Here is a 57,118-nt window from a genome sequence, read left to right on the forward strand (position 1 = left end):
TTGCCGCCGGCATTATCTCAAATACCTTGCCCTGAAGCAGGGTTTTTCAACAGCCTGCTAGTGATCCGGCCAACGATCTGCAGTATTTACTGCGATGGCAGATTTTCAATGTCCTGGCAGGTAATTCAGATGGTCATGCCAAAAACCTTTCGCTGCTATACCGGGCCAATGGCGAAATACAGCTAGCCCCTTTTTATGATCTCGTTTGCACTCGGGCCATTGAACGTATTGACTATCATCTGGCATTTTCCGTTGGCAATGAAAGAAATCCAGGCATCGTTTCCACAAAGCACTGGGATGACCTGGCGCAACAATGCGGTTTGCGTGCTCGGTTTCTACAAGGCCAGGTGCAGGATGTTGCTGCCAGTCTGTTGGAGCACCTGCAGCCGACGAGAGAAAAGTTTGAAACGTTGTACGGGAAATATCCCGCGCTGCAACGGATCGAAAAGGTCGTGAATAAACAGTGTCGGCGCACGATCAGCGAATAAGTGCGACTGGCAAGGTTCTCAACGAACAACGAACTATGCATCGGCATTTTAATGAAATGGGGGTGCCACTTTATCCCAAGTGGCCAGGGCAAGGAGCCGATTCGATCGGCGACATTAATCTTCGTTGGGCAGCATGATCGTGACGACCGGTTCACCGGCATCACCGGGGCCAACCATCAGTTTCAAACTCACCTCGCCGGCTTCTGTCGAATGCCCGTCTTTCGGCACGCGGTACAACGAGAACAGCAACCGATCACCAGGAGCAGTAGCCGTTCGAATGGCGTAGAACGCCATAAACAGCACGTCCCACAAACGGCCAGACTCGTCCTGGTGCACTTGAAAGCGGTTATCCCGCTCTGTCCAGGCAACGCAATCACACCAAGCGGTGTGGGTAAGTGCGACTGGCCATTTGAAGCCAGCCTCACGTGCCATAGCGGTAACATCGATCAGGACGCCATCCTCGATAGCCTGTGCACGACTGTAACTTGCGACAACAGGACCGAAGACATCTTCCAACGACTTGTGCTCTGAATTTTTCATAAGGTTTCTCCCTGGAGAAATGAATTAGGAAATTCAGGGAGCACCTCCTTCCCATTGGGGAAGAAGACTCCCCAATGGGTTAAGTAAATGGCGTTACAGCAATCCGCGTTCGGCGAAGGAAACTGATTCCCCCACCGTGACCACAAAGTGATCCAGTACACGAATATCAACGAGTGCCAACGCCTCTTTTAAGCGCCGGGTAATCGCTTCGTCCGCGTGACTGGGCTCGGCGACACCACTCGGGTGATTGTGAAAAAACATCACCGCTGCCGCGTTAAGCGTTAGCGCCTGTTGCACCACCACGCGGGGGTACACCGAGGCACCATCAATGGTTCCCTGGAACAACTCTGCGGCTTCGATTACCCGATGCCGGTTATCCAGGTACACACAACCAAAGACTTCCGCTTTGCGTTCAGCCAACAACATCCGCAAGTAATCACGGGTGTGGTTGGGGCTCGGTAGCTCCAGGCCCGGCTGGTGCAGGTCCTGCAAGATCGCAAAGGCCAGCTGCAGCAGGGATTGCTTTTCAGGATCGTTCAACGACGCCATGCGAATGGCTGCAAAACGGTTTTTAGGAATCACCCGGGAGGGTGAGGATTTGGAAGCCATGAGCGGTCTCCTTGAAGAGTCGAGGAGACCTGCCCGGCAAGGGAGAATCTCCCTCGCTGGGTTGAAAGATTGAGCGCATCAACAGATGCGATCAGTTTTGGTCGTCAGGCTACGGCGTTGTGGCTCGCAGACGCAGGTGCCGGAAAAGGCTGACCTTCAACTTTGATCCACTGGAACCGCAGTAACCGGGACTTCAGGCTGATGCCCGTCGTACCGGCTCGATCACCGTTTTTGAAGATGAAGGTTTCGGCTTGCAAATCACTGAGGTGAAAACCCACCAGCACCTTAAATTCAGCTTCCACCGCAGGCATTAGCTGACGCACCAGGTCCTTCGCCTCTTCACCCACCACCACGCACTCGAAATGCGTGTGCTGAACGTTGTCGGCTGGCCCTCGTAGCGCCGCGATGGTGACACTGAGAAAGGGGAGCCCATTCTCGGGTGTTACTTCGCGAACCCGGTTGAGGTAACCGATGCCGTGGATATCAAGATCGAAATACTTCGGTTTTTCAGGGGTAGTTTGTCTACTGGTCATAACAGTTTCTCCTTGAACATAATGGAAAGCCGGAGAACACGATTCCCTGGCGGGAAGGTGTTTCCCGGCAGGGTGAGTAAAATCAGGGCAAGCCCTGACACTGGATTGACGGTAAAACCGCGATGTCACTTGCACAATCCGCTGACATCTTCTTTGCCACTGAGACCGCAGTGGCCACGTACAAAGTCGTTACCCCTCCCTCACCGGGGCGTCGCAGACAAACTGCAGGTACTTGAGCATGCCCCTTGCGTTAGCAAAAGCGGCATGCTCGGCCATAATTTGATTGGGAAACCAGTTGGCAATATCAGCGGCTAACGCAGCACTGCCACCGCCGACGAACAGCACACGATCCAACTCCACACCGAGTCCAAGCTTGCGGCGGGTTTCGGTATAGAGTCGCTCCACCAACTCGCGTTTTGCTTCCGCCACCATGGCCGAGACATCGTGATCCTTGCCATGCAAACGCAACCGATGTGTATCGACGGCCCGACTGATACTCTGCTCGCCGAGCTCGTTGATATCGAACTGTTCCTGTATACGGTTCGCCACGCGAATCTTGACGTTCAGCATGCCGCGATTCAGAGAGCCCGAAGAACCGTGCACAATGCCCTGGTCCTGGACCACCACATAATCCGTGGTGCGGCCACCGATATCGACAATGGCGATGGGCGCGTTGACGCGATCCGCGTCCAACGTCACACCATCATCATCGGTCATAACAATCACATAGTCGTACCAGGCAGCCAGCGCCTCCGGAATAACTTCATGAAAGGCGATGCTCACCTTTAGGAGCCCCTGTTGCGCTGCCCTTTGCGATGCTTTTCTGGCAACAACAGGCTCAACCGCCAATTTCAAACCCTCCCTTTTTGCCTGGATCGCTCGTCGTCGTTGCTGACCATCGTTGCGGTAAAAGGCGGAGACCGGCAACCCCGTCACCACATGGACGGATCGGCCCGACAAACCCGCCTGTTGCAGTGCATGCTGGACGATCACCCGATTCAGGGCCGAGCCCGGGTATTCATCGAATTGAGTGGGCTCACCATCGACCGCACCGACGGAATACACACTGCCACCGGTTTCGTACTCAAAAATTTTCTGTTCCTCATCCCGTATCCAGGTGACACCGGCCGATCCCATGCGTGCCCGCGAAGGCACCGCCAGGAGGCGACCATCCGGTAACGCCACTTTGGTATAGGCATAGCCGTCATCGAGACCCACCTGTCCCACCGCCATGGGATTAGTGGTCACGGGTGGTTTGTCTTCGTCAGAAAATTTCTCATCGGTCAGTTCTGTCATGGTGCGATTCCTGATATCAGGGTTAGATGTCTTTACTCACCGATCACTCGTCTCAGGTGCGTAAAGGGTTTTCTGGTGTCGTTTGGGGGAGCAAGCCTGGCGCGTTCGTCGTTGGGTGGGCTGCCAGGTGACCGCGCAGCGTGATCGACCATCGTCTCGGTTGTTCGCGGCTGGACGGAACCAGCTCCGCGACTTCCGTGTGTCTGGGTGGATGTACACGGCTGACTCATAGGCATTGCGTGTGTCGGCAGCGCTTGCTCAGATCTGATGGCCTGACACTCGCTTCGAAATCCCACCAGCAACAGCTGCCGCAACCACTCGTTTTGTCTGCTGTTAGGCAGGCGGCGTAGACGCTGAAGCACCATCGCTTCGAGTGGAATTCGCGTATCGAGTGAGATGACGAGCTGCTGAAGCGTGCTGGTGGCCACGGCGTTCAGCCCTCGTCAGAATCTGCGATGGCGTTGCTATTCAGCTGTTGAAATGCCAGGGGACGCAGAGACGGCAACCGCTCACCATTGAGGATGTCCTGGGGAATCTCGCCCATCCGCTCTCTCGCTTTGATGGCTGCCGGTGTTCCCTGCCGGATATCGGAGCGACGAACGTCCAGGCAGTGATACCCCTGGGGCAACGCAAACACCCGGCGCACCCATCGCCCACTAGCCGACACCTGCTCAATGAGGTCAGTGGGCATGTCGAGACCTAAGTGATGCAACGTCATGTCTGCGCACATCAACCGGTCGTACTCGCCCAGCAACTGTGCTGCGCGAAAGGCATAGGGGTTAGCGAACTGTAACGATACGCGCTGTGGTCGACTCGATTGCGCGACAGTGAATTCGAGAGCACTGTTGGATTCAGTGATAAGGGCGTCCATACTTTGCTGCAATTCCTGCAGCTGTGCGCGGATATCGGCAACGCCCTCTTCCACTTTGAGCAACCACCAGTCGGCATAAGGGTCGTCGAATCGGACGGCCTGCCATAGCGACTTCAGCCGATCTGCAAAACCGATCAATCCCATAATGGCAGGCTTGCCATCGACTGCACGGCGGCCGCGGATCAGGCTCTGGGCCTGATAGGTCTGAATCGTCAACCAGACTTCACCTTGCAGGGCGCCTGGCACTGACTCGTTTTGATTTTCGGCTGTACTCTCGTGTGACTGCTCTGCGTCTGAATTCATTTGCGTCATTCCCTTCAAGATCAACTCTGACGTGCTATGAATCCACGAATGGGAAAATGACACCACGGAATATCCATCCGACTGATGCAGTGTTTTGTGTTGTTGCGATCAGATGGTTCCAGTGGAAACAGTGCGGGGAAGTAACGACGGTGGGGTGTCACATCGTGTGTGATAACGGGCGGTCGCGCTATTTATCCATATTCAATGATGCTCGTAACTTGGCCAGCTGCTCACGCCCATAGGCTTGGTTTCGTGCTCGCTCTTCAGCCGCTTTAGTTTTCTGTTCTTCGTTTTCTGGCGGTGGTACGTGATGTGCCCGATCTTGTCTTGCCTCGGCCACCTTGATCCCGAGGTTGGGCACAAATTCGCCTTGTTGTGCCGCCTTGCACAGCGAATGCAAGAACCGCAGCTCGTCATAAACCGGCTTCATGCCTTTTTGCTCAGACTCCAGACGACCCTGAAGTTCGTCGAGCACCAACTGCCGATCATCAAGATCGATCATGGCAAGATACCTGTCCGCCAGGTGTTTCTGGTTCTCCGACAAGCGCGGCGGATAGATCAGCGCTCGCTCTGTCACCGACGGGACTGATGGATTGGATTCAGAAAATGTTTTCTCTTCATGGTTTGTATTTTGTGTAGTGGTTGTTGTAGTTGTTTTTTTATAATGACTACTACAACGACTACTGTAGTGTTCCTTTTCCTCCGCCTTTGAATTTTGGTCATGGACGGATTGTGCTGATGCGCAGGCCCCGGACGAATTTTTCAGTTTCCCGATAGTCGCGGCGTGAAAGGTAAAATAACGACCGCTTTTGCTGTGGTTTCCGCTGGAATCTGACAATTGTTGGGCGGCCTGCAGTCGACGCTCAATAGTTGACTCCTTCCGTCCTAACGACTCGCCATTCTGAATGTCCTTATCCAGACTCTCCAACACAGCTTGCGCCACGCGCCGGACGCGGGCGTGATGATGTTCCTGGGATTGGGTGACGAATGCCATGTAGGACTCATCCAGGTACAGGGCATCGACCAGAGGCAGGGGTTCATCGTGAAGACTGTAGACATTGCCAGTGAAACGGCCGCTTTTTTGACGCACTCTGGCACACAGCGTTAGCCAACGCGTCAAGCGCAGAATGGCAATAGCGCGAGAGACAGTGGAGGTTGAGGAAACGTTGGTTTTAGCCGCAATGGTATCGTAATCGGGGAACGCCGTTCGTCCTCCAGTCTCCCTGGCATGGAGCATGATAACCATCCATACCAGTTTATCGACGGGTTCCAACACCGGGTCCTGGATGACCATGGCCGGCACGGCCTGATGCCAATTCCCCATGAACAACATGGCATCCGGTAACGATGGATCACTCTGGGCACGAACCTTGGCAACAGTTGCCTTGATTAAAGCGTCGAGAGCAACAGTTTCTGGTCGCAGCGCATCCGCATCATGGGCCATTCTCGACAACCCGCCCGGACGTCGCGGCACTGCTTCCCTCACCGTAGGTTTCCCAACGCTGCACCAGCGCCCAAATCGATCGCAATCCAATGCCTGTCTGTTGCTGTAGGTCGAGATAGTCCTCTGCAGTTAATGTGGATTTGTCATCCGCCTGAACCTTATCCTGCCAGGCATACCAGAGCGCGTGGGTATCGGTTTCATTCAGTTCGGGAGGCCGGCCCACGGCCGGCGCCAGCGTCAACAATCGGCGCCATCGCGTGTACTCCCGAGAACTCACACCAAACAGCTGCTGCATCATCTCTAACGGTGCGTCCGCGACCAGCAATGTTCGCTGCAGATCCTCAGATTCCCGCTGATGACGCAGGTGATCGAGCATCGGCCAAAAAACATCACGATTGAGACCAATCTGCAGACAGTGCACACGCAGTGCATCGGCCCGATAGAGATCGGCCAGATTCATCTCTTTCAGGGCGTCCAGTTCTTTGGGGCCAAAGTTCATGGCGCGCAATGCCTGCTGATCCCCCTCTGCCAGACAGCGCATGGCGTACAACAGCACGGCGGTGGTGAGGTCGGCTTCCTTATTGGACGACATCGCTTTCACCGCCTTGTTGCGCCCAAAGCTCGACCCCGGTATCGAAAGCTAACCGTTTAATGCTCCGGTAGGATTCCATCATTTGCAGCAGACGCTGCCAGTCTGGCGGGTTCAATTGTTGCCAGAGCTGGCTGTTGAGATGGCCGGGATCAGGCGTCCAGACACTGCCAAAGAGCAAACCGGCATCATGGAATGCCAAGGCCTGGTATAGGGGCGAGTCTTTATCAAGGTAGGCCAGGACAATGTCAGTGGGAGCGACAGTTAACTCTGAGCTTGCAGCCAACTGCCACCAGAGTGCGGACACTAAATCCAGCATGTCCTGGTCAATGGATTCCCGCAGTTCCAGTGAAGGCACATCAATCAGCAGAAAGCCCAAGCCCTGATCCGGCAGACGAATGACTGTCTCGTGCAGTCCGTGGGATACCGCCAAGGTTACGGCGCAGTCCCACAACTGGCTCCGCAAAACGTCAAGATTTCTTTGTTGACCACCTTTTTGGGAATTCGGCGCAGAGGTCAACTCAGCCGGCATGTTCGGTTGGTCTTTGCTTTTGTCGCGACCACTCGTCGGTGAATCGATGTCAGCGGGCTGCTTTTCCAATGTCGTCGTATTCGATGACGGCCCACTATCAGAATGCTCCGGGTGTTCCGAGTCCCTGTCAGCCCCCGGTTCTGTAGCCTCTTCGGTATGAGCGGGGAGGCTGAATGCGCGGCCCGATAGTTGCGCCTCCATCTCCAGATGAATCACTTGGCGATTCAGTTCGGACTCCACGGCGATCTCATTTTCCAATGCATCGCGCAGTGGCTGAATGTCCCATTCGGCGCCATCATGACGGCGACACAACTCGGCAAAGATCGCATCGAAAACGGTGTTATCCCCCAATTGGCGACGATCCCAGATCGCTCGGGCAGCGCGTTCAAGGGCTCGGATCTTTTCCACCTGTGGCCGACCCAATCCGGCAGCCAAGGCTTTTGGCATCAATGGCCACAAGGTCTCAACGGCATATCCCATTTTGGAAATCATGCTGTGGCTGAGCCCGAAACCTCTCTCTCTGAACAACTCTTCCAGTTGGCGCTGAGACAGGCTCTCAACCTCCATCTCGCTTTCGAGGAGATTCTTTGCTTCGAATACGGCCAACGCTTTATCGATGAAAGGCAAACCGCCGCGCAATTCGTTTTCCCGGAGGTGGGCAAAAAGTACATTGGACTCTTGCGACCAGGGCTTGACGACGCAATCAATCCAGCGAAATCGCTCATCGCCGGTTTCGTCCAAAAGCTCCTTCAGTATCCTCAGCCGTGTATTGCCGCCACTGTGGAGCACATAATCAGCAGCCCCCGGCTCCTGTGATAGCACCAATGGTTGATCCAGGCCTTCAGCCTGGATCGACGCCTTTATTCGATCGTATTCCGGGTTCTGCTGCCGGCGGGGATTGCGGGAGTAATGGTGGATACGAGTGACGTCTACACGGGTGATCTCGTGGGCGGATGGCGATCTCTCAGGCGTCATCGTTACCACCTGCTTCTTGTGCACCCGATTCAGGCACGACGCCGTAGAAAATCTCTGGATGTCGAACCATGCTCGCCCGAGGCACAGGCTCCAGTCGACCATCCGAAAGGTCCGCCACAGTACGGGTGTAATGCTCGATTTGCGTCGCCATCAATGGACTGGCATATCGATGCTGGCCGGCAATCTGATACAAGTAGGAGACTGAGTCGCCACACGCCGCAGCGACGTCGGCCCGCTCCCGCTTGGTTGCCACTTTGAGAAAGTCCTTTAGCTCCATGCGTAAAAACATTAGCACCGTGCGAATCATCGGGCAACGACAAGCACCACGTTTTTGCTTAGCATCCTGCTAAATTATCTGCTAAAGTATTTCGCATGACGCTAAAACTTAACCAGATCCGGCTCCACAATCTTGAGGTTCTGATTGCCGAAGCGGGGTCAGCTGCCAAGTTGGCGCGCGCGGCTGGGACCAATAGCTCCTACCTCAGCCAGGTGCGCAACCAGCTCCCCACCAAAAAAGGAACGCCCCGCTCTATTGGAGATGAGCTGGCGGAGAAACTGGAAAAGGCCATGAATAAAGACCAAGGATGGATGGATACCCCCCATGCGGACGGGGCACGACAAGAGGAACACAACGCCCACGACGGCCCGGATTTGCGCAGTCTCCACCCGCTGATATCCTGGGTTCAAGCGGGGAACTGGTATGAGATTTCTGAAAGTTTCGTGCCGGCCTACGGTGCGGAGCTTTTACCCTGCCCGGTGTGCTGTAGTCCTGAATCCTTTGTACTTAGGGTTCGCGGTAGCAGTATGGAACCCAAGTTTCATGAGGGCGACCTGATTTTTGTTGACCCCAATGTTTCACCTGACCACGGAAAGTACGTGGTTGTTCGACTCGATGAATCCAATGAAGCCACGTTCAAACAGTTAATTATTGAAGAGGGCAAGCAGTACCTGAAGGCGCTCAACCCTGACTGGCCGAATCGCATTATCGAAGTGGATGAAGAAGCGACAATCTGTGGAGTCATTGTCTTCAAGGGGGAGGTGGTCTGAGTTTTCCCAGCCGGCCCAGAGACACGAGCAACAATAATTTCGAGTGATCGAATGCAGCGCAAATATGGTGAATGACGCTGTCACGGCAACACTCCTAAGTCCGTCGCCCCATCCTGATGCAGTAATTGTTTATCACATTGCTAAACATTCTCTTTTGCCAAAATGATTTGCACGGTGCTAACGTTTAGTTTTTGGCAAGCCTAAGACTCTGACACGTGCGGTCCGGAGCAAGAGTGAGAAGCAATGGATGACGGACACCCTACTCGACCAAGAAAGACTTTAATCAATCGAAAAACATTACTGGCTATGATTCCGCTTTCGGATCGCGCCATCTTCAATATGGAGAAACGAGGCGACTTTCCGCGCAGAATCGTGCTGACAAGCCGCAATGTCGCCTGGGACTTGGCCGAGGTGGAAAAGTGGATCGAATCGCGCAAAGAGTCTGAAGATCAACCTATCCGGCCAGGGATCCCCATTAACGTTTCACGCTAGTCCACTCGTCAATCATGTCAGCCCAGTCTTGCAACATCGCCGCCCGTTGCTCCCGGTATTCGGCTTTATTGTAAATTGCCCTTACTCCTTTCTGCTCATGGGCAAGACACTTTTCAATCCAATCAGTGTTGTAGCCTGCTTCATGCAATAAGGTGCTGGCTGTGCGACGCAGATCGTGCGGACCAAATTTACCAAGCTGTTCACCATCCTTTTGTGCAGCCTGATACGTCAGGGCAAGAACGCGATTCAAAGTCGCTGCACTCATAGGCAAGTCGGAATCATACCGCGAGGGAAGCACAAATTCAGAGCCACCGGCAAAGGTCTTCAGTGCGATAAAGATATCCAGTGCCTGGCGAGACAGAAACACCAAATGTGGATTTCGTCGCTTCATACGCTGTTTCGGGATCGTCCAGAGTGCCTCGCTAAAATTGATCTCTTCCCAGGTGGCGTTGGACAACTCGGATTTTCTGACCATGGTCAATAACAGCAGCTTGATTGCGGCTCTATATTGCGGCGAGGTCCCGATTCGATCCATGTACCGATACATCAGACCAATTTCGGCAGGACTCAGGGCGCGGTCTCGGGGTTCGAATCTGGCGATACTGTTGGGGCGAACCATTTCAGCGGGGTTTTCAACTTTCTGTCCGCGCTCGATCGCCCACCGATAAACCTGTAATACCACTTCTCGAGCGTGGACGGCTGTTGCTGGTGCGCCTCTTTCCACGATGGCATCGGTCACTGCCCGGAGATCCTCATGTGTGATCTCAGATAATTTCTGATTGCTGAAGCGCTTTTTCAACTCGCGGTTGTAGACCGATTTACGCATGTCGCGTGTCGAGTCAGCCATCTGATAGCCGCGCAACCATTTTTCAGCCCATGCCCCGAATGTTTCGGCATCCTTCACGCGCGATTTGTCGCGCGCTTTCTCTCTGGCCGGGGATTTGCCGGCTGCAATCATTTTCTTTGCTTCGCTCAGCAGTTCCCGCGCTTCCGCCAGTGTGATACCGCCACTGCCATATCGACCGATGGTCAACGTCTCCTGACGGCCGCTGATGGAGTAGTTATGTCTAAAAGAGATTGTCCCTGCCGGTGTGACTGCTACGTAAAGGCCGTCTCGGTCGTTGACCTTGTAGAGCTTGTCTTGAGGCTTCAGGTTGCGAAGCTTGGTATCGGTCAGCATGGCTAATCCTCCTTTTCTCGTCCTTAATACCATGATCAAACATGCCGTATTTTTCGCCTATATTTCCTTTAATATCAGCATGTTAGTGATTTTCGATACCATGACTACTGCAAAACTCATGGCATGGTATTTCTTTGAGGTCGCGGCATCAGTTCGAACAATACCATCAAAAATACCATGAAAAAAGTTTGCTTGAGGGTGCTAGGGAGTGCCTGACATTGCCAGGAAAAATAAAGAAAAACCCATTTATATCAATGGGTTAATAGGGGTTTACTGCTTGTGAATGCCAGCCAGTGCCAGACGTGGAATCATTCCCACTCGATCGTCGCCGGCGGCTTGCTGCTAACATCGTAGGTGACCCGGGAGACCCCCGAAATCTCATTGATGATCCGGTTGGACACCGTTTCCAGCAGGTCATAGGGCAGGTGTGCCCAGCGGGCGGTCATGAAGTCGATGGTTTCCACGGCGCGCAGGGCAATCACCCACTCGTAGCGGCGACCGTCGCCGACCACGCCGACGGATTTCACCGGCAGGAAAACCGCGAAGGCCTGACTGGTCTTGTGGTACCAGTCCGCCTTGTGCAGCTCCTCGATGAAAATGGCATCCGCACGGCGCAGCAGGTCGGCGTATTCCTTCTTCACCTCACCGAGGATCCGCACACCCAGGCCTGGGCCCGGGAAGGGGTGGCGGTAGACCATGTCGTAGGGCAGGCCCAACTCCAGGCCGATGCGCCGCACCTCGTCCTTGAACAGCTCGCGCAGGGGCTCCACCAGCTGCATCTTCATGGTTTCGGGCAGGCCGCCCACATTGTGGTGGGACTTGATCACGTGGGCCTTGCCGGTCTTGGCGCCGGCGGACTCGATCACGTCGGGGTAGATGGTGCCCTGGGCCAGCCAGTTGACATCCTGCAGCTTGGTGGCCTCGTCGTCGAAGACATCGATGAAGGTATTGCCGATGATCTTGCGTTTGGCCTCGGGGTCGTCGACACCCGCCAGTTTGCCCAGGAACAACGCCTCGGCGTTGACCCGGATCACTTTCACCCCCATGTTGCGGGCGAACATATCCATCACCTGGTCGCCTTCCTGCAGGCGCAGCAGACCGTTGTCGACGAATACGCAGGTCAGCTGATCGCCAATGGCGCGGTGCAGCAGCGCCGCCACCACCGAGGAGTCGACCCCGCCGGAGAGGCCCAGCAGCACCTTGTCGCTGCCCACGGTGTCGCGGACCCGGGCAATGGCGTCCTCGACAATATTGGCCGGCGTCCACAGGGCGTCACAGCCACAGAGCTCCAGCACGAAGTGTTCGACAATGCGCTTTCCCTGCAGGGTGTGGGTCACCTCGGGGTGGAACTGAATGCCGAAAAAGGGCTTTTCCCTGTGGGCCATGCCGGCGATCGGACAGCTGTCCGTCTCGGCGATGACCTCAAAGCCCTCGGGCAGGCCACTGACCTTGTCGCCGTGGCTCATCCACACGTCCAGCAGGCCGCTGCCGTCGTGGTCCAGGTGGTCGCGGATATCGTGCAGCAACCCGCTACCCTGGCCGACCACGCGAATGCGGGCATAGCCGAACTCGCTGGTGGGTGAGGCGCTCACGGTACCACCGAACTGGGCGGCCATGGTCTGCATGCCGTAGCAGATCCCCAGCACCGGCACGCCGAGCTGGAAGACGCACTCGGGCGCGCGGGGCGAGCCCTCTGCGGGGACCGACTCGGGCCCCCCGGACAGGATAATGCCACTGGGGGCGAAGTCGCGGATGGCCGCCTCGTCCAGGTCGTAGGCATGGATTTCACTGTACACACCGATCTCGCGCACGCGGCGCGCGATCAGCTGGGTGTACTGTGAGCCGAAATCCAGGATCAGGATGCGGCTGGCGTGGATATCGGCGGTCATGGGCAGGTCTGGCCTCAGCGGATGGGGTAGTTGGGCGCTTCCTTGGTGATCGACACGTCATGGACGTGGCTCTCGGACATGCCGGCGGCGGTCACCTTGACGAACTCGGGACGGGTGCGCATGTCCTCGATGGTGTGGCTGCCGGTGTAGCCCATGGCCGAGCGCACGCCGCCCATGAGCTGATGAATGATCGCGGACACGGGGCCCTTGTAGGGGACGCGCCCCTCGATGCCCTCGGGCACCAGTTTGTCGGAGCCCTTGCTGGCATCCTGGAAGTAGCGATCGGAGGAACCCTGGGTGCGCGACATGGCACCCAGGGAGCCCATGCCGCGATAGGCCTTGTAGGTCCGCCCCTGGTACAGCTCCACCTCACCGGGGGCTTCCTCGGTACCGGCAAACATGCTGCCCATCATGACGCAGTGGGCGCCGGCGACCAGTGCCTTGGCGATATCACCGGAGAAGCGTACACCGCCGTCGGCAATGATGGGAATTTCGCGCCCCGCCAGGGCCTCGACCACATTGGCGATAGCCGTAATCTGGGGTACGCCGGTACCGGTGACCACACGGGTGGTGCAGATGGAGCCGGGGCCGATGCCCACCTTGACGCCGTCGGCGCCCGCCTCGACCAACGCCAGCGCCGCGGCGCCGGTGGCAATATTGCCGCCAATAATCTGGACAGAGGGAAAGTTCTGCTTGATCCAGCGCACGCGGTCGATCACGTTGCGGGAGTGCCCGTGGGCGGTATCCACCACCAGCACGTCCACGCCGGCGCGGACCAGGGCCTCGACGCGCTGGTCGGTATCCGCGCTGGTGCCCACCGAGGCGCCGACGCGCAGTTGGCCGTAGGAGTCCTTGGAGGCCAGGGGAAAGCTCTCGGCCTTGTCAAAATCCTTTACCGTGATCATGCCACGGAGCTCGAAATTTTCCCCTACCACGAGGATCTTCTCGATCCGGTGCTGGTGCAGGAGACGCTGAACTTCCTCGGCACTGGCGCCTTCGCGTACGGTTACCAGCTTGGTCTTGGGAGTCATGATTTCCGACACCAGCTTGGTGGGGTCGGACTCGAAACGCGTATCGCGGCGGGTCACGATACCCACCAGATCCTCGCCGTCCAGTACCGGCACCCCGGAAATCCCGTGGGCCCCGGTCAACTCGCGCAGCTCCGTCAGGGTCGCGGTCTGCTGGATAGTGATCGGATCCTTCACCACACCGCTTTCAAACTTCTTCACCCGCCGCACTTCCTCGGCCTGCTCGGCCACGGTCATGCTCTTGTGGATGATCCCGATCCCCCCCTCCTGGGCCAGGGCGATAGCCAGGCGAGCCTCGGTCACCGTGTCCATGGCTGCCGAAACAAGGGGTATGTTCAGCTCGATGTCTCGCGTTAGCCGGGTGCGCAGGGACACCGCGGAAGGCACCACCTCGGAATACCCGGGCAGCAGCAGAACATCGTCAAAGGTAAGGGCTTCCTGAGCAATTCGCAGCATGGGGCGTCTCCGGCTGGCAGCCTGAAATTAAACGTGCAATTATAAGTGTTTGACCCACCTCAGGTAAACCAGCCAGCGTGTTCAGTCAGCCCGGACCAGCCGAAATTCCCAGCTTTACCGTCGCCCAGCTCAACCGCGAGGTCCGGCGCCTGCTCGAAGGCCATTTCGACTTCATCTGGGTGGAGGGCGAGATCGGCAATTTCGCCGCGCCCTCCTCCGGCCACTGGTACTTCACCCTCAAGGACAGCGCGGCGCAGGTGCGCTGTGCGATGTTCCGCAACCGCAACCAGCGCGTGCGCCTGAAACCCGCCAGCGGCCTGGCGGTGCGCCTGCGCTGCCGGGTGTCCCTCTACGAGGGCCGCGGCGAGTTTCAGCTGATAGTCGAACACATGGAGCACGCCGGCGCCGGCGCCCTGCAGGCGGCCTTCGAGGCGCTCAAGGCACGACTGCAGGCAGAGGGCCTGTTCGATCTGGCGCGCAAGCGCGCACTGCCCGCCGACCTGCAGACCCTCGGGGTGATCACTTCACCGACCGGCGCAGCAATCCACGACGTGCTGACGGTGCTCCGGCGGCGTTGCCCCAGCCTGCGGGTCTATCTGCTGCCAGTACCGGTACAGGGAGAGGCTGCCGCGCCTGCCATTGTCGAGGCACTGGCGCGGGCCAACCGCTGGGCAGCTGCCGGGGAGCTGGCGCTGGACGCGCTATTGCTCACCCGCGGCGGCGGCTCCCTGGAGGACCTCTGGGCCTTCAACGAGGAATCCGTGGCGCGGGCCATCGCCACCAGTACCCTGCCCGTCGTCAGCGCCGTGGGCCACGAGGTCGACATCAGCATCGCCGACCTGGTCGCCGACCAGCGGGCCCCCACCCCCTCGGCGGCCGCCGAGCTGCTGAGCCCCGACACTCAGGCCTGGCTGTCGCGACTGAACCAGCTTGAACGACAGCTCACCGGCCTGATGCGGCGCCGACTCGCCGATGCGGGCCGGGAGCTGAACCACCTGCAGCAGCGCCTGCGCCACCCCGGGGCCCTGTTGCGCGAGCAGGCACAGCGCCTGGACGAGCTGGAGCAGCGCATGATCCGCGCCCAGCGACAAACTCTGCGCCAGAACCAGTCCAGGCTCGCCTTGCTGCAGCAGAGACTGCAGGGACGCAATCCGGCCCAGCGGGTCGGCCAGCACCAACGCGACGTGGTCGCATTGCAACAGCGGCTGCAGCGGGCGATGCAGGCCCGTCTGGAGCGGGCGCGAACCCGCCTGGCACATGTCGGGCAGCTGCTGGACTCGGTCAGCCCCCTGGCAACGCTGCAGCGGGGCTACGCGATACTGACGACGGAGAGCGGCGAGGTCGTTCGTTCGGCGGAGCAGGTGACCCCGGGAGACACCCTGCGGGCGCGGCTGGCGGAAGGCCGGCTGCGACTCACCGTTGAGCGGGACAGGTCAAAGGACGAGCCCTAGCACCCTGCTTTGAGGTTGGGCTTCGCCCCCGGGGCCCGGGAGCGGAGAAACCGCGAGGTTCAGTACTTCGCGGGCAGGCGCGTGTTGATAATGATATGGCGCCCTTCGAAGCGAATATACTCGCCGATGGTGAGATCCTTGAGGATGCGCGCGACCATTTCCCGGGAGGCGCCAACGCGGTCGGCAATATCCTGCTGGGTCAGCTTCTCGGGAATGAACAGCGTACCGTCACCCCGCTCTTCCGACAGATCCATCAGCACATTGGCCACCCGCCCGTAGACATCCTGAAGGGCCAGGCTCTTCACGTCCGCGGTCAGCTTGCGCACCCGTTGCGCGAGATTGCCGATGAGCTTGCGGGCGATGCCGGGGTGCTCATCGAGTACCCGGTTAAAATCGTCCTTGAAGATAATGCAGAAACTGCTCTTCTCCACCGTGCGCACCGAGGCGGAGCGCACTGAATCATCCAGCAGGGCCAGCTCGCCGAAATAATCTCCGGCGCCCTGGGTGTTCATGATGAATTCCTTGCCGTTCTTGTCGCTGCAGTAGACCTTGACCTTGCCGCTCTCGATGATGAACAGCGAATCGGCCGGATCATTCTCGTGAATGACCACGGTGTTCTTGGGAAAGGACCGACTGGTACTGCTCGCGGCCAGGGCATCCAGTTCCTCGCGGGAGAGCCCCTGGAAGATTTCAACTTGCTGCAACATGCGTGGTGTACCTGCCTCGTGGGTAGCCCGAACGAAAGCTTCCGGCCATGGTAACCCAAACCGACCGGCATGCGTAGCCACCACACTCAGCAGATGCTGCGCCCCGGCGACCCGCGTTTCAGCTATAACGAACGGGGCGGCGGTTCCCTCAAGCCGCCGCCTCTCGCTATACTGAGCGCAAGCCAGCCAGACAGGACGCCGTGGCCGACGTGAATGCCGACACCCTCCCGGTAACAAGAGACCTCGACGATGCGCTGGCACAGGTCCAGGCCGCCTATCGGGAGAGCGGGTCCGCGCTTGATCACACCCTGCAGGCGGATTTCCAGCGCCTGTTCAGTGCCGCCTCGCAGCTGCGGCAAGTTCCGGGCGGCGGGCAAAACACCCTGCACGACCAGCGCAATGCACTCGGCGCGCTGCGCGGCTTTAGCGAAATGCTGCTGGAGGATCTGCCCGCCGAGCAATCCCGGCTTGTCCGTCGCCTGCGACACCTGCTGGCCTTGATCCAGCGGCTGGACCAGGGGCCGGTCACCGCCGGCGAGCTGCCAGTGGATCACGGCTTGACCATTGCCACCGAACCCGGCTGCATTCTGGCCGTGGATGATCTCCCCGAGAACCGCGAGCTGGCCGAGCGCTACCTGTCTCGCTTCGGTCACCGGGTCATCACGGCCGCCAGCGGTGAGGAGGGCCTGCGTCTGCTGGCGGAAAAGCCTGTGGATGTGGTGCTGCTCGACCTGATGATGCCCGACATGGACGGCCGCGAAGTGCTGCAGCGCATCAAGCGCCACAGCACCTGGCGTGCGATTCCGGTGATTGTCATTTCCGGCAGCCAGGATATCGAGGGCATCATTGCCTGCATCGAAGCGGGTGCCGATGACTACCTGTTCAAGCCCTTCAACCCGGTGTTACTGCAGGCACGCATCAAGGCGGGCATCGAACGCAAGCGCTGGCACGATCGCGAGGAGCAGTACCGGCGACAGCTGGAGCGCAACGAGCGCTTCATCCGCGCCACCTTCGGGCGCTACCTGTCGGATGAAATCGTCACCGACATCCTCGAGCGACCCGAGGGCCTGGAGATTGGCGGCGACCTGCGCGAAGTCACCATCATGATGTCGGATATCCGCGGCTTCACCACCCTCAGCGAACAACTGCCGCCGGACCGGGTGATGCACATGCTCAACCGCTATCTCGGCAGCATGACGGAGATCATCCTGGCGCACCGCGGCACCATCGACGAATTCATCGGCGACGCCATCCTCGCGGTCTTCGGCGCGCCGCAGCAGCGGGAAGATGATGCCGAACGCGCGGTGCGCTGCGCACTGGCCATGCAGGCGGCGATGGACGAGATCAACGCGCGCAACCGCGAGGAGGGGCTCCCTGAACTCGCCATCGGCATCGCGCTCAACACGGGCACAGTGATTGCCGGCAACATCGGTTCCGAGCGGCGGGCCAAATACGGTTTCGTCGGGCACCAGATGAACGTGACCTCCCGCATCGAGGACCACTGCCGGGGGGGCGAGATCCTGGTCGCCGACTCCACCGTGACCCGGCTCGGTGGCCGCTACCGTACCAGCGAGCGCCGTGAACTGCAGGTTCGGGGCATTGACCAGCGCGTGATTGTGCACCGCCTGGAGGGTAGCTGCGATGCCTGAATCACGTCCGCTGCTGCTGGTCGAGGACAACCCGCTGAACGCGGAAATGCTGACCCGCCGACTGCAGCGTGCGGGCTTTGCGGTGATCGCCGCCACCGACGGCGTCCAGGCCCTGGAACTGATGGCCAGCGAGTCCCCGGCACTGGTCCTGATGGATATGAACCTACCGGTACTCGACGGCTGGAGCGCCTGCGAGCGTGCGCGACAGGACCCCGCCCTGCGCGACATACCCATCATCGCCCTCACGGCCCATGCCATGGACAGCGATCGCCGGCGGGCCGTTGCCGTCGGCTGTGACGACTACGCCACCAAGCCGATCGACTTCCCCGACCTGCTGGACAAGATCAGGCGGCTGGCCCGCCCATGAGTCTGCGCCGCCGACTAACCCTGTCACTGCTGGCAATCCTGGTGCTGTTTTCCGTCAACGTCGGCACCCACTTCTGGGGCAGCTACGCGCGGCACGAGAGCATGATCGCCTACCGCGGCTCCGTGGCCGCCGCCCAATTGTCCACCGAGATCGCCCAACGCCTGGAGAACCAGCGCCAGAAAATTCTCGTCCTGGCCACTTTGCGGGAAACGACGGGCGACCAGCTGGAACAGGCGGAACAGACCGAGTCCGAGGAAAACATTCGCGTGCTGCGCCAGCGCATTGCGGAACTGGGCGAGCTGGCCAGCGATGTCACCCGTCCCCAGTTCCAGCGCCTGCAAGCTGCCAGCGACGTGCTACTGGACAGCTGGATGGCTTTTTATGCCGCGTACAACGACCCAGAGGCCAGGCTGGATGTCGACGACCCGCTGCCCTACGTGGAAACCGTGGAGCATCTGCGCCAGCTGGAACAGCGCCAGGCCTTCATCGCCGGACAGCGTGCGCGGATCATCGACCGCACCATTGCCCTCACCGACCGCATTACCGTCATCGGCTTCTTCGCCTCCATCGTGCTCACCGCCACCCTGGGCTTTTTCCTGCTGCGCTATACCAAGCGCTCGCTCAAGCAACTGAAAACCGGTACTCAGCGGATCGGTGCCGGCGATCTCGAGTACCGCATCGACAGTATCGAGGATCGCGGTGAACTGGGCGATCTGGCGCGGGCCTTCAACGAGATGTCTGCCAAATTGCAGGATGCCATCGAGGAAGTGCGCCAGGCCAGGGATACCGCCGACGAGGCCAATGCAGCCAAAAGCCGCTTCCTGGCCAATGTCAGCCATGAGCTGCGAACGCCCCTGAATGCCATCATTGGCTACAGCGAGATGCTGCAGGACGAACTGCAGGACGAAACCCGCATCGACCGGGATCAGTTCGACCAGGACCTCGGCAAGATTGTTCTGTCGGGGCGCCAGCTGCTGACGCTGATCAATGACATCCTCGACCTGTCCAAGATCGAGACGGGGCGCATGGAGCTGCACCGGGAGGACTTTGCCCCCGGCGAGATTCTCAGCCAGGTCTGCGATGCCATGGCGCCACTGCTGCGCAACCGCGGCAATACTCTCCTGACCGCGGGTTTCGACGACCTCGCCAGAATGCACGCCGACGCCACCCGCTTCCGGCAGATCCTGGTCAACCTGCTCGGGAATGCCAACAAGTTTACCCGCAACGGGGAAATCCGCGTGGAGGCCAGAAGACTGCCCGGGGAAAGGGTCGAAATCAGCGTCGCAGACACCGGAATCGGCATGGACCCGGCGCAGCAGGCGCGAATATTCGAGGCCTTCGTGCAGGCGGAAAACACCACCAGCGCCAACTACGGTGGCACCGGCCTCGGCCTGACTATCTGCCGGGAATACTGTCAGATGATGGGGGGAGACATCCGCGTGGTCAGCGCGCCGGGAGCGGGCTCCACCTTTACGGTCGAGCTGCCCCTGACTGCCCCAGCGTCAGCTCCCGCAAGCGCTTGATCGCCTCTTCGCGCTTCTCCAGGTCCTGCTCCAGGGTACTGTTGACCTGTTCCAGGTCCTGCAGGTGGCGGTGCATGACGGCAAAGGATTGCAGCGCCTGGCGCATCAATACCGCCGAGGCATGAGCGCCCTCGGGCGGTCCGGACAACTGCGCCAGAGCCGCCGCCACCGCATCGCGGTCATAGAAGGGACTGTCGGGCAGCATGCTTACCCAGGCCAGCGCGACGTCGGCCTCCCAGTGCGCCAGCGGCGAGCCCTCGAGCCGCCGGTAGCGTCGGAAATGTTCGCTGGCCTCAACCACCCGTCCCTCCGCCAGCGCCTGCAGGCCGCGATCAAAGAAGGTGGTGTCCCGGGCCGGCGCACAATCACAGTCCTTGCGATCGTTTCGAGGCAGGTTGAGGGTCAATTCGGGCCGGCTGCGCGAGGCTTCCCTCGCGCCGGCGGAGTCGGCCTCGTCGGGGGCGGGCCCCTGTTGCAGTGGCGCGCAGCCCGCCAACAGGCTCAGCGCAAGCAGCGATACGACCCGGCGCGACTTCCACATCGGCTATGGTTTCCCTGTCAGCATGTGGGAAAAGTGTAACACCAGCACGCCGCGGGTGGTCACTCCGGCCGCATGTGAGGAAACAGCAACACGTCGCGAATCGACGGCGCATCGGTCAACAACATGACCAGGCGGTCGATGCCGATGCCCTCCCCCACGGTGGGTGGCAGGCCGTACTCCAGGGCACGGATATAATCCGCATCGTAGTGCATGGCCTCCTCGTCCCCGGCGTCCTTCTCCGCCACCTGGGCACGGAAGCGCTCGGCCTGATCCTCGGCATCGTTCAGCTCCGAGAAGCCATTGGCCAGTTCACGCCCACCGACAAAGAACTCGAAACGGTCGGTGACGAAGGGGTCCGCGTCGTTGCGGCGCGCCAGGGGCGACACTTCGGTGGGATAGGCGGTAATAAAGGTCGGCTGATCCAGGCGGTGCTCGACGGTTTTCTCGAAGATCTCGATCTGCACCTTGCCCAGGCCCCAGCTGTCTTTCAGGGGAATACCCAAGCCCTCGGCGATGTGGCGGGCGCCCTGCTCGTCGCCCAGCTGCGCCGCGCTGATGTCGGGATTGTGCGCGAGGATCGCCTCGAACACCGACATGCGGGTAAAGGGCTTGGAGAAATCGTAGGTCGAACCCTGGTAGTGGACCGTGGTGTCGCCCAGCACCTGGGCCGTCAACTGGCGTAGCATGTCCTCGGTCAGGTCCATGGCATCCCGGTGATCGGCATAGGCCCAGTAGAATTCGAGCATGGTGAACTCGGGGTTGTGCCGGGTGGACAGGCCCTCGTTGCGGAAATTGCGGTTGATCTCGTAGACCTGCTCGAATCCCCCGACCACCAAACGCTTCAGGTAAAGCTCCGGGGCGATGCGCAGGTACATGTCCAGGTCGAGGGCATTGTGATGGGTCACAAAGGGCTTCGCCGCCGCACCGCCAGGGATCACCTGCATCATGGGCGTCTCCACCTCCATGAAGCCGCGCCCGTCCATGTAGTCGCGAATGAAGCGCACGATCCGCGAACGCAAGCGGAAGGTCTCCCGGGACTCCGGGTTCACGATCAGGTCGACATAGCGCTGACGGTAGCGCAACTCCTGGTCGGCCAGGCCGTGGTACTTGTCCGGCAGTGGACGCAGGGCCTTGGTCAGCAGCCGCGCTTCCTGCATGTTGATGTAGAGGTCGCCCTTGCCAGACTTGTGAATCGGCCCCCGAGCACAGACGATGTCGCCCAGGTCCCAGCTCTTGATCGCGGCGAGCGTGTCGGCATCCAGCGCCTGACGGTTCAGGTAAAGCTGCACCTGCCCGGAATCATCCTGGATCAGTAGGAAGGCCCCGCGGTTGCGGATCAGGCGCCCGGCCACGGCGTACTCGCGATTCGCCGCTTCCAGCTCTGCCTTGTCACTGTCACCGTATTCCCGCTGCAGATCGCCGGCCCACGCACTGCGCCGGAAATCGTTGGGGAAGGGATTGCCCTGCTCGCGAAGGCGCGCCAGTTTGGCGCGCCGCTCGGCAATCAGCTTGTTGTCTTCGTCCTGGCCGCGAGGGGCCTGATCCTGGTCGGTCATGCTGTCACAGCCCCTTCTTCAGTGACGCTTCGATAAATGGGTTGAGATCGCCGTCCAGTACCGCCTGGGTATTGCTGGTCTCGACCCCGGTTCGCAGGTCCTTGATCCGCGATTGGTCCAGGACGTAGGAGCGAATCTGGCTGCCCCAGCCAATATCTGCCTTGCTGTCCTCGGTGGCCTGCTTGGCCTCGCTGCGCTTGAGCATCTCCAGCTCGTAGAGCTTGGCTCGCAGCAGCTTCATCGCGCGGTCGCGGTTCTGGTGCTGGGAGCGCTCGGTCTGGCAGGACACCACCACACCCGTGGGGTTGTGGGTCAGGCGCACCGCGGAGTCGGTCTTGTTGACGTGCTGGCCACCGGCACCGCTGGAGCGGTAGGTGTCCACCCGCAGGTCGGCCGGGTTGATCTCGATTTCAATGTTGTCATCGATCTCGGGCGACACGAACACCGAGGAGAAAGAGGTGTGGCGGCGGTTGCCCGAGTCAAAAGGCGACTTCCTCACCAGGCGATGAACCCCGGTCTCGGTCCGCAGCCAGCCGAAGGCGTATTCCCCCTCGAACTGGATCGTGGCGCTCTTGACCCCCGCCACTTCCCCGGCGGAGACCTCGATCAGCGTGGTCTTGAAATCGTTGGCCTCACCCCAGCGCAGGTACATGCGCAGCAGCATCTCGGCCCAGTCCTGGGCCTCGGTGCCACCGGACCCGGCCTGGATATCCAGGTAGGCGTTATTGGCATCCATCTCGCCGGAGAACATGCGCCGGAACTCCAGCTGCTCCAGCAGCTTTTCCAGGCGCTCGATGTCCGCGCGGACATCCGCCACGGTGGACTCGTCGTCCTCAGCGGCGGCCAGCTCCAGCAGGTCGCCGGCGTCCGCGGCACCGCTGGTGAGGGTCTCGATGCTGCTGACGATATTTTCCAGCGTCGCCCGTTCGCGGCCCAGATCCTGGGCCCGCTCGGGGTCGTCCCAGACCGTGGGTTCGGCCAGTTCCAGCTCTACTTCGGCGAGGCGGTCCTTGCGATTAGCGAAGTCAAAGATACCCCCTAAGCACGTCGGTGCGCGCCTCGATATCCTTGAGTTTCTGAACCAGGGGATTGATTTCCAGCATGGCAAGACGTTCCACTGCAAAAAGGCGCGCAGTGTACCGCAGGCGGGGGTTTCAGGTCTAACCAGCCGCCGCTTTCGGACTCGGCACCCGGACTACGACAGCGCCTCCAGCTGCTCCACCACCAGTTGCAGGCCACGGCGCCCGCGGAACTCGTTCACATCCAGTCGATACACCGCTTCAACCCACTCGACACCGGGATCGGGCCAGCGCTCGGTGTCGATATTGAAGGCAATGGCATCCACCACGTCACCCGCATCGGGCTGCAGCACCAGCTTCAGGTGCCGCTCGCCCACCAGGCGCTGTTGCACGATGCGGAAGCGCCCGTCGAAGCAGGGCTCCGGGAAGTGCTGGCCCCAGGGGCCGGCATAGCGCAGCAGCTCGGCCAGCTCCAGGTGCATATCGCTGCCCGGCAATTCGCCATCGGTTTCGATGATCGCCTGCAGGTCCAAGTCACGGGCGTGGCGCCCCACTTCGGCCACGAAGGCCTCGGCAAAATCCGTGTAATGAGCGCGGGGCAGGCTGAGGCCCGCCGCCATGGCGTGGCCACCGAAACGCGATAGCAGGCCCGGGTGGCGGGTGGCCACCGCGTCCAGGACATCGCGAATGTGGATGCCCTGGATGGAACGGGCAGAGCCCTTGAGTTCATCGCTGCCCGGTTCCGACTCGGCAAAGGCGATCACCGGCCGGTGCAGGCGGTCCTTGATGCGCGAGGCCACGATACCCACCACCCCCTGGTGCCAACCGGGTTCAAACAGCGTCACTGCCGGCGGCAGGTCGGCGCTGTCGTGGTGGTGCAGGTCCAGGGAGGCGAGCGCCACCAGGGCCTCGTCCTGCATGCCGCGTTCAATGTTGCGGCGCTCCGCATTCAGGGCTTCCAGCTGGGCAGCCATGGCGGCGGCCCGTGGCACATCGTCACAGAGCAGACATTCGATACCGATCGCCATGTCCTGCAGACGACCCGCGGCGTTAAGGCGCGGGCCGACGGCAAAACCGAGGTCACTGGCGACGACACTCGCCGGGTTGCGCTTGCCTGCCTCGAGCAGAGCCAGGATGCCAGGCCGCGCCCGCCGGGCGCGAATACGCGCCAGGCCCGCGGCAACCAGGATGCGGTTGTTGGCATCCAAGGGGACAACGTCGGCCACCGTGCCCAGCGCCACCAGGTCCAGGTATTCCCCCAGGTTGGGTTCGGTCATCCCGCGCTGGCGGAACCAGTCCCGCGTGCGCAGCTCCGCCCGCAGGGCCAGCAAGACATAGAACATCACCCCGACCCCTGCGATCGCCTTGCTGGGGAAGTCGCACCCGGGCTGATTGGGGTTGACGATGACATCCGCCGCGGGCAGCTCGACGCCCGCCAGGTGGTGATCGGTCACCAGCGTGGCAATGCCCAGATCCCGGGCCGCGCGGACCCCCTCCAGACTGGAAATACCGTTGTCCACGGTGATGATCAGGTCGGGGGAACGCTCGGCGGCGAGGGCGACAATTTCCGGGGTCAACCCGTAGCCATACTCGAAGCGATTGGGTACCAGGAAATCGACCGAAGCCGCGCCCAAGGCCCGCAGGGCCAGGAGTGCCAGAGCGGTACTGGTGGCGCCGTCGGCGTCGAAGTCCCCCACCACCAACAGGCGCTGATTGGCGGCGAGAGCATCTGCAAGCAGGCGGGCAGCGGCATCTGCTCCGCGCAACTGGCCGGGAGGCAGTAGACGCTTCAGGGACAGGTCAACGTCTTCCGCCGACTGCATTCCCCGGGCGCGATACAGACGCGCCAGCAAGGGGTGCAGCCCCGCCTGTTCCAGCTCGGGAGCTGCGCCAGCGGACCGGCGACGCAGGGTACGCGATGCCATCGGCGCCTCAGGCGCCGAGGTTGTTCGCCATGAAAGACTGCACGGCGGCGAGGTCGTTGGGCAGGACCTCGAAGCGCTCGCTACGGTCGAAAAGGTCGACGAGATGCAGCGGCAGTGGCGGCTCGACGCCGATTTCCGCGCGCTGAATCGCCTGGGGGAACTTGGCCGGGTGCGCCGTGGCCAGGGTCACCACCGGCACGCGGCTATCGAGCCCCGAGGCCAGCGCCGCCTTGACGCCGATAGCACTGTGGGGATCCAGCAGGTATTCGCAGTCCCGCCAGGTCGCCGCGATCTGGGCACAGGTTTCCTCGTCGGACACCCGGTGGCTGCTGAATAGCGCACGGGCGCGCTGCATGGCCTGCTCGGAGAAATGGATATCGCCGCGGTCGAAGTCCCGCATCAGCTCTGCCACCGCCCCACCATCGCGATCATACAGATCGAAAAGCAGCCGCTCGAAATTCGACGACACGGTAATGTCCATGCTCGGCGACAGGCTGTGCTCCAGGGTCTGACGGCCGTAGCTACCGGTAGTCATGACGCGGTGCAGCACATCATTGCGGTTGGTGGCGATGATCAACTGCGCCACCGGCAGTCCCATCTGCCGGGCGAGGTAGCCGGCGAAGATATCGCCGAAATTCCCGGTGGGTACCGAGAAGGCCACCGGGCGGCCCGGTGCCCCCAGGGCGAGGCCGGCGTAGAAGTAGTAGACAATCTGGGCCATGATGCGCGCCCAGTTGATCGAGTTGACTGCCACCAGGGCGCGATCCTCCGGCAGGAAGCCGCGCTGGTTGAAGCTGGCCTTGACCATGGCCTGGCAGTCGTCGAAGTTGCCCTCGAGAGCCAGATTGTGGATGTTGTCACCCACCACCGTGGTCATCTGCCGGCGCTGCACCTCGGAAACCCGCTGGTGGGGGTGCAGAATGAAGATATCGATATTCTTGCAACGCTTGCAGCCTTCAATGGCAGCGGAGCCGGTATCACCGGAGGTCGCCCCCATGATCACCACCTTCTGGTGCCGTCGCTCGAGGACATAGTCCAGCAAACGGCCCAGGAGCTGCAGGGCGAAATCCTTGAACGCCAGGGTGGGGCCGTGGAAGAGCTCCAGCACAAACTGGTTGTGCGCAATCTGGGTCAGGGGGGCCACGGCGTTGTGGCGGAATACGGCGTAGGTGTCGTGGATCAGCTGGCGCAGATCGTCGGCGGGGATGCTGTCCGCCACGAAGGGCGCAATGATGCGCTCCGCCAACTGCGGATAATTGAGACTCGCCATCTCGGCGATCTCGTCGCGCGTGAAGGTGGGCAGGCGCTCGGGCACATACAGGCCGCCGTCGGAGGCCAGGCCGGTCAGCAGGACTTCCTCGAAGTTCAGGGTGGGGGCCTGGCCCCGGGTACTGATGTATTTCACGTTGTGTCCTGCCTGTCAGCCGTCCAGTACTTCCACACGAATGCGCGTGACGCGCCCCGCGATGCTGTCGAGTTCCTCGATCTGCTGCACCGCCTCATCCACCTTGCCCTGGGCTGCCCGGTTGGTCAGGACGATCAGCGGCACCCGGGACTGCCCCGCCGCCGGGGCCTTCTGGATCAGGGCCTCGATACTGATGCCCTGGTCACTGAAAATGCTGGCGATGCGCGACAGGACACCGGGCCGGTCCTCGGCCTCCATGCGCAGGTACCAGGGGGTCTCCACCTCGGCCATCGGCACCACCGGCAGGTCGCGCAGGGCATCAATGCTGAAGGCCAGCGCCGGCACCCGGCTCAGCTGACCCGCACTGAGGTCACGCGCCAGGTCGACCAGATCCGCGACCACGGCCGACGCGGTGGGCTTGCCCCCCGCGCCCGCGCCATAGTAGAGCGTCGGCCCGACAGCGCTGCCCTCGACCAGCACCGCATTCTTGACGCCATTGACGTTGGCCAACAGGCGGTCTTCCGGGATCAGGGTCGGGTGCACGCGCAGCTCCACGCCGCGCTCGCTCTGCTTCGCCACGCCGAGATGCTTGACCCGGTAGCCGAGCTCCTCGGCATAGTCCAGGTCCTGGGGCATGAGCTGTGTAATGCCCTCGGTATACACCGCGTCGAAGCGCAGGGGAATGCCAAAGGCGAGCGACGCCAGAATCACCAGTTTGTGCGCGGCGTCGATCCCCTCGACGTCAAAGGTCGGGTCGGCCTCGGCATAGCCCAGGGCCTGCGCCTCCGCCAGCACGTCGGCAAACTCGCGCTTGTGCTCGCGCATCTCGCTGAGAATGAAGTTGCCCGTGCCATTGATGATACCGGCAAGCCACTCGATGCGGTTACCGGCCAGGCCTTCGCGCAGTGCCTTGATGATCGGGATGCCGCCGGCAACCGCGGCCTCATAGCGAATGGTCACGTCGTGCTCGGCCGCCAGGGCAAACAGGGCATTGCCATGCTCGGCGATCAGCGCCTTGTTGGCCGTGACCACGTGCTTGCCACTGCGCACGGCGCGTTCGATCAGCGCGCGCGCGGTATCGATACCGCCGATCAGCTCCACCAGCACGTCCACCTCGGGATCGTCGGCGACCGCCATGATGTCCCGGCTGACCTTGATGCCGGTCAGCTCGCAGGCCGGGTTGTCACGTCGCGCGCCGACATGCACCACTTCCACGGGTGCCTGGGCACGCGCGGCAATCTCCTCCGCCTGCTCGCGCAGGACGTTGAAAGTGCCGCTGCCAACGGTCCCCAGGCCACACAGGCCGACGCGGACGGGTTTCACTGCTTGCTCCATGCTCTCCTCACTGACCCGCCAGATGGCCATCCTGTCGGAACATGCGCTTGATATTGCGCAGTGCCTGGCGGGTACGATGTTCATTCTCGATCAGGCCGAAGCGCACGTAGCCTTCGCCATACTCACCAAAGCCCACGCCGGGGGATACCGCAACCTGTGCTTCCTGGAGCAGTTTCTTGCTGAATTCCAGCGATCCCATTTCCTGATAGAAATCGGGAATGCGCGCCCAGACAAACATGGTCGCCCGCGGCGGTGTCACCGGCCAACCCAGGGCGTTCAGACCACTGCAAAGCACGTCGCGACGGGCCTTGTACATGGCGGTAATCTCCGCCACGCAACTCTGATCCCCCTCGAGGGCCGCAATCGCCGCAACCTGGATCGGCGTGAACATGCCGTAGTCCAGGTAGGATTTGATTCGCGCCAGGGCGCCGACCAGCTCGCGGTTGCCGCAGCAGAAACCGACACGCCAGCCGGGCATATTGTAGCTCTTGGACATGCTGAAAAATTCGACTGCGACGTCGCGGGCACCTTCGACCTGCAGGATTGAGGGTGCGACATAGCCATCGAAACACAGGTCGGCATAGGCAAGATCCTGCACCACCCAGATCTGATGTTCCCGGGCAATCGCCACCACGCGCTCGTAGAACTCGAGCTCGACCACCTGCCCCGTCGGATTGGAGGGAAAACTCAGCACCAGCATTTTCGGCTTCGGCCAGCTGTTGCGGATGGCGTTTTCCAACTCGGTGAAGAAATCCTCCTCGTTGTTGCCCATGGGCACATGGCGGATATCCGCCCCGGAGATCACGAAGCCGTAGGGATGGATCGGGTACGCGGGATTGGGTACCAGGATCGCATCACCCGGCCCGGTGGTGGCAAGCGCCAGGTGCGCCAGGCCTTCCTTGGAGCCCAGGGTAACGATCGCTTCGGTTTCCGGGTCCAGGCTGACGTCATAGCGACGCTGGTACCAATCGCAGATCGCCTTGCGCAGACGCGGAATGCCCTTGGACTGGGAATAGCGGTGAGTATCGCCGCGGCGCGCGGTCTCCACCATCTTGTCGACGATGTGCTGGGGAGTCGGCTGGTCGGGGTTGCCCATGCCGAAATCGATCACATCCTGCCCCGCCGCTCGCGCCTGCTTCTTCAGCTCGCCGATGATATTGAATACATAGGGGGGCAGGCGCTCAATGCGCCGAAACTGGTTTTCCACGTCGTCTGAACCCGGTTGGGCGGTCGCGTGACCGCATATAGAAAAGGTGGCAAACAGTACTGAGTCCGCCCCCGGCTGTCAACGCGAGGGGGCGGTTGAAGGCGGTTTCGCCGCGGCAATCAGTCCAGGCCGAGGGTCACCATCAGCTCGTCGGCGGACTGGTAGCCCGGGATCATCTGTCCGCTCTCGCTAATAATCGCAGGGGTTCCGCGCACACCCAGCGCCTGCCCCAACTCGTAATGGTCGGCCACGGGCTGATCTTCGCAGAGGTTCTGCGGAAGATCTTCGCCCTGCTTCATCCGCGTGAGCGCGTCCTGCTTGTTCTCCGCGCACCAGGCCGTGGCCAGCTTGCGATAGCCCTCCGAGCCGACCCCTGCACGAGGATAGGCCGCGTAGCGTACCTCAATGCCCCGCTCGTTCAGTGCGGGTACTTCGCGGTGCAGCTTCTGGCAGTAAAAACAGGTGATGTCAGTAAACACGGTGATGTGGGCGCGGGGCTCGCCCTGCGCCGGGAAAACAATCAGCTCGTCGGTATCCAGTGCGGCCAGCTGCTTGGCGCGCTCGCCATCGCGGCGCTTCTCGGCCAGATTGACGAAACCCTTGGGTCCCACGGTAAACAGGTCCCCGACAATGAAAAAACTGCCATCGGGGGTCGAATAGACCAGCGGGCCCTCCTTGAACTGCACCTCGTAAAGGCCGGGCATCTCGCTGGCCCGCACCTCGCCCACCGTCAGGCCGCTCCCGGGAACCTCGAGTGCCTCCCGCAGGCGCTCGCGATCCGCGTCGGAAACGCCCTCGGCCCGGGCAGCCACCGGCCCCAGCAGTGCAGTCACGGTGAGTATCAGGGCAATCAATCGGGCAATCATGGTCCTTCCTCTTGTCAACAACACAGCCGTGTCACAGTCCGGCCCCGCGCTTTGGAGCCGCGGAGCCGGCACAAGTTCCATCAGCCGCGGGGATGGTGGCGGGCATGCAGATCCTGCAGGCGCTGCCGGGCCACGTGGGTGTATATCTGCGTGGTACTCAGGTCACTGTGCCCCAACAACATCTGCACCACGCGCAGGTCGGCGCCGTGGTTGAGCAAATGCGTGGCGAACGCGTGGCGCAGGGTGTGTGGCGACAACGGCGCCCGAATGCCCGCGCGCTGGGCGTAGAGTTTAATACGATACCAGAAGGCCTGGCGAGTCATCGCCGCCCCCTGCCTGCCGGGAAACAGGGCATCGCTGGGGCAGGCCCCCAATAACGCGGCGCGCGGTCCACCCAGGTATACCCGCAGCCAGGCCAGCGCCTCCTCACCCATGGGCACCAGGCGCTCCTTGCTGCCCTTGCCGACGACGCGCACCACCCCCTGATTGAAGCTGACCTGATCGACACGCAGGCCGACCAGCTCGGAGACGCGCAGGCCGCAGGCATACAGCAGCTCGAGCATGGCCCGGTCGCGGCACTCGAGGGGGCGCTCACTGTCGGGGGCTGCCAGCAGAGCCTCGACATCGCGCTCTGACAGGGACCGGGGCAGCGGCCGCCCCAGTCGCGGGCTGTCGATAGCCGCCGAGGGATCGTCGGCGAGCCGCCCCTCCCGCACCTGGTAGCGATAGAAGCCGCGCAGACACGACAGCATGCGGGCCGAGGAACGCGGCGATCGACCACTGCCCAGGCAATGGCCCAGCCAGGCCTGCAGGTCACCCGCATCCGCGTGCAGCAGACCGGGGCGACCGCGCTCGCCCAGCCAGAGACGGTACTGCATCAGGTCCCGTCGGTAGGCGGCCAGGGTGTTGTCGCTCAAGCCGCGCTCTATCCACAGCGCGTCGAGATAGGCAGCCACCTCGGCATCGACGGCAGGGGCCGGGTGTCGGGGCAGTTCACTCATGACGAAAACTGTAGCATGCACCCGTTTTCCAGGCACGAGAAAGCGCCCAGACCACCTCCCGGCGGTTTGGGCGCTTCACGGATAAGCCGACAACGCGGAGCAAAAACAGCACCGCGTGTGGGCGTCTTAGCTGGAGAGCTTTTCCTTGATGCGGGCGGCCTTGCCGGACAGCTCGCGCAGGTAGTACAGCTTGGCCTGGCGTACGTCGCCGCGACGCTTCACGGAGACACTCTCGACCAGCGGGCTGTAGGCCTGGAAGGTACGCTCCACGCCGACACCGTGGGAAATCTTGCGCACGGTGAACGCCGAGTTCAGGCCGCGGTTGCGCTTGGCAATGCAGACACCCTCGAAGGCCTGCAGACGCTCGCGGTTGCCTTCCTTGACACGCACTTGCACGACCACGGTGTCACCGGGGCTGAACTCCGGCAGGTCCTTTTGCATCTGCTCTGCATCGAGCTGGGAAATGATCTTGTTGGTGCTCATGGCGTGCTCCTGTTGTCGACTGTGCGTAGCTTCACAGCTAGCGAGTTAATCCTGTTGCTGTTCCTGGCGGTAAAGCGCCAGCAATTCCTCTTCCTCGGGTGTCATCACCCGGCCCTCGAGCAGATCCGGCCGCCGCTCCAGCGTACGACCCAGCGCCTGCTTGAGACGCCAGCGGCGGATCCGTGCATGATCCCCGCTGAGCAAAACTTCGGGTACTACACAACCCGCCCACTCTTCCGGGCGGGTATAGTGGGGGCAGTCCAGCAAACCATCGGCGAAGGAATCCTCCTGCGCCGACTGGGCGTGGCCCAGCACCCCCGGCAACTGCCGGATTACCGCGTCCATCAGGACCATGGCGGCGAGTTCACCCCCGCTCAGCACATAGTCGCCGATCGACACTTCTTCATCGACATCGGCCTGTATCACCCGCTCGTCGATGCCCTCGTAGCGCCCCGCCACCAGCACCAGAGCCGGCAGCGCGGCAAGCTCCAGCACCCTGGCGTGGGTCAGCCGACGCCCCTGGGGTGACAGGTACACCACCCTGGCCCCCTCACCGGCCTCCTGCCTGGCCTCGGCGATGGCCTGGTGCAGCGGCTCGGGCTTCATCACCATGCCCGGGCCACCGCCAAAGGGGCGATCGTCCACAGTGCGATGGCGATCGTGGGTGAAGGCCCGCGGGTTGCTAAAGGCCAGTTTTACCTGGCCCTGCTGCACCGCCCGCCCGGTCACACCGCTGTCGCTGAGGGCGGCAAACATCTCGGGAAACAGGCTGACCACACTAATATGCATGTTGCCTCGCCCACTCCACTACCCGGCGACTATTCGTCGGGGAACCAGTCCACCTCAATGCAACCCGCATCCAGATCCACCCGGGTCACGGTCTGCCCGCGCAGCCAGGGAATCAGACGTTCGCGCTGATCCAGGCTGCCCTCGCTGGGCCTGACCACCAGCACGTCGTTGGCGCCGGTGTCGATCAGGTGATCCACTTCGCCGAGCAGCACCAGCCCCTCGGGGCTGGAACACCAGACCTGGAGCCCTTCCAGCTGGTGCCAGTAGTACTCGCCCTCGTCCAGTTCCGGCAGGGCGCCCGCGGGAACGCTCACATCCAGGCCGCGATAGGTCTCGGCCTGATTGCGATCGTCGACACCGCGTATGTGTGCGACCAGCCCCTTGCCGTGACGCCGGCCGGCGTCAAACTCAATGGCTTCGTCGCCTCCCCGACGCCGGACCGTCCAGCCCGTGTAGTCGAAGAAATTTTCCATCGGCTCGGTGTAGGCGTGAACCTTCACCCAACCCTTGATTCCGTAGCAGCCCGTGATGCGACCGATAACCAGACGCCCGTCACGCTTGTCTTCGGGCACGCTGTCGTCACTCACGGACCGGGGCAGCCCGAGCTCAGGCTGCTTCGGCCTTGCCGGCTTCCTTGACCAGCGCGGCAACGCGTCCGGACAGCTGGGCACCCTGGCTCTGCCAGTAGGCGATACGCTCGGCATCCACCTTCAGGCGAACTTCCTGGCCGCGGGCGACCGGGTTGAAGAAACCTACGCGCTCGATGAAACGGCCGTCCCGGGACTGGCGGCTGTCAGTAACCGTCAGGTGGTAGAACGGGCGCTTCTTGGCGCCGCCGCGAGAGAGTCGAATTGTGACCATATTGCTCTATATTCCTGTAGTGGGGTGTCATCTGCAGCCATTACGCTGCACGATCCACAGCTGTTTCTGGCACCAGGGCCGCAAAGGTGGCGTATCATACGGAAAAACCCCCCTCAGGGAAAGCCCTGCCGGGGGGAGTTTTTTAGCACTGGCGCGGGCTTAGCGGAAGGGGAAGCCGCCACCCTGCCCGCCGCCCGGGGGCAGCATGCCGCCCATCCCGCGCATCATCTTTTCCATGCCGCCGCCCTTCATCTTCTTCATCATTTTCTGCATCTGCTTGTGCTGCTTCAGCAGACGGTTGAGATCCTGCACCTGGGTGCCGGAGCCCAGCGTGATGCGGCGCTTGCGGGAACCGCTGATGATGTCCGGATTGCGGCGCTCCTTCGGCGTCATGGAGTCGATCATCGCCTCCATGCGCTGGAACTGCTTCATGTCGAGGTTCTTCTGCGCCATCTGCGCCATGCCACCCATGCCGGGGAGCTTGTCCAGCATGCCGGTGATGCCGCCCATGCTGTTCATCTGCTGCAACTGGTCGCGAAAATCCTCGAGATCGAACTTCTTGCCCTTCTTGACCTTGCGCGCGAGCTTTTCCGCCTTCTTGCGGTCGACCTTCTGCTCCGCCTCCTCGATCAACGACAGCACGTCCCCCATACCCAGGATGCGCGAGGCAATGCGATCCGGGTGGAAGGGGTCCAGGGCCGCGGTCTTTTCACCCACCCCGAGGAACTTGATCGGCTTGCCGGTCACCGAGCGCACCGACAGGGCGGCACCCCCGCGACTGTCGGCATCCACCTTGGTCAGGATCACACCGGTCAGCGGCAGTGCCTCGCCGAAGGCCCGGGCGGTGTTGGCCGCATCCTGACCGGTCATGGCATCCACGACGAAGAGCGTCTCGGTGGGCTGGGTCACCCGGTGCAGCTCGGCAATCTCCGCCATCATGGCCTGGTCGATGGCCAGACGACCCGCGGTATCCACGATGAGCACGTCGCTGAACTTGACCCGCGCGTGCTCCATGGCCGCCCGGGCAATATCCACCGGCTTCTGCTCCGCCTGGCTGGGGAAGAAATCGACACCGACCTCCGTGGCCAGGGTCTCCAGCTGCTTGATCGCCGCCGGCCGGTAGACGTCGGCGCTGACCACCGTGACCTTCTTCTTGTCGCGCTCCCGCAGCAGCTTGGCCAGCTTGGCCACCGAGGTGGTCTTGCCCGCGCCCTGCAGACCCGCCATCAGAATCACCACGGGGGGCTGGGCAGAGAGGTCAAGGCCCTCGTTGGCCGAGCCCATCACCGCCTCCAGCTCTGCCTGCACGATCTTCAGGAAGACCTGACCCGGGCTCAGGCTGCGGGTGACCTCCTGGCCGACGGCGCGCTGCTTGACCGCCTCGACAAAGTCCTTGACCACCGGCAGCGCAACGTCCGCCTCAAGCAGGGCGCGACGCACCTCGCGCAGGGTGTCCTGGATATTCTCCTCGGTCAGCTTGGCCTTGCCGGTGATATTGCGCAGGCTCTGGGAAAGGCGTTCTGACAGACTCTCGAACATGGGAATTACTCTCGCTGGGGCTCACGCTATTGAATGTAGTGAGACAAACCGGTACAAAAGGCGCAGTATACGCCACCCGGGCCAGTCCCCCCAACCATGCCATTGTCCCTGCTCGCCATTGTCAGCGCGCTGTTGTACCTCGTCGCGGCGGGGATACAGCTGATGCACGTCCTGCAGCGCCGGCGCGGCCTCGGCCTCGGCGTGATCCTCAGTGGGAGTGTCGCCCTGCTCTGCCACGCGGCCGTGGCCTGGCAGAGCGTCGTCGACACCAGCAGCGTACACCTGGGCTTCTACAAGATTGCCGCGCTGATTTTCTTCATCATCAATCTGGCCTGCATCGTCTTTCTGTTGAAGCGACCGCTGCAGAACCTGCTGCTGGCCCTGTTGCCACTGTCCGCTGCCGCGGTACTGGTCTCCGCCTTCGCACCGGAGACCGGCCGCGCCTCCGGCCCACTGCAGGGCGGACTCCTGCTGCACGTGTCGGCCTCTTTGCTGGCCTACGCCCTGCTCACCCTGGCAGCCCTGCAGGCCGCCCTGCTGGCGGTCCAGGATCGCCAGCTGAAACACCACCATCCGACCGGCATCGTGCGCCTGCTGCCCCCCCTGCAGCTGATGGAGTCGATGCTGTTCGAGCTGCTCTGGGCCGGGGTCGTGGTCCTGGGCGCCGCCATCGTCTCGGGCTTCCTGTTTGTCGAAAACATTTTCGCCCAGCATCTGGTCCACAAAACCATACTCACCATCATCGCCTGGGTGATCTACGGCGTGCTCCTCTGGGGACACCACCAGCTGGGCTGGCGCAGCCAAACCGCCGTGCGGCTGACACTGGTGGCCTTTGTCCTGCTGGTGCTCGCCTTTTTCGGCTCCAAACTGGTCCTCGAGCTGGTTCTGCAACGCCCGTGACGCGCCCGCCGAACGGGCTTGCGGGGGCGCGGGTTTTTCTTCACCATAGCGCCTTCATTCCGGTCAAAGGTGCAATCCCGCCTTGAACGACGCTTCACTGGGTCTGCTCAGCTCAGTTCTGGTCTTTCTCATCTTCCTTTCCGCGTTCTTTTCCAGCTCGGAAACGGCAATGATGTCCCTCAACCGCTACCGGCTGAAGCACCTGCGTCAGCAGAAGCATCGGGGTGCCCGCAGGGCCAGCGAACTGCTGCAGCGACCGGATCGCCTGATCGGACTGATCCTGATCGGCAATAATCTGGTCAACATTCTCGCTTCCGCCATCGCCACCGTCCTGGCCATCCGCCTGTGGGGCGACGCCGGCATTGCCATTGCGACCATCGCCCTGACCCTGGTGATCCTGATCTTCGCCGAGATCACCCCCAAGACCCTGGCCGCCCTGCGCCCGGAGCGTATTGCCTTTCCCGCCAGCGTGATCCTGCTGCCGCTGATGAAGGTCATGTACCCGGTGGTCTGGGCGGTGAATTTTGTCACCAATGGCCTGATGCGCCTGCTCGGCACCGACCCGGCAGCGGGGCAGGAGGAACACCTGTCCTCCGAGGAGCTGCGCACCATCGTCAACGAGGCCGGGCCGCTGATTCCCTCGGCGCACCGGGGCATGCTGCTGAATATCCTCGACCTCGAGGAAATGTCGGTGGACGACGTGATGGTGCCGCGCAACGAGGTCTTCGGCATCGATCTCGACGAGGACGACGACACCATCCTGCGCGCCCTGCAGACCAGCACGCACACCCGCCTGCCGGTGTGGCGCGACGACGTCAACAATATTGTCGGCGTGCTGCACATGCGCAATCTGAGCCGGATCCTCGACCGCCAGGGCCTCGATCGCGCCGCGCTGGAACGGGAGATGGACCCACCCTACTTCATCCCCGAGGGCACGCCGCTGCACACCCAGCTGCTGCACTTCCAGCGCAACAAGCTGCGTTTGGCCATTGTGGTGGATGAATATGGCGACGTGATGGGCATTGTCGCCCTGGAGGACATACTCGAGGAGATCGTCGGCGAGTTCACCTCCAAGTTGAGTGACACCGGCGACAGCATTTTCCCCCAGCGCGATGGCAGCCACCTGATCACCGGGGGCGCCAATATCCGCGATGTCAACAAGGCCCTCAACTGGGACCTGCCGACCGACGGCCCCAAGACCCTCAGTGGCCTGATCCTGGAATACCTGGAGTCCTTCCCCGACGGCAACGTCTGCCTGCGCATCGACGGCTACCAGCTGGAGGTACTGGAGCTGCAGGGGAATGTGGTGCAATCGGTGCGGGTCAGCCACCCGCGCCGGAGTGGCGCGCGCACAAACTGACCCGCGGACTAACGCAGCCCGGTTGGCCAATCGGCCAGTCGGCGCTCCCGGGTACGGTCGAGAATCGCCTGCTTCTCCGCCGGGCTGGCCATGAACCAGTCGGTTATTTCAGTGGCGCTGCGGTAGCAGCCGACACAGACATCGTCCTCATTCAGGGCACAAATGGAGACACAGGGTGACGCCGGCTCGACTGCGAGGGGACGCCCCTTGTCACCGTCCTGCTGTTTGTCGTGACTCACGGCTGCTCCTCCAGGCCCTCCAGGAAGGCCGCGGCGTTACGCACGTAATGCTCGGCATTGAGCGCCAGGGCCGCCTGCTCCTCCTCGCTGAACTGGCGGCGCACCTTGGCCGGCGCACCCAGTACCAGGCTGCCATCGGGGACCTCCATGCCCTCGGTAACCAGCGCACCCGCGCCAATCAGGCAGTTACGGCCGATACGGGCGCCGTTCAGGACCACCGCGGCAATCCCCACCAGGCTGCCGTCACCCACGCTGCAGCCGTGGAGCATGGCATTGTGGCCCACGGTGACGTTCTCGCCGACCACCAGGGGGTAACCCGGGTCCGCATGCAGCACCGACCCGTCCTGGATGTTGCTGCCGGGGCCGATATCGATACGCTCCACATCCCCGCGCAGCACACAACCGAACCAGACACTGCTGCGGTCGCGCAGGGTAACCTGCCCGATCACCGCGGCATTGGGTGCGATGAAATGACCGTCGCCCTCCAGGGTCACCCGGTGACCATTGAGACTGTACTTCACGTCTTTTCCTCCTCGAAGACATCCGGGGCCAGGCCCGCTTGCAGGCCGATATTGACCAGTTCCAGCAGCACCCGGGCCGAGGTTCCCCATACGGTATCACGGGCCAGGTGGAAATGCGGCACCCGGACCGGGAGCCCGGTCTCCGGGTCGGGGAAGACCCGGCTGTGCCAGCCCTCACGGTGAAAAAACTGCTCCAGTCGCGGCAACAGCAATTCGGCGACCTCCCCCGGGTCCGCTCGCAGGGGCAGGCCCGGGTCAATGACCGCCACACAGGGATAAATGCGATACCCGCTGCGGGTGACCAGGGGCGGTAGTTCCCCGAGGGGCTCGACGGCGTCCGGTGGACAACCCACCTCCTCCTCGGCCTCCCGCAGGGCGGTGTCCCAGGGGCTGTGGTCACCGGGCTCACGCTTGCCGCCGGGAAAGGCCACCTCCCCGGGATGCAAGGGGAGGTGCAGGGCGCGGCGGCCAAGCAGCACCCGGGGACACGGCTCCCGGGTCAGGGCTACCAGCACACCCGCCAGGCGCCCACTACCCGACCATGCGGCGCGGTGCAGGGGCAGCGCCTGCCGCAGGCGCTCGAAGATTTCCGCCGCGGCACTGTGATCGGGCTCAGGCACCCTCGGCCTGCTCCGCGTAGAAGCGGGCGGCAAAGGCATCCAGGCAGCCCTCGACGATAGCCTGGCGGATACCCGCCATGTGCCGCTGGTAGTAGCGCAGGTTGTGCAGGGTGTTCAGCTGGGAACCCAGAATCTCGTTGCACTCGTCCAGGTGGTGCAGGTAGGCGCGGCTGAAGTTCTGGCAGGTGTAGCAGTCGCAGGCCTCGTCCAGGGGCAGCGTACTGGTCTTATGCCGGGCGTTGCGCAGCTTGAGCACCCCTTTCGAGGTAAAAATGTGGCCGTTGCGAGCGTTGCGGGTAGGCATCACACAGTCGAACATGTCCACCCCGCGACGCACCCCTTCCAGCAGGTCGGCGGGCGTACCCACGCCCATCAGGTAGCGCGGCTTGTCCTCGGGCAGGTGCGGCTGCAGGGCATCCAGCACCTTGAGCATCTCGCCCTTGGGTTCGCCGACCGAGAGCCCGCCAATCGCGTAGCCGTCGAAGCCGATATCCACCAGGCCCGCCAGGGAGGCCTCGCGCAGGGCCGGGTACATGCCCCCCTGCACAATGCCGAACAGTGCAGCGAGACTGTCGCCGTGGGCCGCCTTGCTGCGCGCGGCCCAGCGCAGGGACAGCTCCATGGAAGCGCGGGCCTCGGCTTCGGTGGCCGGATAAGGGGTGCACTCATCGAAGATCATGACGATATCTGCGCCCAGGCTGCGCTGGATGGCCATGGACGTCTCCGGGTCGAGGAAGACCCGGGCACCATCCACCGGGCTCTGAAACTTGACCCCCGCCTCGGAGATCTTGCGCATGGCCCCCAGGCTGAACACCTGGAAGCCGCCGGAGTCGGTCAGGATCGGGCCACTCCAGCCCATGAAGTCGTGCAGGTCACCGTGCTGCTCGATAATGTCGGTACCGGGACGCAACCAAAGGTGGAAGGTGTTCCCGAGAATGATCTCGGCGCCGATCTCGTGAATATCGCGGGGAAGCATGCCCTTGACCGTGCCGTAGGTGCCCACGGGCATGAAGGCCGGCGTTTCCACCGTACCCCGGGGAAAGTGCAGGCGCCCGCGACGGGCAGCGCCGTCGCCGGCCAGATTCTCGAAACGCAGGTGACTCATCGGGGCTCCAGGGAGTCGGGGCGGGGGGTGAGGAACATGGCATCGCCGTAGCTGAAAAAGCGGTAGCGCTGGGCGATGGCCTCGGCGTAGGCGGCGAGGACCGCTTCGCGCCCGGCGAAGGCGGACACCAGCATCACCAGGGTGGATTCCGGCAGGTGAAAATTGGTCACCAGGGCGTCCACCACACGGAAGCGGTAGCCCGGGTAAATGAAGATATCGGTATCCCCGGTCATCGGGGCCACCCGCCCCTTGCCACAGGCCGCCGACTCCAGCGAGCGTACCGCGGTGGTTCCCACGGCAACCACGCGACCGCCGCGGGCGCGGCAGGCCTCCACCGCAGCACAGACCTGCTCGTCCACTTCCAGGTACTCGGCGTGCATGTGGTGGTCTTCGATATTGTCCGTCCGCACGGGCTGGAAGGTTCCCGCGCCGACATGCAGGGTGACCGCGGCCCGGTGCACACCCTGTGCATCGAGCTGCGCCAACAGGCTGTCAGTGAAATGCAGACCCGCCGTGGGGGCTGCCACCGCCCCCTCTTTCTCCGCATAAACGGTCTGGTAGCGCGACTGATCAAGCTGTTCGTCCTCGCGCGCGATATAGGGCGGCAGAGGCATGTGGCCTATCTGATTGAGCAGCGCGGTAAGAGGGCTGCCATCGGGCGTGCGCAAACAGAACAGTGCGCCCTCCCGGCCAGTGACCTCGAGCTGCCAGGGTCCGGGCTCCTCGCCCTCGCGCTCCGCGAGCAGCAGCGTCGTGCCGGGCTTGGGCGACTTGCTGCTGCGAATATGCGCCAGGGCGGTATCCACGCCGGTGAGGCGCTCGATGAGAATCTCCACGCGCCCACCGCTGGATTTCTGACCCCACAGGCGCGCGGGGATCACACGGGTGTTGTTGAAGACCAGAAGATCCTCGGGGCGCAGCAGTTCGGGCAGGTCGGTAAACCGGCGGTGAGCCACCGCACCACTGGCACCTTCCAGGCACAGCAGACGGCTGGCGCCGCGTTCAGGCAGGGGGTGCTGGGCAATCAGCTCGGGGGGCAGGTCGTAGAAAAAGTCGCTCTTGCGCATGGGAATGGGGCCTGTGCGGGCACAGGCCCGGATCGGACAATGATTTACTCGGCGTCTGCCTCGCCTTCGGCGGCGGTCTCAGCGGCCTCGCCCGCGCCCTCTTCTTCCACCGGCTCTTCCGCGGGCTTCGGTGCGGGCACCTTGATCAGGCCCTCGGCAGCCAGGACTGCGACTTTCTCCTCGCCATTGACCGGCTTGCGCTCGGCATCCTTGACCGCGTAGCGATTGTCGCCGCGCTGGTAGATGCGGTGAGACTCGGTTTTCTTGATCAGCTTAAGCGCCATGATCCTTTCTCCTTAGCCAAGGTACTCAGAAAACACCCCGGTCACGGGGCAGTCGCGAAGTTTACAGGCAAACATCGCCAAGGTTAAGGCGACGGCAATTGAATTGCGCGGCCGGATTGCTATAATCCGCCCTCTTCCCGACCCTCCCTGGGGTCGTTCCCGCCCTGCCGGAGTGGTGAAATTGGTAGACACGTCGGATTCAAAATCCGATGCGGTAAAACGCGTGCCGGTTCGAGTCCGGCCTCCGGTACCAATTCAAGAACATCGTTGCTGTGGTCAATCCACGCGTGCCGGCCGAAGCGTCGGACCGTCGACTCCGGCCTTGCATTCCTGGCCCCAAGCTTCACCATTGTCGACGGTGAATGCACACACTTGCGGAAGGAAGCGCGGCATGCAAAAGCGACCAGGGTGGGTTTTCTATATTTCTCTGCTGCTGCTGGTGACCTTCGTCGGGGTGGGCGTGGGCCTGCCCGAGGAGCTTGCCGAGGGAGCTGATACCGCGCTGCATTTCACCACCGATCACTTCGGCTGGATGTACCTGTTCGTCACCACAGGCTTCCTGCTTTTCTGCGTGGGTATCGCTCTTTCCGATTACGGACAGATACGCCTCGGGGCGGACGGGGAGGCACCGGAATTCCCCTACCTCGCCTGGCTGGGCATGATCTTCTCGGCGGGTATGGGGGTCGGCCTGGTGTTCTGGGGGGTTGCCGAACCCATGACCCACTACAACGACCCACCGCTGGGCCAGGCCGTCGCCGAATCCCCCGAAGCGGCCAGGCTCGGCATGCAGTATGCGCTGTTTCACTGGGGCTTTCACCAGTGGGCCAACTTCGCCATCGTCGGTCTGGCGATTGCCTACGTCCGCTTTCGGCGCCAGCGAGCCGGCCTGATCAGTGAGACCTTCCGCGCCAGCCTGGGCGATCGCGTGGACGGCCCCGTCGGCCATGGCATCAATATCCTGGCGGTGGTTTCCACGGTCTTCGGCGTCGCCACCACACTGGGGCTGGGTATCATCCAGATCAACAGTGGCCTGGGGGCCGTCAGCGAGGTAGCCTTCGGCACCACCCAGCAACTGGCTATTCTGGGCGGCGTGGCGGTGGTGTTTCTGCTCTGCTCACTGATGCCACTGGAAAGCGGTGTACGCTATGTCAGTGACGCCAATATGCTGCTCGCCGCCGCCCTGCTGGTGTTTGTCTTTTTCGCCGGGCCAACTGACTTCATCACTGCCGCAATGACCAATGCCATCGGTGACTATTTCAGCAACATGATGGGCATGAGCCTGGTCATGTCACCCTATACCGGCGAGGACTGGGTGGAGCGCTGGACCATTTTTTACTGGGCCTGGGGTCTTTCCTGGGCTCCCTTTGTCGGCAGTTTCATTGCGCGAATTTCCCGCGGGCGCACCATACGCGAGTTTATCCTCGGTGTTATCGGCATGCCTGTACTGCTCAGCGTGGTGTGGTTCGCCACCTTTGGCGGTTCGGCACTGTACTACGAGCTATTCGAAGGTGCCGGCATCGGCGAAGCGGTTCACGCCGAAATCAGCTCTGGCCTTTTTCTGACACTGAACTCACTGCCTTTCCCTGAGCTGCTGGGCATTCTGGTGCTGGTACTGATCGTGCTCTTCGTCATCACTTCCGCAAACTCAGCAACCTTCGTACTGGGGATGTTTACCGGCAAAGGGGTCCTGACGCCCAGCCGCTGGCTACGGGTGATCTGGGGACTGGTTCAGGTCATGGTAGCTGGCATACTACTGCTCAGTGGTGGCCTGGCGGCTCTTCAGACCATGTCCATTCTTGCGGCTTTTCCCTTCATGATACTGATGGTTTTCATGGCCGCGGCACTGCTCCGATCCCTGCGCGACGAGCAGCGCCAACAACAACTGCATGCCGCCCTGCTAGCGGAACGCATGCAGCGAATGCTTGAGGACTATGAGGCAAGGCAGCGGGACGAGCAAAACCCGGCGCCCGTCGCCGGAGGGAGCGACGACACATCATACCGGCACCTGCAATGACCCGCGGGAGCGCCGTCAATGCTCAGTCTAGTGCGGAAACACGGCGCACTGACACCAGCAACGGGTCTTCCGCGCTGGTCTCCCCCCATTGGTCTAGCCATACCAGACTTTCGAGGGGCAGGCGATTGCGCCATCCTCTAACCTCAAGTTCAGGCCGACTATAAAAATCGCTGACATGCCCCAGGCAAAGATAGGCTATCGGCTCCACCGATTCCGGCAATGCAAACAAGGTCTTCAGCACATCCGTCCGAAGGATGGAAACCCAACCTAGCCCCAGACCTTCGGCTCTCGCCGCCAACCAGAGATTCTGAATCGCGCAGACCGTGCTGTAGATGTCGGTATCCGGCTGCTGCGTTCTCCCCAGGACGGCGGGACCGGCCCGTGAGCGATCACAGGTGACACAAATGTTCACGGGAGCCGTGAGAATGCCTTCGAGCCGGAGCCGATCATACCGCTGGCGTTGCTCTCCCTCGAAGTGAGCAGCCTCTCGTTCGCGACAAGCCTCGAACTCCCGGTAAACCGCACGGCGCCTGGACGCTTCCCGCACGACAATAAAATTCCAGGGCTGGGAGAGGCCGACCGATGGCGCATGGTGTGCCGCGTTGAGGATGCGCGCCAACACCTCGGGGGAAACCGGGTCGGGCAGGTATTCGCCCCGGACATCCCGGCGACTGAAAAGCAGGCGGTAGAAATCCTCGACATTCATGAGTACACCCCCATCATGGTGGTTGACCGACAGCGCTTTCAGTCAAGGCCGACCGGGCAGCCACCATGAACGCTTTCATATCAGCCACCCGGTCTGGCGAGTGATAAGCAACGCTGATCACAGCCCTCAGGTCCAGCCCGGAATCAGAACGAGTAGGTCAGACCCAGCTGCCATTCACGCCCCTCCTGGTTGTAGCCCTTGTTGAGCTGGTAGTCCCTGTCAAAGATATTCTCCATCTTGAAAGTCGCTTCCAGCTGGCGGGTCAAGCGGTAGCCAAGCCGGAGATCGAAGGTAGCGTAGCCCCCCAGCGATTCGGTATTCGCCGTATTGGTATAGCGCTGTCCCTGACTTTTCAGCGACAGGCCCAGTGTCAGGGCATCAAACTCCCGATTGGCATTCAGCGTCAGATTGTCGCGACTGCGCTTGATCAGCAACTTGTCGGTACCGGCGTCCCTTGGCTCGACATAGCTGTAGGCAGCATCGACACGCCAACCCAGCATGTCACCACCTATCGCGAACTCGGCGCCGCTTATCTCTGCATCACTGACGTTGTAGGGTCGCCAGACAAAATCGGCGCCCGGCGCCCAATCAATCAGGTTTTTCACGTCGTTCTCGAAATAGGCGATAGACCAGTGCCAGTTGTCGTAATCGCCGCGTAGACTCAGCTCGCTGTTCTCCGAGGACTCTGGCTCCAGGTCGGGATTCCCCGCACTAAAGGGGCCGGCCGGCCAGTAGAGGTCATTGAAGGTGGGCGCCTTGAAACCCTCAGACCAGGACGCGATGAGCTTGTAGGACTCACTCAACTGCAGGCCAATCGCGGCATTACCGGTGGTGTGGTCACCAAATTCCTGGTTGTCGTCTTCCCTCAGGCCCAGCACCACATCCAGCTGGCGCCAGCTCGCCTGGTATTGCCCAAACAGCGCTTTGTTGTCCCGACTGCGCACCGGGTTGCCCAGTCCATCGAGGTAATCGTTGGAGTTGCTGGCAACGTCATCCTCGTAGTAATCGTAGCCCAGGGTGAGAAGATGCCCCTCGGCCACGACAATGTCGTTCTGCCAAAAAAGCTGCTGCCTTTCCGTGCGAAAATCCCCCTGGTTTAGGCCGGTAACGCTGTCGAAGTTGTCGCTGTCATCCGTGGAAACGCCGAGGGAGAGCTCCGTGCTCCAGACATCGGTCAAAGGCAGCCGTCCGCGCAGATTGATATTTTGTACGATGCCTTCGCTATAGGGCTTCTCCGAGGCATTGGAAGCACTGTCATGCTCGTTGCGGTTATTGCTCTCCAGGTAACGAAAGGAGAGATCTGCGCCATTGTCAAACCGGTAACCCGTGCTCGCGCTGACGGATTTGTTGCGGTAGCCATCCCGATCCTTGTTGAAGCCGGTATCGATTGCCAGATTGTCGATACCCTCCGTTTCCAGGTACGAAGCATGTACCCCGTAGCGCCAGTTGCCGCTGTTGCCACTGGAGCCCAGCGCGAGCCGGTACATCGCATTGCTGCCGGCCGCTGTGGTGAGGTAGCTGCCCTCGCTGGCGGAACCGTCGCGGGTAAAGATCTGAATCACGCCGCCGATCGCCTCACTACCGTACAAGCTGGAGCGTGCCCCGCGCACGACTTCAATGCGCTCGATCTGGTCCGGGTTGAGAAACTGGAAATTGGCACTACCCAGGGTGGCACTGCTCACCCGCTGGCCGTCGACCAGAATCAGCGTGTGGCCACTGGCGGTGCCCCGGGTGTACAGGCTGGTGGCGGACCCGGGTCCACCGCTGCGACTGATGTCCAGGCTCGGCACCTGGCGGAAAACATCAACCAGATCCAGAGGCTGACGGGCCTCGAGGTCCGACCGACTGATGGCGGTGACGGACGCCAGGCTGTCGGCCATGGCTACCGGTGTACGGGTAGCCGTTACAACAAGCTCATCAATATCGGACGAAGCAATGACAGGCTGCAGCGGCAAGAAACAGCAACAGCCCGCAAGGGTACTGCGGAAAACAGGCAGGTTTTTCATGATCAATCCTCAATCGGCAATTGTAAAAACAATGATTGAGGGAGGGGTAAGAGTGGCGAGCGCCATGTAACAGAGGCAGTTAACCACCGACAAAGCCCTCCGCTTCATCGTTGTTGCAGTACTGCACTCCGTGATAACACCAGAAGGCATTATCACCAGGTCGGTTTCGGGCTTGTGAATTCGATCGCGAACTCATTTACCGTTGCGGGGGCAGCGGTGGCGTTGTCAGCGGCGGCCGTGGAATTTGCTTGGATTCCTGCCGTGACGCACCACACTTCCCGTTTACCCTGTTCCAGTCTTCCCCGGCGAAGGGATGACGAGCAGGCACCTGATGCAGGGCGCGGACTCTATCGGCATTGCCAACGGTAAGTCAACTCAGAAAAACAAACAGCCTCTTCGAATTAACCGTTGATAACGCTAACGCCAGCTTTAGATAGGCCGTGTAACGCCGAACTCAACACAACCTTTGCCACCCAAAATATTTGCGTAACCAATAATTGATTAAATCTGTAAGGTGTCGACAAAAACGATTTTCAGTTGACAGCACTGACCTCGATCATTAAAACTGCCGACGCTTTGGCGAGCCGATTATCCATCGGCATTCAAGGAACCCGGTGAAAATCCGGGGCTGTACCCGCAACTGTCAGCGGCTTTTCAATAGCCGTGAGCCAGATACTTGTCGCCAGAAAATCACGGGCTGTCGCGTCTTTACCGCGCGCAGCCTAAAACGCTGGATAAACTCTGTTTTCCAGCACCGGGCGGGAATACTCGGTACTGCAACAGCCTGACTCCCCTTATCAGCTGCCACGGTACGTAGCTTTCTTGCCTCGAACTTTCACACAGTCGAGGAATCGTCATCATGCGTGGTTTGCTGCTGCTTCTGGTCTGCCTTACCCAGATAGCCTTCGCTCGACCCGATACCGCAGACGAGAAACATATTCTGGTCCTGGCTTCGCAACGCAACGCCGAAACGATCGCCGATGCCGTCCGGCTATTCAGCGAAAATCACCCACAGCTCCGCGTGATTGCCCGATCCGATGCCCAACTTTGGGAGATGACGGAGCCACAGCGGCAAACACTGGTCGACAGCGCAGACCTGGTGCTGGGCATCGGCCTGTTTGGAGCCAGCGTTGCCGAGCTGGAGCCAGTGCTGGCGCGAAGCGAAACCTCACTGCTGATGATCAGCAGCGACCATCGACTGATCCAGCAAAGCCGCATGAATGGTCGGACCATTTTCACTAACGGTGAGCAATTGCGGCATATCGCGGGTATGCAACCGAGCACGGATTTCGACCAATCACTCGACGACCTGACAGCTCGCTACCCCCGGCAAGCCGACTGGATCAATGCCCGCCGCTACTGGCAGGCGGGCGGCAGCAGCAATACTGCGGCCCTGTTTGCCTGGAGCTTTGCAAAACTGGGCAAAAAGATCGAAGTACCTCCCGCGCAAGCCCTTCCACGCCTGCGCTGGGTCTATCGCAATCAGGTCACGACAAGCCTGCCATCAGTGGACGACGACCAGCCACTAATCGTCGTACTGGATCACGCGGGCGGTGACCGCCCCGCCGATAACACCCTCCTGCGCGAATTCTGTCGCGCCACCAGTGTCGATGCAGGGCACGAATGTCTCACCGCGCTGGCTTACTGGGGTGAGGCTGGAGTGTCCGCAGCGCGGGCGCTGCTTCCTCTGAAACATCGCCTCACAGCGGTCGTCATGCTGCAGGACTTTGTGGTTGGCGGGGGCGAGGGACGGGAGCAGGTGGTCGACGCGTTCCGGGAACTCGACCTGCCCGTGATCAAGGCCATCAAGATGCGCGATCGCACCCCGCTGGAGAGGCAGCTGTCATCGGATGGCCTGGCGCATGACAAGGTTTACTACCAGGTCGCCTTGCCCGAATTGCAGGGCGCCAGTCAGCCCCTGGTCATCGCCGCGGCCGGCGGAGAAAGAGATGATCCGCTCAGCGGTATCCGTATCCAGCCCCTGGCTGCCGTAGACGAGGGCATCGCCACACTGGTCTCCAGAATCAACCGTTGGCATCACCTTCAAACCACTCCGAACGCCGAAAAGCGCGTTGCCATTGTCTACTACAACCACCCACCGGGCCGCCATAACATCGGTGCTGACAACCTGGATGTCCCCGCATCACTGTGGCAGATCCTCAACTGGATGAAACAGGCAGGCTATACCACGGGAGAGCTGCCGCCGACCCAGCAGGCCCTCCTCGACATGATGCAGGAACGCGGGGTAAACCTGCCCAATGACGCCGCGGCCCTCGAGAGCATGGGCCCACGTATCTCGCGCATGTCAAGCGGGCGCTATCGCGATTGGTTCAAGACACTGCCGGAAGCCGTGCAAAGCGAAATGGTGCACGGTCCCTTTGGTCTGCTGCATAGCCAGTTGACGAAGGCACTTGAGGCGGGGAAGACGCAGCTTGCCGAGGACGCCCTGCATCACACCGTGGAAGAGATGCGCCACTTGCTGGAAGGTGTTGAGCACCCTGCCCGTGAACGGGCTCTTTCCCTGCTGGGGCAACTGGAAACCTGCTACGACCGGAGCATCGAACAACAGGGGCCTCCCTGCCAGGAACAGGCATTGACGATTATCCGCGCCCTCCAGGCAACCGGTATCGAAGGTCTCGGAGGCTGGGGCGAGGCCCCAGGTCGGGTCATGACACTCGACGGCGAACTGCTGCTGCCAGGACTGCAGTTCGGCAACATCTTTATTGGCCCGCAGCCCCCCCGCGGCTGGGAAATCAATGAGGAACTGCTGCATGCCAACCTAGCCTTCCCGCCGCCTCACCAGTATCTCGCCTTCTACCACTACCTGCGCGACGACTTCCAGGCCGATGCCTTTGTTCACCTTGGCAGACACTCCACCTACGAGTTCCTCCCGCATCGCTCGGTGGGGCTGGCGGCGGATGACTACGCGCGCATCATTGCCAGCGATATCCCCGGCATCTACCCCTATATCGTTGACGGCGTCGGTGAGGGCATCCAGGCCAAGCGCCGCGGCCTCGCGGTCATGGTCGACCACCTGACGCCACCCCTGGAACACACGCCGCTGTATGACGACCTGCTGCAGTTGCGACAGCTGATCGAGAGCTTTGAGGCCAGTCACGGCACCGACAATCGCGTCCTTGAACAGCGTCTGGTGACACAGATTCGCGACAAGGTGGATGCTCTCGAGTTGAAGGACGAACTGGCCGAGGCCATGTCGGCCGAACTGGCGGTCATGGGCATTGGCTTCGACGAAGTCGATGACGACATGCTGGTGCACGAAGTGGGTCATTACCTCACCGACCTGCAGGAGCGTTTTATGCCCCTTGGCTTGCATATTTTCGGCCAGCGCTGGAAAGACCAGGCGGTGAACATGATGCTGGACTCCATGGCACCGGAGAGCGAACAACAGCGCGCCGACTGGGAGGGCCTGCTGCAGGCCTCGCCGGAAGCGGAAATGTCGGCGATGCTGGCGGGGCTCTCTGGCCGCTATATCGCGCCCGGACCGGGAAATGACCCCATACGCTCGCCGGATAGCCTGCCCACCGGCCGCAATTTCTATGCCCTCGACAATAGCCTCATTCCCAGTCCCGTTGCCTGGGAGCTAGGGCGTGAAATGGCCAGGGCTGCACGCAGCGATAAGCCACAGAACCCGGATAAACGCGAAGCGCTGGTCCTGTGGGCCTCCGATGTGGTGCGCGATGAGGGCGTCATGATCGCCTTTGGGCTGGACATGCTGGGCCTGCAACCGATCTGGAACAGCCGCGGACTGGTGAAGGGCCTGGAGCGACAGATACTGGCTCAGGGAGAGGTACGCCGCGATGTCGTCTTCACCACCTCGGGCCTGTTTCGCGATCTCTACAGCCGCCAGATGAATCTGATCAATCAGGGCGTACTGATGGCGCTGGACGCCAGCGCCAATGTCATCCTGCGCGACTACCCCGCCTTGACCCTGGCCCTGGAAAAAGCCCTGCAGCCACTGGAGAACCCGGAATACTGGGGCCGGCGGCAAGGCGGCAATGAAAGCCTGGCGCAGAACCAGGTCGCTGCGCACTGGGTCAGGCAGGCCAGGGATCTGCTGGCACGGGGCCGCGCGCCCGATGAGGCCGGTGTGCTCGCCAGCCTGCGGGTATTCGGCGATGCCCCCGGCAGCTACGGGGCCGGAGTCAACCGCCTGGTGGAACGCTCGGGCGCCTGGCAACAGCGAGAGGAACTCGCAGCGGTCTACCTGCGTCGGCTGGGCCACAGCTACGGCCGTAGTGGCGAGGACGGTGGTGGCTTCGGCACGCCAGTGGAGGAAACTTTCCGCGAGGTACTCAGCGAGGTCGAGAACACCTGGTTCGGTCGTTCCAGCAACCTCTACGGACTGATTGACAACAACGATGCCTTTGACTACCTGGGCGGCCTGAGCCTGGCAGTGGAAACTCTCACCGGCGAGGCACCGAACAACTTCGTGCTCAACCACGCCAATCCCGATGCCATCTCGGTCGAACCCCTGGCCGTCGCCCTGCGCCAGGAACTGCGTGGACGCTTTCTCAACCCCGAGTGGCTGCAGGGCCTGATGGCTCACGGTTACGCCGGCGCCCGCACCATGGGCAGCGAATTTCTCGAGTACCTCTGGGGCTGGCAGGTGACCAACCCGACACTGGTTGGCGACTGGGCCTGGCAGGAGGTCAAGGACGTGTATGTAGACGACCGCTATCAGCTCGGGCTGGACCAGTTTCTCGAGCAGGACCATAACGTCCACGTCAAAAGCAACATGCTGGCAATCATGCTGGTGGCGATTCACAAGAACTTCTGGCAAGCAAATGCCGCGACGACCGCGCAACTGGCCGGGCAGTTCGCGCGCCTGGTAAACGCCCATGGCTTGCCCGGCAGTGGTCATACGGCCCCTGACCACGCCATGCTGCCCTGGCTGGAACAGCACCTCCCGGAGGGGGACTGGGAAGCCCTGTCACAGGTCATCCAGCGCGCGGCATCGACACCGGAAGAGCAAGGGGAAATCCACCGCATGACGGAGATCGAGCTGCAGGATCAGGACGCCATCAGCGAGGCAACACAGGATGCTGAGCTTGCAGCCAGCGAAGGTAATGCAAGCGACGCCGAGGCCGCACGCGAGAGCAACCCAGCGAATAGTGTTGGCTGGCAATGGCTAGGCTTGCTGGCCTGCCTTCTGCTGGTGATTGCCGCGGGCTTCTACCGCGCCCTGACACACGCACGGCGGGTCGGCACATGATGTTGCACGGCCTCAGCATCGGCATTCTGCACCAGTTCGTCGGCTGGCTACTCTATCCGGTGATTATCGGTCTTGGCCTGGCGCTGCTTGTAACGCTCTGGGAGGCTGGCATCGCCATTGCGGAGCGCACGCTAACCCTGGATCGCTATCGGGGCGGCAAGCTCAGCACTTTCGAGCCCTATGCGCTGCAACGTTTGGATCGGGCCGATCTGCTGGCCCGCAGTGGCCCGATCCTGGGTCTGATGGGCACGCTGATCCCCCTCGGTCCGGGCCTCTCCGCGCTGGGATCCGGTGACATCGAAATCCTCGCCACTGCTCTGACTGTCGCCTTCGATACGACCGTAGTTGGCCTGCTGGTGGGCCTGCTTGCCTACTTGCTGGGGCGTATCCGGCGTCGCTGGTACGACGTTGTCTGGCAGTCTCTGGCAGGTCAGCCGTGAGAGGGCCGCAACAGCGGGAAACGCCGCCATGGCAGCGGCCGGGCATGGCCGACGGCGACACGGACCCACTCACCGGATTCGCCAACATCATGGACGTGATGCTGGTTTTCGCACTGGGCCTACTGATCGCCTTGGTCGCACAGAGCCGCGAGCTTCGCGGGCACTTCCAACTGGAGGACAGGGTGGCAATTCGCGAGGGCCGTGAACTCGCCGAGCCCCCGGACGCTTTACGCAAGCAACTGGAAAGTGGTGCGGAGGGCATGGAGTCCCTCGGGCAGGTCTACCGCGATGCGGAAACCGGCAAGCTGATTCTGGTCGGTCAGTAGCCAAGGCCCCGCGACAGAACATTTTCCAATCACTCTATCGAGACGAGAAGACACCATGAACGACACAAGCGACAAATCCGAACGCCACCGCAAGGCGATGGCCAAACAGAAGGCCAAGGTCGATCAGCGCATCGCGGAGGCGGCTACCGAACAGGGCGTGCTGCTGGTACTCACCGGCAATGGCAAGGGCAAGAGCAGCTCCGCCTTCGGCATGGTCGTGCGCAGCCTGGGCTACGGCTACAAGGTCGGCGTGGTCCAGTTCATCAAGGGCAAGCAGCTCTCCGGTGAAGAGCTGTATGTGCGAGAGAAATGCCCCGAGGTGGATTTCCACCAGATGGGCACCGGCTTCACCTGGAACACCCAGGACCGGGAAGCGGATACCGTCGCGGCCCTGGCCACCTGGGAAGAGGCCGCGCGCATGCTGCAGGACGAGAGTTTTCATCTGGTGGTTCTGGACGAACTCACCTACATGCTTGCCTACAAGTACCTGGACGAGGCGCTGGTGCTCAATGCACTGGCCAATCGCCCGCCCTCGCAAAGTGTCGTGGTGACCGGGCGCGGCGGCGGCAGCGCCCTGCAAGAGCTGGCGGATACCGTGACCGAGCTTAAGGATGTCAAGCACGCCTTCAAATCCGGCATCAAGGCGCGCAAAGGGGTGGATTACTGAGTGACCATGACACTGATGGTGCAGGGCACAACCTCCGACGCCGGCAAGAGCGTACTGGTGACCGGCCTGTGTCGCGTACTGGCCCGTCGCGGTGTCCGCGTGGCACCGTTCAAGCCGCAGAACATGGCTCTGAACAGTGCGGTGACCGCGGACGGCGGCGAGATCGGTCGCGCCCAGGCGGTGCAGGCCCAGGCCTGCCATCTGCCTCCGGAGTCCGACATGAACCCGGTGCTGCTCAAGCCATCCAGCGATACCGGTGCCCAGGTAATCATTGGCGGACAGGTACAGGCCAACATGGATGCCCGCGGCTATCACGATTACAAGGCGACTGCCAGGCAGGCCGTAATGGCGGCCTACCAGCGCCTCGCGGATCGCTTTGACGCCATCATCGTCGAAGGGGCCGGCAGTCCGGCGGAGATCAACCTGCGCGACAACGATATCGCCAATATGGGCTTCGCCGAAGCGGTGGACTGTCCGGTCATCCTGATCGCCGACATTGACCGGGGGGGCGTGTTCGCTCACCTGGTGGGCACCCTGGAGCTGCTGTCAACGACAGAACGGGCGCGCGTGAAAGGCTTCGTAATCAATCGTTTTCGGGGCGACATTTCCCTCCTCCAGCCGGGTCTCGACTGGCTGGAGGCCCGCACCGGCAAGCCGGTGCTGGGGGTATTGCCCTACCTCCACGACTTCCACCTGGAAGCCGAGGATGCCATCGACGCAAAGCAGGTGCTCGACCCGGAATCAGCCTTGAAAGTGGTGGTGCCTGTGCTGCCCCGAACCAGCAACCACACCGATTTTGACGCCTTGCGCTTGCACCCGGGCGTGGACCTTCAATTTGCACGCAGTGGCCAGCGCCTGCCCGGCGCAGACCTGATCATCCTCCCCGGCAGCAAGAATGTGCGCAGCGATCTCGAGACACTGCGACAACAGAACTGGGACCAGGACATTCTTCGCCACCTGCGTTACGGCGGCAAGCTACTTGGCATCTGCGGTGGTTTCCAGATGCTCGGCGAGCGAATTAACGATCCCGCGGGCCTCGAGGATACCCCCGGCGAATTTGTCGGTCTCGGCCTGCTGAACATGACCACGGAGCTGGCGCCACAAAAACAGCTGCGGCGCGTAAACGGCAGGCTCGCCTGGGCACCGGCCGCGGTAGAAGGTTACGAAATCCACTGCGGTATCAGCCACGGTCAAGCCCTGGAGCGGCCCTTCGCCCAACTGCAGCAAGCCAGTGACGGCGCCCTCGACGCGAGCGGCCAGGTCGCCGGCACCTATATTCACGGGGTTTTCGACCACCCGGAAGCAGCCGGGGCCCTGCTGCGATGGGCGGGATTTGAAAACGCCACCGCGATTGAATACCGCGCGCTGACCGAGCAGCAGATCGAACGCCTGGCGGACAGCCTGGAGGCTGCGCTTGACCTCGAGACGCTGTTTGCCGAGAGGATCGACCCACCCAAGCCATTCACCAGGAGCCCGCAAACCCATGACTGAGCAACGCTGCCCTGCCCTGCTGATCAGCGCCCCGGCCTCGGGCCAGGGCAAGACGACCCTGGTCGCCGCACTGGCGAGGCACCACCGCAATCGGGGACGTCGGGTGCGGGTGTTCAAGACCGGCCCGGACTTCCTCGATCCGAAAATCCACGAGCTGGCCTGTGGCCATCCGGTCCATCAGCTCGACTTGTGGATGGTCGGTGAACAGGCCTGTCGCCAGCTACTCCACCAAGCGGCCGCCGAGGCCGACCTGATTCTGGTGGAAGGTGTCATGGGGCTCTTCGATGGCGATCCGAGCAGCGCCGACCTGGCGCGACACTTCGGTCTGCCGGTGGCCGCGGTGATTGACGCACGGGCCATGGCCCAGACCTTCGGCGCCCTGGCACTGGGGCTGGCCACCTTCGAGCCGGCGCTGCAGTTTGCCGGTGTGGTCGGCAACCGGGTGGCCAGCGAAGGTCATGGGCAGATGTTGCGAGAGAGCCTGCCCGCGGGCATCAACTGGCTGGGCACACTGCCACGCTCGGAGGAGATTCACCTGCCGGAACGCCACCTGGGCCTGCACCAGCCAGACAGTATCGCCGACCTGGACAGCCGGCTCGACGCCGCGGCCGCGCTCATCGCGCAGGGTCCGCTGGCGGAGCTGCCACCGGCCGTAACCTTCTCGGCCCCGGAGGCAGTGGATGCCATACCCGCGCTGCTGAAGGGGCGACGTATCGCGGTCGCCAGGGACGCGGCTTTCAGCTTTGTCTACCCCGCCAACCTGTCGCTGCTGCAGGCGCTCGGGGCCGAACTGTGCTTTTTCTCGCCGCTGAGTGACAGTGCGCTGCCGGACTGTGACAGCCTGTACCTGCCGGGCGGCTACCCCGAACTGCACCTGGATGGCCTGGCAAACAATCACGCCATGCTGGAAGCCATCCGCGAGTACCACCGGGAGGGTTACCAGATTGTCGCCGAGTGCGGCGGCATGCTCTATCTCCTGGACAGCCTGAGTGCCCGCGGCCAGACGCGGCAAATGGCGGGGCTGATCGAGGCCACGGCGAGCCTGGGAGAGCGACTCGCCGGACTCGGCGCCCAGGCGGTCGACTTTGCCGGTGGCCAGCTGCGCGGGCATACCTTCCACTACTGCGCCTTCGACCAGGCGCCGGGCTTCGCGCACACGGCTACGCGCCATCCCCGTGGCGGGACGGGGGAAGGTGTCATCCGCAAGGGCGGACTGACCGCCTCCTTCATTCACTGGTACCTGCCGTCCAATCCCGTCCTCGCCGCCGCGATGTTCCTGGGACAAATCGCATGAGCTCGCAAGCACCTCACCATGAACTGGAGCTGATTCTGGGCGGCGCGCGCTCGGGGAAAAGTCGACTGGCGGAGCAACGGGCGCGGGAGAGCGACAAAAAGCTGTTCTACCTGGCCACCGGCGCCGCGGGTGACGCGGAAATGGCCGCCCGTATTCGTCACCACCAGGCCCGGCGCGGCGCGGAATGGCAGCTGGTGGAAGCCCCCCTGCACCTGGCCGATGAACTGCGGGCGCACCAGGGCGACGATCGCTGCCTGCTGGTGGACTGCCTGACGCTGTGGTTGAGCAATTGCCTGCACCGGGAGTGCTGGGACGCGGAGCGTGAGGCCCTGCTGGCAACCCTGCCGACACTCCAGGGGCGGATCATCCTGGTCTCCAACGAGGTTGGCTCCGGCATCGTGCCCCTCGGTCAACTCAGCCGCCGCTTTGCCGACGAGAGCGGCTTTCTTCACCAACAGATCGCTCAGCTCTGCTCACGAGTATCGCTGGTGGTGGCTGGGCTGCCGCTGGAACTGAAAGACCCGCAAGCCCCCTGCCCCCACGCGGCCCAACAAAAGGATTCCGCACCGTGAGCCACACCGAACTGCGAAACCCCGCCCACGGAGACGCTGACAACAACCGTCCAAACGAGCATGCGCCAGGTCTGTTAGAGGAGACTTTTGCCTGGCTTAAGGCGCCAGTCGCGCCGCCTGATGGCACCGCCCGACAAAGCGCCCTGCTGCGCCAGGGGGAGCTGACCAAGCCCGCCGGATCCCTCGGCAGGCTGGAAACCCTGGCGGTGGATTTCGCCGGCTGGCAGGGCCGCAGCCTGCCCTCACTGGAGCACTGCATGATCCGCGTGTTTGCCGGGGATCACGGCATCGTCGCCGAGGGGGTGTCGCGCTTTCCACAAGACGTCACGGCGCAGATGATCACCAACTTCATTCACGGTGGCGCGGCGATCTCGGTATTGGCACAGCAGTGGCAGGCTGATTTTGCCGTCGTCAGCCTGGGCACGGTTGTGCCAGTCCCGGCAGATCTGGCCGGGCACCCGAAGCTGTCGCGGCTGGACCTGGCGCCGGGCACTGGTAACATCTGCGAAACCGCGGCCATGGATGCCACCACGCTGGCCCGTGCCTTGCGGGCCGGCGCTGCTGAAATCGATAGCGCGCGCGTCCTCCAGCTGTTTATCGGCGGCGAAATGGGTATCGGCAATACCGCTGTCAGCGCCGCACTGGCCAGTCTGCTCCTGGATCTGTCCCCCGAAGAAACCGTGGGCCGCGGCACCGGTGTGGATGACGACGGCCTCTCGCGCAAGCGGATTGCTGTGCGTCGTGCCCTGGACCGGCACCGGGCCGCTTGCGACTCCCCCCTGGAAGCGCTGCGCAGGCTTGGCGGCCTGGAAATCGCGGCACTCACCGGCGCCTATCTGCGCGCCGCCCAGCGCGGCGTGCCGAGCCTGGTGGACGGCTTCATCGCCACCACGGCAGCGCTGCTGGCCTGCCGCATCAACCCCCCTGTCAGGGACTGGCTGCTGTTCGCTCACCGCTCCGCGGAACCGGGTCACCGCCACCTGTTGGAAGCGCTCGGAGCCGAGCCGCTGCTGGATCTGCAGATGCGACTGGGCGAGGGCAGTGGCGCGGCTGTCGCGCTTCCCCTGTTGCAATCCGCGCTGACGGTGCATGCGGGTATGGCCACCTTTGCCGAGGCCGCCATCTGTGCGGGCTTCCCCACCCATGACTGAGGCGCGCTACCCACTGACCACCGTGGACCTGCTGCGCCACGGCGAATGCCTGGGCGGCGCCATACTGCGCGGTCGCACCGACAGCCCCCTGAGCGCAGAAGGCTGGAAGCAGATGCACAGGGCACTGGAGCCTCACGCGGGCTGGACCCGCGTGGCCGCCTCCCCCTTGCAGCGCTGCCTCGACTTCGCAACCCGCTTGGCCCGGGAACAGGACATTCCTCTGGAAAAGAGCGACGATTTCCGGGAACTGGACTTCGGCGACTGGGACGGACTGACCCCTTCGCAAATCGCGGCGCGCGACCCGCTGCTCGCGGAAAAGGTCTACCGAGAACCTGAAGCATTTTGTCCGCCCGGCGGCGAGTCGCTGGACACCGCGCGCCAGCGCATCGTGGCGGCCTGGGAGCCACTGATCGAAGCCCATGCTGGAGGCCACCTGCTGCTGGTCGTGCACGGCGGGACCATCCGTCTGCTGCTGGAGCACCTGCTGCAGTCTCCGCACCTCGCTCGGTATATGGCCATACCGATGGCCTGCCTGACCCGGCTGTGCCTGTATCACACACCCGAGGGACTTTACCCACAGCTGCTGTTCCACCAGCCGGAGCCACGGGCATGAGGGGGCGGTTGCG

The 57,118-nt window shown here is 62.1% G+C and carries 55 protein-coding genes, 1 tRNA gene and 2 riboswitches (1 of these 58 cut by a window edge); of the genes, 22 read left to right on the top strand and 34 right to left on the bottom strand.

The features are described from left to right. Positions 1-186, top strand: a 186-nt coding sequence (locus ACYVGS_RS14165; RefSeq protein WP_460589329.1) for a hypothetical protein, incomplete at its 5' end; no start/stop codon positions are given. After that, on the top strand, positions 114-488 hold the full coding sequence (locus tag ACYVGS_RS14170) for a HipA domain-containing protein (protein WP_460589448.1): 375 nt from the start codon (positions 114-116) through the stop codon (positions 486-488). The genes ACYVGS_RS14165 and ACYVGS_RS14170, both read left to right, overlap by 73 nt. Positions 489-602: 114 nt before the next feature. On the opposite strand, the gene ACYVGS_RS14175 is transcribed toward ACYVGS_RS14170, so the two are convergent. From ACYVGS_RS14175 to ACYVGS_RS14210, 8 genes are all read right to left on the bottom strand, one after another. Then, entirely contained in the window at positions 603-1,028 is a 426-nt protein-coding gene (locus ACYVGS_RS14175) for a DUF6573 family protein (protein WP_035230335.1), read from the bottom strand. Between the two features lie 93 nt (positions 1,029-1,121). Further along, positions 1,122-1,637 (bottom strand): Mov34/MPN/PAD-1 family protein, encoded by a 516-nt coding sequence (locus tag ACYVGS_RS14180; protein WP_460589330.1) that lies wholly within the window; start codon positions 1,635-1,637, stop codon positions 1,122-1,124. 104 nt (positions 1,638-1,741) lie between these two features. Then, entirely contained in the window at positions 1,742-2,170 is a 429-nt protein-coding gene (locus tag ACYVGS_RS14185) for a DUF3577 domain-containing protein (RefSeq protein ID WP_460589331.1), read from the bottom strand. A gap of 189 nt (positions 2,171-2,359) precedes the next feature. Then, positions 2,360-3,466: a plasmid segregation protein ParM domain-containing protein gene (gene parM, locus ACYVGS_RS14190; protein ID WP_460589332.1), complete on the bottom strand. Its 1,107-nt coding sequence runs from the start codon at positions 3,464-3,466 to the stop codon at positions 2,360-2,362. A gap of 433 nt (positions 3,467-3,899) precedes the next feature. Beyond that, positions 3,900-4,640: a PFL_4669 family integrating conjugative element protein gene (locus tag ACYVGS_RS14195; RefSeq protein WP_460589333.1), complete on the bottom strand. Its 741-nt coding sequence runs from the start codon at positions 4,638-4,640 to the stop codon at positions 3,900-3,902. A 187-nt stretch (positions 4,641-4,827) separates the two neighbouring features. Further along, the gene (locus ACYVGS_RS14200) at positions 4,828-6,084 is read right to left on the bottom strand and encodes an STY4528 family pathogenicity island replication protein (protein ID WP_460589334.1); all 1,257 of its coding nucleotides are present in this window, start codon (positions 6,082-6,084) and stop codon (positions 4,828-4,830) included. Continuing rightward, a complete protein-coding gene (locus ACYVGS_RS14205; protein WP_014704087.1) occupies positions 6,074-6,676 on the bottom strand; it encodes a DUF2857 domain-containing protein in 603 nt (200 codons plus the stop codon). Before ACYVGS_RS14205 ends, ACYVGS_RS14200 begins: the two co-directional genes overlap by 11 nt. Continuing rightward, the gene (locus ACYVGS_RS14210; RefSeq protein WP_460589335.1) at positions 6,663-8,282 is read right to left on the bottom strand and encodes a ParB family protein; all 1,620 of its coding nucleotides are present in this window, start codon (positions 8,280-8,282) and stop codon (positions 6,663-6,665) included. Before ACYVGS_RS14210 ends, ACYVGS_RS14205 begins: the two co-directional genes overlap by 14 nt. 270 nt (positions 8,283-8,552) lie before the next feature. On the opposite strand from ACYVGS_RS14210, the gene ACYVGS_RS14215 reads away from it, so the two are divergent. Then, entirely contained in the window at positions 8,553-9,227 is a 675-nt protein-coding gene (locus ACYVGS_RS14215) for a LexA family protein (RefSeq protein WP_460589336.1), read from the top strand. Between the two features lie 243 nt (positions 9,228-9,470). After that, complete coding sequence (locus tag ACYVGS_RS14220) at positions 9,471-9,719, top strand: helix-turn-helix transcriptional regulator (protein WP_041366655.1); 249 nt, start codon at positions 9,471-9,473, stop codon at positions 9,717-9,719. On the opposite strand, the gene ACYVGS_RS14225 is transcribed toward ACYVGS_RS14220, so the two are convergent. The 3 genes from ACYVGS_RS14225 to guaB form a co-directional block, all read right to left on the bottom strand. Next, positions 9,703-10,899 carry a tyrosine-type recombinase/integrase gene (locus tag ACYVGS_RS14225; RefSeq protein WP_460589337.1) on the bottom strand — a complete coding sequence of 399 codons (1,197 nt, stop codon included), beginning with the start codon at positions 10,897-10,899 and terminating at the stop codon, positions 9,703-9,705. The two genes, ACYVGS_RS14220 and ACYVGS_RS14225, sit on opposite strands and share 17 nt — an antisense overlap. A gap of 308 nt (positions 10,900-11,207) precedes the next feature. Then, on the bottom strand, positions 11,208-12,788 hold the full coding sequence (gene guaA, locus ACYVGS_RS14230; protein ID WP_460589338.1) for a glutamine-hydrolyzing GMP synthase: 1,581 nt from the start codon (positions 12,786-12,788) through the stop codon (positions 11,208-11,210). Between the two features lie 14 nt (positions 12,789-12,802). Then, positions 12,803-14,272 (bottom strand): IMP dehydrogenase, encoded by a 1,470-nt coding sequence (gene guaB / locus ACYVGS_RS14235; RefSeq protein WP_460589339.1) that lies wholly within the window; start codon positions 14,270-14,272, stop codon positions 12,803-12,805. A gap of 77 nt (positions 14,273-14,349) precedes the next feature. Between guaB and xseA the strand changes: the two genes are divergently transcribed. Next, the gene (xseA, locus tag ACYVGS_RS14240; RefSeq protein WP_460589340.1) at positions 14,350-15,723 is read left to right on the top strand and encodes an exodeoxyribonuclease VII large subunit; all 1,374 of its coding nucleotides are present in this window, start codon (positions 14,350-14,352) and stop codon (positions 15,721-15,723) included. 59 nt (positions 15,724-15,782) lie between these two features. On the opposite strand, the gene ACYVGS_RS14245 is transcribed toward xseA, so the two are convergent. Continuing rightward, the gene (locus tag ACYVGS_RS14245) at positions 15,783-16,430 is read right to left on the bottom strand and encodes a Crp/Fnr family transcriptional regulator (RefSeq protein WP_460589341.1); all 648 of its coding nucleotides are present in this window, start codon (positions 16,428-16,430) and stop codon (positions 15,783-15,785) included. Positions 16,431-16,630: 200 nt separating this feature from the next. Between ACYVGS_RS14245 and ACYVGS_RS14250 the strand changes: the two genes are divergently transcribed. The 3 genes from ACYVGS_RS14250 to ACYVGS_RS14260 are packed head-to-tail and all read left to right on the top strand — an operon-like array spanning position 16,631 to position 19,969. Beyond that, on the top strand, positions 16,631-18,079 hold the full coding sequence (locus tag ACYVGS_RS14250; protein WP_460589342.1) for an adenylate/guanylate cyclase domain-containing protein: 1,449 nt from the start codon (positions 16,631-16,633) through the stop codon (positions 18,077-18,079). Next, positions 18,072-18,446: a response regulator gene (locus tag ACYVGS_RS14255; protein ID WP_460589343.1), complete on the top strand. Its 375-nt coding sequence runs from the start codon at positions 18,072-18,074 to the stop codon at positions 18,444-18,446. The genes ACYVGS_RS14250 and ACYVGS_RS14255 overlap by 8 nt, the downstream gene beginning before the upstream one ends. Beyond that, the gene (locus ACYVGS_RS14260) at positions 18,443-19,969 is read left to right on the top strand and encodes a sensor histidine kinase (RefSeq protein ID WP_460589344.1); all 1,527 of its coding nucleotides are present in this window, start codon (positions 18,443-18,445) and stop codon (positions 19,967-19,969) included. The genes ACYVGS_RS14255 and ACYVGS_RS14260 overlap by 4 nt, the downstream gene beginning before the upstream one ends. Here ACYVGS_RS14260 and ACYVGS_RS14265 read toward each other — a convergent pair. The 14 genes from ACYVGS_RS14265 to ffh all read right to left on the bottom strand — a co-directional run bounded on the left by ACYVGS_RS14265 (position 19,917) and on the right by ffh (position 34,496). Further along, positions 19,917-20,510: a hypothetical protein gene (locus ACYVGS_RS14265; protein ID WP_460589345.1), complete on the bottom strand. Its 594-nt coding sequence runs from the start codon at positions 20,508-20,510 to the stop codon at positions 19,917-19,919. The two genes, ACYVGS_RS14260 and ACYVGS_RS14265, sit on opposite strands and share 53 nt — an antisense overlap. A gap of 59 nt (positions 20,511-20,569) precedes the next feature. Further along, positions 20,570-22,066, bottom strand: coding sequence for a lysine--tRNA ligase (lysS, locus tag ACYVGS_RS14270; RefSeq protein ID WP_460589346.1), 1,497 nt, complete (start codon positions 22,064-22,066; stop codon positions 20,570-20,572). Between the two features lie 4 nt (positions 22,067-22,070). Further along, a protein-coding gene (gene prfB, locus ACYVGS_RS14275) for a peptide chain release factor 2 (protein ID WP_460589347.1) occupies positions 22,071-23,169 on the bottom strand; the annotation gives its coding sequence in 2 pieces (ribosomal slippage) (positions 22,071-23,093 and positions 23,095-23,169; 1,098 coding nt in all). Between the two features lie 92 nt (positions 23,170-23,261). Beyond that, entirely contained in the window at positions 23,262-25,010 is a 1,749-nt protein-coding gene (recJ, locus tag ACYVGS_RS14280) for a single-stranded-DNA-specific exonuclease RecJ (RefSeq protein WP_460589348.1), read from the bottom strand. Between the two features lie 7 nt (positions 25,011-25,017). Beyond that, positions 25,018-26,415 (bottom strand): threonine synthase, encoded by a 1,398-nt coding sequence (gene thrC / locus ACYVGS_RS14285; protein ID WP_460589349.1) that lies wholly within the window; start codon positions 26,413-26,415, stop codon positions 25,018-25,020. Between the two features lie 15 nt (positions 26,416-26,430). Then, a complete protein-coding gene (locus tag ACYVGS_RS14290) occupies positions 26,431-27,750 on the bottom strand; it encodes a homoserine dehydrogenase (RefSeq protein WP_460589350.1) in 1,320 nt (439 codons plus the stop codon). Positions 27,751-27,757: 7 nt separating this feature from the next. Continuing rightward, positions 27,758-28,957, bottom strand: coding sequence for an alanine transaminase (gene alaC / locus ACYVGS_RS14295; RefSeq protein ID WP_460589351.1), 1,200 nt, complete (start codon positions 28,955-28,957; stop codon positions 27,758-27,760). 119 nt (positions 28,958-29,076) lie between these two features. After that, positions 29,077-29,823, bottom strand: a complete 747-nt coding sequence (locus ACYVGS_RS14300) for a DsbC family protein (RefSeq protein WP_460589352.1) — start codon at positions 29,821-29,823, stop codon at positions 29,077-29,079. An 80-nt stretch (positions 29,824-29,903) separates the two neighbouring features. Next, complete coding sequence (gene xerD / locus ACYVGS_RS14305) at positions 29,904-30,824, bottom strand: site-specific tyrosine recombinase XerD (protein WP_460589353.1); 921 nt, start codon at positions 30,822-30,824, stop codon at positions 29,904-29,906. Between the two features lie 126 nt (positions 30,825-30,950). Continuing rightward, positions 30,951-31,307, bottom strand: a complete 357-nt coding sequence (gene rplS, locus ACYVGS_RS14310; protein WP_460589354.1) for a 50S ribosomal protein L19 — start codon at positions 31,305-31,307, stop codon at positions 30,951-30,953. A gap of 45 nt (positions 31,308-31,352) precedes the next feature. Continuing rightward, on the bottom strand, positions 31,353-32,096 hold the full coding sequence (trmD, locus tag ACYVGS_RS14315) for a tRNA (guanine(37)-N(1))-methyltransferase (RefSeq protein WP_460589355.1): 744 nt from the start codon (positions 32,094-32,096) through the stop codon (positions 31,353-31,355). Positions 32,097-32,125: 29 nt separating this feature from the next. Continuing rightward, positions 32,126-32,683, bottom strand: coding sequence for a ribosome maturation factor RimM (gene rimM, locus ACYVGS_RS14320; RefSeq protein WP_460589356.1), 558 nt, complete (start codon positions 32,681-32,683; stop codon positions 32,126-32,128). Positions 32,684-32,702: 19 nt separating this feature from the next. After that, positions 32,703-32,957 carry a small ribosomal subunit protein bS16 gene (gene rpsP / locus ACYVGS_RS14325; protein WP_460589357.1) on the bottom strand — a complete coding sequence of 85 codons (255 nt, stop codon included), beginning with the start codon at positions 32,955-32,957 and terminating at the stop codon, positions 32,703-32,705. A gap of 159 nt (positions 32,958-33,116) precedes the next feature. Continuing rightward, positions 33,117-34,496 carry a signal recognition particle protein gene (gene ffh / locus ACYVGS_RS14330; RefSeq protein ID WP_460589358.1) on the bottom strand — a complete coding sequence of 460 codons (1,380 nt, stop codon included), beginning with the start codon at positions 34,494-34,496 and terminating at the stop codon, positions 33,117-33,119. Positions 34,497-34,592: 96 nt separating this feature from the next. Here ffh and ACYVGS_RS14335 point away from each other — a divergent pair, with 96 nt between their 5' ends. After that, positions 34,593-35,396 carry a cytochrome C assembly family protein gene (locus ACYVGS_RS14335; protein WP_460589359.1) on the top strand — a complete coding sequence of 268 codons (804 nt, stop codon included), beginning with the start codon at positions 34,593-34,595 and terminating at the stop codon, positions 35,394-35,396. Between the two features lie 82 nt (positions 35,397-35,478). After that, positions 35,479-36,756: an HlyC/CorC family transporter gene (locus ACYVGS_RS14340; protein ID WP_460589360.1), complete on the top strand. Its 1,278-nt coding sequence runs from the start codon at positions 35,479-35,481 to the stop codon at positions 36,754-36,756. 8 nt (positions 36,757-36,764) lie between these two features. Here ACYVGS_RS14340 and ACYVGS_RS14345 read toward each other — a convergent pair whose 3' ends face one another. Genes ACYVGS_RS14345 through ACYVGS_RS14370 form a run of 6 tightly spaced genes read right to left on the bottom strand, consistent with a single transcriptional unit; the run spans position 36,765 to position 40,592 of the window. Beyond that, positions 36,765-36,995 (bottom strand): DUF1289 domain-containing protein, encoded by a 231-nt coding sequence (locus ACYVGS_RS14345; protein ID WP_460589361.1) that lies wholly within the window; start codon positions 36,993-36,995, stop codon positions 36,765-36,767. Next, a complete protein-coding gene (locus ACYVGS_RS14350; protein WP_460589362.1) occupies positions 36,992-37,516 on the bottom strand; it encodes a gamma carbonic anhydrase family protein in 525 nt (174 codons plus the stop codon). The genes ACYVGS_RS14345 and ACYVGS_RS14350 overlap by 4 nt, the downstream gene beginning before the upstream one ends. Continuing rightward, positions 37,513-38,136, bottom strand: a complete 624-nt coding sequence (locus ACYVGS_RS14355; protein WP_460589363.1) for an NUDIX hydrolase — start codon at positions 38,134-38,136, stop codon at positions 37,513-37,515. The genes ACYVGS_RS14350 and ACYVGS_RS14355 overlap by 4 nt, the downstream gene beginning before the upstream one ends. Beyond that, positions 38,129-39,241 carry a tRNA guanosine(34) transglycosylase Tgt gene (gene tgt / locus ACYVGS_RS14360; RefSeq protein ID WP_460589364.1) on the bottom strand — a complete coding sequence of 371 codons (1,113 nt, stop codon included), beginning with the start codon at positions 39,239-39,241 and terminating at the stop codon, positions 38,129-38,131. The genes ACYVGS_RS14355 and tgt overlap by 8 nt, the downstream gene beginning before the upstream one ends. Next, positions 39,238-40,308, bottom strand: coding sequence for an S-adenosylmethionine:tRNA ribosyltransferase-isomerase (queA, locus tag ACYVGS_RS14365; protein WP_460589365.1), 1,071 nt, complete (start codon positions 40,306-40,308; stop codon positions 39,238-39,240). Before queA ends, tgt begins: the two co-directional genes overlap by 4 nt. A 44-nt stretch (positions 40,309-40,352) precedes the next feature. After that, positions 40,353-40,592: a hypothetical protein gene (locus tag ACYVGS_RS14370; protein WP_460589366.1), complete on the bottom strand. Its 240-nt coding sequence runs from the start codon at positions 40,590-40,592 to the stop codon at positions 40,353-40,355. Positions 40,593-40,758: 166 nt separating this feature from the next. Between ACYVGS_RS14370 and ACYVGS_RS14375 the strand changes: the two genes are divergently transcribed. After that, positions 40,759-40,845 (top strand) — tRNA-Leu (locus tag ACYVGS_RS14375). Positions 40,846-40,983: 138 nt separating this feature from the next. Further along, entirely contained in the window at positions 40,984-42,606 is a 1,623-nt protein-coding gene (locus tag ACYVGS_RS14380) for a BCCT family transporter (protein WP_460589367.1), read from the top strand. Between the two features lie 22 nt (positions 42,607-42,628). Here the strand turns inward: ACYVGS_RS14380 and bluB are convergent, their stop codons facing one another. Continuing rightward, positions 42,629-43,312 (bottom strand): 5,6-dimethylbenzimidazole synthase, encoded by a 684-nt coding sequence (gene bluB, locus ACYVGS_RS14385; RefSeq protein ID WP_460589368.1) that lies wholly within the window; start codon positions 43,310-43,312, stop codon positions 42,629-42,631. A 143-nt stretch (positions 43,313-43,455) separates the two neighbouring features. After that, positions 43,456-45,192, bottom strand: a complete 1,737-nt coding sequence (locus tag ACYVGS_RS14390) for a TonB-dependent receptor family protein (protein WP_460589369.1) — start codon at positions 45,190-45,192, stop codon at positions 43,456-43,458. Between the two features lie 267 nt (positions 45,193-45,459). Then, positions 45,460-45,665, bottom strand: a riboswitch (cobalamin riboswitch). A gap of 215 nt (positions 45,666-45,880) precedes the next feature. Further along, positions 45,881-46,017, top strand: a riboswitch (cobalamin riboswitch). A 160-nt stretch (positions 46,018-46,177) separates the two neighbouring features. Between ACYVGS_RS14390 and ACYVGS_RS14395 the strand changes: the two genes are divergently transcribed. The 10 genes in view from ACYVGS_RS14395 to ACYVGS_RS14440 are tightly spaced (at most 55 nt apart) and all read left to right on the top strand, a layout consistent with a single transcriptional unit that may run on beyond the window. Further along, complete coding sequence (locus ACYVGS_RS14395) at positions 46,178-50,551, top strand: cobaltochelatase subunit CobN family protein (RefSeq protein ID WP_460589370.1); 4,374 nt, start codon at positions 46,178-46,180, stop codon at positions 50,549-50,551. Then, the gene (locus ACYVGS_RS14400) at positions 50,548-50,991 is read left to right on the top strand and encodes a MotA/TolQ/ExbB proton channel family protein (RefSeq protein ID WP_460589371.1); all 444 of its coding nucleotides are present in this window, start codon (positions 50,548-50,550) and stop codon (positions 50,989-50,991) included. The genes ACYVGS_RS14395 and ACYVGS_RS14400 overlap by 4 nt, the downstream gene beginning before the upstream one ends. Then, positions 50,988-51,317 (top strand): DUF2149 domain-containing protein, encoded by a 330-nt coding sequence (locus tag ACYVGS_RS14405; RefSeq protein WP_460589372.1) that lies wholly within the window; start codon positions 50,988-50,990, stop codon positions 51,315-51,317. Before ACYVGS_RS14400 ends, ACYVGS_RS14405 begins: the two co-directional genes overlap by 4 nt. 55 nt (positions 51,318-51,372) lie before the next feature. Further along, entirely contained in the window at positions 51,373-51,984 is a 612-nt protein-coding gene (gene cobO, locus ACYVGS_RS14410) for a cob(I)yrinic acid a,c-diamide adenosyltransferase (RefSeq protein ID WP_460589373.1), read from the top strand. A gap of 6 nt (positions 51,985-51,990) precedes the next feature. Continuing rightward, the gene (locus tag ACYVGS_RS14415) at positions 51,991-53,475 is read left to right on the top strand and encodes a cobyric acid synthase (RefSeq protein ID WP_460589449.1); all 1,485 of its coding nucleotides are present in this window, start codon (positions 51,991-51,993) and stop codon (positions 53,473-53,475) included. Further along, positions 53,468-54,769, top strand: a complete 1,302-nt coding sequence (locus ACYVGS_RS14420; RefSeq protein ID WP_460589374.1) for a hydrogenobyrinic/cobyrinic acid a,c-diamide synthase — start codon at positions 53,468-53,470, stop codon at positions 54,767-54,769. The genes ACYVGS_RS14415 and ACYVGS_RS14420 overlap by 8 nt, the downstream gene beginning before the upstream one ends. Continuing rightward, positions 54,766-55,341, top strand: a complete 576-nt coding sequence (gene cobU / locus ACYVGS_RS14425) for a bifunctional adenosylcobinamide kinase/adenosylcobinamide-phosphate guanylyltransferase (RefSeq protein WP_460589375.1) — start codon at positions 54,766-54,768, stop codon at positions 55,339-55,341. Before ACYVGS_RS14420 ends, cobU begins: the two co-directional genes overlap by 4 nt. Continuing rightward, entirely contained in the window at positions 55,338-56,492 is a 1,155-nt protein-coding gene (gene cobT, locus ACYVGS_RS14430; RefSeq protein ID WP_460589376.1) for a nicotinate-nucleotide--dimethylbenzimidazole phosphoribosyltransferase, read from the top strand. Before cobU ends, cobT begins: the two co-directional genes overlap by 4 nt. Next, positions 56,485-57,105: a histidine phosphatase family protein gene (locus ACYVGS_RS14435; RefSeq protein ID WP_460589377.1), complete on the top strand. Its 621-nt coding sequence runs from the start codon at positions 56,485-56,487 to the stop codon at positions 57,103-57,105. The genes cobT and ACYVGS_RS14435 overlap by 8 nt, the downstream gene beginning before the upstream one ends. After that, positions 57,102-57,118, top strand: the beginning of a protein-coding gene (locus tag ACYVGS_RS14440) for an adenosylcobinamide-GDP ribazoletransferase (protein WP_460589378.1). It continues 757 nt past the right edge of the window; only the first 17 of its 774 coding nucleotides appear in the window; it begins with the start codon at positions 57,102-57,104; the stop codon falls past the right edge of the window. The genes ACYVGS_RS14435 and ACYVGS_RS14440 overlap by 4 nt, the downstream gene beginning before the upstream one ends.

The organism is Haliea atlantica (assembly GCF_054779855.1).

Excerpts from the sequence above, each read along its gene's own strand:
- xerD (WP_460589353.1), bottom strand. The coding sequence starts at position 30,824 with ATGAGTGAACTGCCCCGACACCCGGCCCCTGCCGTCGATGCCGAGGTG.
- ACYVGS_RS14185 (WP_460589331.1), bottom strand. The coding sequence starts at position 2,170 with ATGACCAGTAGACAAACTACCCCTGAAAAACCGAAGTATTTCGATCTT.
- rplS (WP_460589354.1), bottom strand. The coding sequence starts at position 31,307 with ATGAGCACCAACAAGATCATTTCCCAGCTCGATGCAGAGCAGATGCAA.
- bluB (WP_460589368.1), bottom strand. The coding sequence starts at position 43,312 with ATGAATGTCGAGGATTTCTACCGCCTGCTTTTCAGTCGCCGGGATGTC.
- lysS (WP_460589346.1), bottom strand. The coding sequence starts at position 22,066 with ATGACCGACCAGGATCAGGCCCCTCGCGGCCAGGACGAAGACAACAAG.
- rpsP (WP_460589357.1), bottom strand. The coding sequence starts at position 32,957 with ATGGTCACAATTCGACTCTCTCGCGGCGGCGCCAAGAAGCGCCCGTTC.
- ACYVGS_RS14245 (WP_460589341.1), bottom strand. The coding sequence starts at position 16,430 with ATGTTGCAGCAAGTTGAAATCTTCCAGGGGCTCTCCCGCGAGGAACTG.
- ACYVGS_RS14335 (WP_460589359.1), top strand. The coding sequence starts at position 34,593 with ATGCCATTGTCCCTGCTCGCCATTGTCAGCGCGCTGTTGTACCTCGTC.
- ACYVGS_RS14215 (WP_460589336.1), top strand. The coding sequence starts at position 8,553 with ATGACGCTAAAACTTAACCAGATCCGGCTCCACAATCTTGAGGTTCTG.
- ACYVGS_RS14390 (WP_460589369.1), bottom strand. The coding sequence starts at position 45,192 with ATGGCCGACAGCCTGGCGTCCGTCACCGCCATCAGTCGGTCGGACCTC.
- guaB (WP_460589339.1), bottom strand. The coding sequence starts at position 14,272 with ATGCTGCGAATTGCTCAGGAAGCCCTTACCTTTGACGATGTTCTGCTG.
- ACYVGS_RS14260 (WP_460589344.1), top strand. The coding sequence starts at position 18,443 with ATGAGTCTGCGCCGCCGACTAACCCTGTCACTGCTGGCAATCCTGGTG.
- queA (WP_460589365.1), bottom strand. The coding sequence starts at position 40,308 with ATGCGCAAGAGCGACTTTTTCTACGACCTGCCCCCCGAGCTGATTGCC.
- ACYVGS_RS14435 (WP_460589377.1), top strand. The coding sequence starts at position 56,485 with ATGACTGAGGCGCGCTACCCACTGACCACCGTGGACCTGCTGCGCCAC.
- recJ (WP_460589348.1), bottom strand. The coding sequence starts at position 25,010 with ATGGCATCGCGTACCCTGCGTCGCCGGTCCGCTGGCGCAGCTCCCGAG.
- ffh (WP_460589358.1), bottom strand. The coding sequence starts at position 34,496 with ATGTTCGAGAGTCTGTCAGAACGCCTTTCCCAGAGCCTGCGCAATATC.
- cobO (WP_460589373.1), top strand. The coding sequence starts at position 51,373 with ATGAACGACACAAGCGACAAATCCGAACGCCACCGCAAGGCGATGGCC.
- ACYVGS_RS14300 (WP_460589352.1), bottom strand. The coding sequence starts at position 29,823 with ATGATTGCCCGATTGATTGCCCTGATACTCACCGTGACTGCACTGCTG.
- ACYVGS_RS14175 (WP_035230335.1), bottom strand. The coding sequence starts at position 1,028 with ATGAAAAATTCAGAGCACAAGTCGTTGGAAGATGTCTTCGGTCCTGTT.
- guaA (WP_460589338.1), bottom strand. The coding sequence starts at position 12,788 with ATGACCGCCGATATCCACGCCAGCCGCATCCTGATCCTGGATTTCGGC.
- ACYVGS_RS14420 (WP_460589374.1), top strand. The coding sequence starts at position 53,468 with ATGACTGAGCAACGCTGCCCTGCCCTGCTGATCAGCGCCCCGGCCTCG.
- ACYVGS_RS14205 (WP_014704087.1), bottom strand. The coding sequence starts at position 6,676 with ATGTCGTCCAATAAGGAAGCCGACCTCACCACCGCCGTGCTGTTGTAC.
- ACYVGS_RS14265 (WP_460589345.1), bottom strand. The coding sequence starts at position 20,510 with ATGTGGAAGTCGCGCCGGGTCGTATCGCTGCTTGCGCTGAGCCTGTTG.
- ACYVGS_RS14370 (WP_460589366.1), bottom strand. The coding sequence starts at position 40,592 with ATGGCGCTTAAGCTGATCAAGAAAACCGAGTCTCACCGCATCTACCAG.
- parM (WP_460589332.1), bottom strand. The coding sequence starts at position 3,466 with ATGACAGAACTGACCGATGAGAAATTTTCTGACGAAGACAAACCACCC.
- ACYVGS_RS14225 (WP_460589337.1), bottom strand. The coding sequence starts at position 10,899 with ATGCTGACCGATACCAAGCTTCGCAACCTGAAGCCTCAAGACAAGCTC.
- ACYVGS_RS14220 (WP_041366655.1), top strand. The coding sequence starts at position 9,471 with ATGGATGACGGACACCCTACTCGACCAAGAAAGACTTTAATCAATCGA.
- ACYVGS_RS14210 (WP_460589335.1), bottom strand. The coding sequence starts at position 8,282 with ATGGTCGACTGGAGCCTGTGCCTCGGGCGAGCATGGTTCGACATCCAG.
- tgt (WP_460589364.1), bottom strand. The coding sequence starts at position 39,241 with ATGAGTCACCTGCGTTTCGAGAATCTGGCCGGCGACGGCGCTGCCCGT.
- ACYVGS_RS14395 (WP_460589370.1), top strand. The coding sequence starts at position 46,178 with ATGCGTGGTTTGCTGCTGCTTCTGGTCTGCCTTACCCAGATAGCCTTC.
- trmD (WP_460589355.1), bottom strand. The coding sequence starts at position 32,096 with ATGCATATTAGTGTGGTCAGCCTGTTTCCCGAGATGTTTGCCGCCCTC.
- ACYVGS_RS14195 (WP_460589333.1), bottom strand. The coding sequence starts at position 4,640 with ATGAATTCAGACGCAGAGCAGTCACACGAGAGTACAGCCGAAAATCAA.
- ACYVGS_RS14200 (WP_460589334.1), bottom strand. The coding sequence starts at position 6,084 with ATGGCCCATGATGCGGATGCGCTGCGACCAGAAACTGTTGCTCTCGAC.
- ACYVGS_RS14400 (WP_460589371.1), top strand. The coding sequence starts at position 50,548 with ATGATGTTGCACGGCCTCAGCATCGGCATTCTGCACCAGTTCGTCGGC.
- cobU (WP_460589375.1), top strand. The coding sequence starts at position 54,766 with ATGAGCTCGCAAGCACCTCACCATGAACTGGAGCTGATTCTGGGCGGC.
- ACYVGS_RS14255 (WP_460589343.1), top strand. The coding sequence starts at position 18,072 with ATGCCTGAATCACGTCCGCTGCTGCTGGTCGAGGACAACCCGCTGAAC.
- ACYVGS_RS14290 (WP_460589350.1), bottom strand. The coding sequence starts at position 27,750 with ATGGAGCAAGCAGTGAAACCCGTCCGCGTCGGCCTGTGTGGCCTGGGG.
- ACYVGS_RS14415 (WP_460589449.1), top strand. The coding sequence starts at position 51,991 with ATGACACTGATGGTGCAGGGCACAACCTCCGACGCCGGCAAGAGCGTA.
- ACYVGS_RS14380 (WP_460589367.1), top strand. The coding sequence starts at position 40,984 with ATGCAAAAGCGACCAGGGTGGGTTTTCTATATTTCTCTGCTGCTGCTG.
- ACYVGS_RS14180 (WP_460589330.1), bottom strand. The coding sequence starts at position 1,637 with ATGGCTTCCAAATCCTCACCCTCCCGGGTGATTCCTAAAAACCGTTTT.